This is a genomic window from Nocardia vaccinii NBRC 15922 (genome assembly GCF_001613305.1).
GTDB lineage: Bacteria > Actinomycetota > Actinomycetes > Mycobacteriales > Mycobacteriaceae > Nocardia > Nocardia vaccinii.
The window spans coordinates 114574-158046 of sequence record NZ_BDCC01000010.1 but is presented as its reverse complement, the minus strand read 5'-3'; the positions used below and the strand labels follow the sequence as shown (position 1 = coordinate 158046).

Genomic DNA, 43473 nt, shown 5'->3' with positions numbered 1-43473 from the left:
AAGACACGGAGCTGGAGACCCCTTGTGTGGGGTGGATGGTTCGGTGGCTCTCTGTGGATAGTTTCATAGTGTTACGGCGGCTATAGCGGTGGGGAAACGCCCGGTCCCATTCCGAACCCGGAAGCTAAGGCCACCTGCGCCGATGGTACTGCACTCGACAGGGTGTGGGAGAGTAGGACACCGCCGGAACAATTGTGTGGAAGGCCCCCAGCAACAGCTGGGGGCCTTTCCTATTTTCAGGGGAGGCCGGGCGGGATCACGCCCATTGGAATCGCCAGGCCGGGCGTTTGACGAGGCCGGCCGCATAGCTGTTCAGCGCGACTTCTTCTTGCCAGATACTCGGGCAGAATCCCGCGTGCTCCAGGGTGATTCGGCGGGCCTCGGTGATGGTCGACGGCGGTGCGGCCACAGACAGCTCCAGGGTGGTGCCGCCGAGCCGGACCACCCGGATGCCGAACCTGTCCTCCCAGGTGCGCAACACCGCGGAGATCTTCTCGACGTCCCAGGTGTAATCCATCGCGCCGGTCCAACCGATCAGCGCTGGGGTATCCGCGCTGCGGACGCTGGGAACCAGTGCGAGCCGGGCTGTATCGGCTCCCTCGGCGGCCAGGCGGGCCGCGGCGTATCCGGGATGTACGGCCAATCGGTGCGCTGGCGCGAATCCGGGCCATCCGTTGCCCGAGAAGTCGAAGTACTCGCGGATGAGCTGATCGCCCGGGACGCTTTCGATGACGTCGGCGGTCGGGGCGGTGCCCAGCAGGGCGATATCGATGGTTTCGTCGAGTAGCAGAGGATACAGACCGGTCTGGGGATGGTCGTCGAACATCGGCTCCCACCACCTCAGGATCGCGGGGCCGGCCTGCTCGGACACCCACATGACCGGTCGGCCGCGCCCGCCCTCGGCGGAGACGACGTGTCCGGGGGGAAAGCCCGCGGGCAAGGTATTGAACGAATTCTTGACACACATGACGGATGAACCCCCTGAAGTCCGTTGGCAAGTCGATCGGATCTGTCCGGTGAAGCTATGCCTGGGCACCGACACGCATCGATTTCGGAACGCATCTTCAAGGTGAGGGATATGTGCAGTTCAGATGGGGTGATTCCGGCATCGGCACGGACGCGACATGGGCGGCATCGGTACGTACCGATACCGCCCATGTCGCGTCGGATAACTACAACCAGGTGTCGAGAGTGGTTGTGGTGAGGAAGTGTTCGAGGTCGGCGCGCCAGGGGGCCGGAGTGGTCTTCTCCGGTTCGATGGCGGTGTACTGACCTCGGTAGAAAAGCAGCGGCCTGCCGGAGTCGGTGGACTCCGACAGGGCCTGTACTCGGCCGATCACGACGTAGTGATCGCCGCCGTCGAGCACGTTGTCCACTGTGCACTGGATCGTGGCCAACGCGCCGTCCAGGGCCGGAAGGTTCAGTTCCGTCGTGTGCCAGTCGATTCCGGCGAATTTATCTGGTTCGCGGGAGCCGAAGCGGGCGCAGACGGGCTGCTGTTCCTCGGCGAGCATGTTGACGCAGAAATTGCCGTTGCGCTCGATCGCCTTCCAGGAGCGGGACTCCTTGGTGGGGCAGAACAACACCAATGGCGGATCGAGCGACAACGCGGCGAAGGACTGGCACGCGAAGCCGATCGGCGCCGCGCGGTGGCTGCCTTCTTCGGGTCCGCCGGACGCACCGTTGCCCGTCGCTCGCACCGCATCCCCGAAGGTGGTGATCACGGTGATGCCGGTGCAGAACTGCCCCAGCACATTTCGGAACTGGCGCGGGTCGATGACGGGTTGCTCACTCGTGGTCATGCTTCGCGGCCCTCTACTTGAATCCCACCGAGAAGTCGTGCCCCCACAGGCTCACCGCGGTGGATTCCCGCGCGATCCAGGAGTGATCGTCGACTTCCAGTCCCTCGCAACCGTATTCGATGTCGAAACCGCCGGGAGTTTTCATGTAGAACGACAGCATCTTGTCGTTGATGTGCCGACCTAGCGTGGCGGACATCTTGACCTTCTTGCGCATCGCGCGATCCAGGCACAACCCGACGTCGTCGGAGTTCTCCACCTCGACCATGAGATGCACGATGCCGGTCGGATTCGGCAGCGGCAGGAAGGCCAGCGCGTGATGGCGCGGATTGCAGCCGTAGAACCGCAGCCAGGCCGGATCGCCGTCGGCGGGACGCCCGACCACCTGCGGGGGCAGCCGCATCGAATCGCGCAGCCGGAAGCCCAGCACATCCTGGTAGAAAGCCTGCGCCGCGGCATCATCGGTGCAGGTCAGCACGACGTGTCCGAGGCCCTGTTCGGCGGTGACGAATTTGTGCCCGTACGGGCTGACGAACCGGCGGGCCAGGTACTGCGCGCCGTAGAACGCCTCGAGCGTGTTGTCCGAGGGGTCCTGGAACCGGATCATGCCCTCGACGCGGCGGTCGGTGAGTTCTTCCTTGGTGGCCTCGGTGAACGCCACTCCCGCCTTGGACAACGTCTCCCGAAGACGTTGCAGCGCAGGGGCGTCGGTGACCTCCCAGCCGGAGACCTGCAGCCGGTCCTTCTCGCCGGGCACGATGACCAGCCGGGCGGGGAAGTCGTCCATGCGCAGATAGAGGGCGTCGGGATTCGGGCCCTCGCCCTCCATCATGCCGAGCACCTTGAGCCCGTACTCGCGCCAGGCCGCCATATCCGTGGCCTCGATGCGCATGTATCCGAGCGCGCGAATACTCATTATCACCTCTCCTGTGACATGCGGGACACCCGCGCCCGGTCGGCGCGATGACGGGCTTCGCCATGGGGTGTCATCGTGCCTCCTTCAGGCCGAGCAGGAAGTCGGTTGTCAGACGGTTGAATTCGTTGAACTTCTCCGCCTGAGCCCAGTGGCCGCAGCCACCGAACACATGAAGTTGTACCCGCGGAATGGACTTGACCGCCACCAGTGCGCCGTCGAGCGGGTTGACCCGGTCCTCGCGTCCCCAGATCAGCAGCACGGGCTGGCGCAGCTTGTAGGCGTCGCGCCAGAGCATGCCCTTCTCGTAATCGGCCGAGGCGAAGGATTTGCCCATCGCGCGCATGGCGTTCAGCGACTCCGGGGTACGGGCGAGTTCGAACCGTTCGTCGATCAGTTCCGGGGTGACCAGCTTCTGATCGAAAACCATGATCCGGATGAACTTCTCGATGTTCTCCCGAGTCGGTTCGCCGACGAAGGTGCTCAGCGCCTTGACGCCCTCGGTGGGGTCGGGCGCGAACAGGTTGGTGCTCACTCCGCCCGGCCCCATCAGCACGAGTTTGCCCGCGCGATCAGGATAGTCGAGTGCGAAACGCACCGCCGCGCCGCCGCCGAGCGAGTTGCCGAGAATGTGCACCCGGTCGGTGATTTCGAGGGTATCGAGCAGATCCTTCAGCGCCGAGGCGCTGTGCACGAAATACTGCGGATGCTCGGTCGGCTTGTCGGACAGGCCGAATCCGGGCTGATCCACGGCCAGCACGTGGAAATCCTGAGCCAGCACGGGAATGTTGCGCGCGAAATTGGCCCAGGACGACGCGCCCGGACCGCCGCCGTGAAGTAAAACGATCGTGGGGCGGTTTCCATTGGTCGCTTCGCTCCCGAAGCCCACGCCCGCCTCGTGATAATGCAGCTTCAGATCCGGCCGAACCTGGGCGTAGCGGGAGGTGGACTCGAAGGTGATCTCCGAAACCGTGGTCATCACACCATCCCGTCGGTGACCGGCATGCCGAACGCGTGCGTGCCGTACATCGTGTAGGCGCGTTCGGGATCGTTGGCCGCGTGCACCCGTCCGGCGTGTGCGTCCCGCCAGAACCGTTGCAGTGGAGTGCCGTTCGCGAGCGCGGTGGCACCGGAACTCTCGAACATCTTGTCGATCGAGGCGATCGCGCGGCCGGTGGCGCGGACCTGGTCGCGGCGGGCGGCCACCCGCAGGTCGAACGGGATCTCCTCGCCCGCGACCAGCAGCTTGTACTCGTCGGCGACGTTGCCCGAGAGCTGACGCCACGCGGCGTCGATATCGCTGGCGGCCTCGGCGATCCGGACCTTGGCGAACGGGTCGTCCTTGGCCTTCTCGCCGGCGTAGGCGGCGCGCAGGCGCTTGCCCTGGTGTTCGACGTGCGCCTCGAGCGCGCCGTAGGCCATGCCGACGATCGGCGTGGAGATGGTGGTGGGATGGATTGTGCCCCAAGGCATCTTGTAGACGGGGTCGGTGTTCTCCCGCAGGCCCGGCGCGGTCAGGTCGTTCATGCTCTTGTAGCTCAGGAAGCGGTGCCGCGGCACGAAGACGTTCTCCAGCACCAGGGTGTTGGAGCCGGTTCCCTTGAGGCCCACCACATTCCACACGTCATCGATGCGGTAGTCGGTGCGCGGCACCAGGAAGCTGCCGAAGTCGACCGGTTTGCCGTCCTTGATCACCGGGCCGCCGACGAAGGTCCAGCTGGCGTGGTCGCTGCCCGAGGACCACGCCCAGGAGCCGTTGACGATGTAGCCGTCGCCGCTCTCGGTGACCACGCCCGCGCCCATGGGGGCGTAGGAGGAGGAGATGCGCACCGACGTGTCCTCGCCCCAGACCTCTTCCTGGGTCTGCTGGCTGAACAGCGCCAGATGCCAGTTGTGCACGCCGATGATGCCCGAGACCCAGCCGGTGGAGCCGCAGGCGCTGGCGATCTTGCGCACGGTGTCGTAGAAGACGACCGGATCGCACGCGTACCCGCCCCACTGGCGCGGCTGTAGCAGCTTGAAGAAACCGGTTTCCTGTAGCGCCTTCATGGTCTCGTCGGGGATGCGGCGCAGATCCTCTGCCTCCTGCGCCTGTTCGCGCAGCTTCGGCAACAGCGCTTCGACCCGTTCGGTCACTTCTTGCGTCATCTCGGTGGCTGCTCCTGGCTCGATCGGTGCGGTGATCCTTCATCCCGGGGCTGATGTGTCCCCGGGACTGATGCTAACTCTGAGACTAGAACACGTTCTTGTTCATGTCGAGAACGGGTGTTCGCCGAGGGTGCCGGGTGGCCCGTGCCTGGTCGTCGCGGGAATAACTGGCGCACGGCCGGACAATTTTGTAACGTGTTCTAGTAATCGTAGAGGAGGGATCGCAATGGCAGGAACCCCATCGCGGTCGAGCGACGGGCCCGGAGGCGGCAGCCTGCGTAACCACGAAGGGCCCCGCTCGGCCGCAAGTCCAGCGCAGCGGGGCGGTAAGGTCCGCGAGATCGATGTCGGCACCGCGCCCACCCGGTTTGCGCGGGGATGGCATTGCCTCGGCTTGGCCGCACCGTTCCGGGACGGCAAGCCGCACGCCATCTCGGTGTTCGGCACCAAACTGGTGATCTTCGCCGACAGCAACGGCGAGCTGCAGGTGCTGGACGCGTACTGCCGGCACATGGGCGGAGACCTGAGCATGGGCGAGATCAAGGGCGATTCGGTCGCATGCCCGTTCCACGACTGGCGCTGGGGTGGCAACGGCCGCTGCACGGAAATTCCGTACGGCCGCCGGGTGCCTCCGTTGGCCCGGACTCGTTCCTGGACGACGCTCGAGCGCAACGGTCAGTTGTTCGTCTGGCACGACCACGAGGGCAACCCGCCGCCCGAAGATGTCACCATCCCGCACATCGAGGGTCCCTACACCGACGCCGACGGCAATCCGGCCGAGACCATCGACGACGGCTGGACCGAGTGGACCTGGCACTCGATGCTGATCGAGGGCGCCAACTGTCGCGAGATCATCGACAACGTGGTCGATATGGCGCACTTCTTCTACATCCACTTCGCATATCCGACGTTCTTCAAGAACGTCTTCGAAGGGCATGTGGCCTCGCAGTTCCTGGAGACCAAGTCGCGTCCGGACGTGGGTATGGGCTCGCAGTACGGTGATTCGCTGCTCAAGTCGGTGGCCGCGTACTACGGACCCTCCTACATGATCAATCCGCTGCACAACTTCTACGGCGGGTTCGAGGTCAAGAGCGTCCTGATCAACTGCCACTATCCGGTGTCGCAGGATTCGTTCGTGCTGCAGTACGGCATCACGGTGCAGAAGCCCAAGGGCCTGGACGAGGAGTCCTCCAAGAAGCTGGCCGAGAAGATGACCGAGGGCATCGGCGTCGGCTTCCTGCAGGATGTGGAGATCTGGAAGCACAAGTCCAAGATCGAGAATCCGCTGCTGTGCGAGGAGGACGGGCCGGTCTATCAGCTGCGCCGCTGGTACGACCAGTTCTACGTCGACGTCGCCGATGTCGATCCCAAGAGCACCCAGCGTTTCGAGTTCGAGGTCGACACGACCAAGGCGAACGAGGCGTGGGAGGCGGAGGTCGCCGAAAACCTGCGCCGCAAACGGGAATCCGATGAGGCGGCCGCCGCGGAGGCGGGAGTCTGATGACCACCTGGGCGAAAGCACCGGACTTCGCGGACCGTCCGGAGCGGCGGGCGCAGGTGCGCGCCCAGACGGTCGCGGACAAGCAGCGCTACCTCGAGGACGGGATGGTCCCGGTCGCCTGTCTGACGTGTGGGACGAAAGTCCTTGTGCGCAAGTCCAGTTCGCAACAGACCTCGGTGCAGTGGACGGTGAATCCGGCCGACCACTGCCCGGTGTTCCAGGAATTGGCCGGTGGGCCCGGGCGTCCCGAGGGGTGCCCGAACCTGCATCGCGCAATCGCGCACGCCGTGGACGAGGGAATCATCCCCGTCGGGGAGTAGCGGCAGAGCTGTTGTGCCGGAACGCACCCTGTCCGAATATTCGGACGGGGTGCGTCCTCTTATCCGCGGTGTGATGCTCGAGGGATACGGCTAGGTTCTGTCTCGAAGTGAGCCATGGGGCGGGCGGACCTGACCGATGCGCAAGGGGCGAGGCTGGAAACGCTCGCAGCCTGTGGGCACGGGTTTCACAATTCCATGCCGAGCTGTCGATCTGGTGGGGTGTCGTTCGTCGGAACTATGGATCCGGTCGAACAACGCGGCTGGACCCCCAAGCACCCGAGGAGACCGACCGATGAGCGCACCGACGCCGCCCAAGCCTGCGGCCCGATTCCTGGTCATGTACGAAACCCCCTCCGACATCGAGGCCTTCGAACACCACTACTGGGATGTACATATCCCGCTCGCCAACAAGCTGCCGGGCCTGCGTCGCTACACCGTCAGCCGCGACGCGATGCCCGTAGTCGGCGAGCCGTACTACATCGTGGGAATGCTGGATTGGGATGACATGGCCACCCTCGTCGCGGCGTTCGAGTCAGAGCTCGGGCGGCAGTGCGCCGCCGATGTGCGGGAACACCTCAGCCGCTATGCGACTATCCGCAGCATGGTCCTCCAGCTCGACGAGGCATAGCCACGAGGCACTTCGAGACAGAACCTAGCCCCAGCTTCCCGGACCCGGGCACCCCGGTGGCTTGGTGAAGTCGCACGGGGTGAAGAACATCAGGAGGTCCTGGGACCCCGTGGGCAGCAACGACGCCGACCCCGTCGAGGGCAGGTTGGAGACCGTTCGTCCGGACTGCGTGTCGACTGGCGTCGCGGGCTGCACCGGGATCGTCGCGAAGGCCGGGCTTGTGCCCAGTGCCAGCACGGCCGCGCCCGCGATCGCGGCGCCGAGTGCGAAACGTTTCATGGACACTGTGATTCTCCTATCGATCCATGGGATATGAGAACCGTAGGGCGGGGAACGCGTCCTGGAACGACCCGATTTGCGGTGCCCCGGGAATGCGGGTGTCCGCGTTCGTCGTTCAGTCGAGGCGGAAGTCGGCGAAGTCGAATCCGGGGGCGACGATGCAGCTGACCAGTGCATACTCGTCGGTGGCGGGCCTTGCGGACTGGCTGACGCCGCCGGGGACGACGGCCTGGAGCAGTTGTCCGCCTTCGACATCCGGCCCCAGGGTGATCTCGTCGCCGCCGATGTTCAGCAGCAGCGGGCCGCCGCGCTGCCACAGCCAGATCTCGTCCGAGCGGACCGTATGCGGGGCGGAGTGTTCGTGCGGTAGCAGCAGGAAGTGGATCGCGGTCGCGGCCGAGCGTGGCCCTTCGTATTCGTCGGGGGTGAATTCCACTGGGCTGCGGTAGGTTTCGCGGAACCAGCCGCCCTCGGGGTGGGGCTGCAGGTCGAGGGCGCGGGCGAGTTCGGGGCGGTCGGTCACGGTGCGTGCCTCCTGGGCTGGCGGATGCGGTCCATCGAGACGATCGTGCTGGGTGGTGGGCACGAATGCGAATCGGCCGCGGTGGGTCAGCCGATCTCGCGTGGCCGGCTGTAGGCCAGGGCGACGTGGGTGAACAGGTCGATGCGCTGGGCATGGGCGGTTTTGCTGTCCGGTTCCAGCAGGCATTGGATCCCGGTGCCGTCGTGGACGGCGACCAGGGCGCGGCCCAGGGCCCGCGGATCGGTCACCGTACGGCCGGCGCGGTCGAGCAGAGCTTCCCATACCGGCAGCAGCGCGGCGACGATCGCCTCCTCGCGCGCGGCCATCACGCGCCGCAGCGCGGGATTGCGCAGCGTATGCGCGGTGAATTCATAGGTGATGCGAAACCATTTGTCGTCCAGCGGAATCGCATGCAGGACCCGTTCGACTCCGGCGTGCAGGTCGTCCACTTCCGCGACCTCGTCGAGGACCGCGGACAATTCGCGCAGCATATTCGCCGACCGCTGCTCCCACATCGCCAGGAACAACTCCTCGAGCGAGGTGAAATTCGAGTAGAACGCCCCGCGGGTATATCCGGCCCGCTCGCAGATCTGCTCGACGGTGCAGCGGCCGAAACCCTCCTGCGCGAATGCCTCGAAGGCGGCATCCAGCAGTCGCTGCCGAGTTTCGGCCCGCCGTTTGGTCACCCGGGGCGCGCGCGGTGTCGACGCGCCGGTCTCGTCGGCCTGCACGGACATCGCCACCTCCCGCTCCAATGGATACACGACCGTATCAAACTCCGGATTCGTGCTGGTAGCTCGGCGGGAGCCGGGTAGTTTCGGCCGCCGTGCGTCCGATTCACGGATTAGTGTGTCTGGTATGAGCTGGCGGCGGCGTGGCGGCTCGGTCGGGGTACTGACCGGCGCGGGAATTTCGACCGATTCCGGAATTCCGGATTTTCGCGGACCGCGTGGGGTGTGGACCGAGGATCCGATCGCGGAATTGCTCTCCACCTACGACAACTACCTGGCCGATCCCGAACTGCGCGAACGTGCCTGGATCGCGCGGCGGGACAATCCGGCCTGGCAGGCGCGGCCCAATCCGGCGCATCGCGCGCTGGTCCGCCTGGCGCAGGCGCGCACGGTCGGCATCATCACCCAGAACATCGATCGACTGCATCAACGCGCCGGATCGCCACCGGAATCGGTGGTGGAAATCCACGGCAACATGTTCGAGGTGGAATGCACCGTCTGCGATTTCCGCACGACGATGTCCGCCACCCTTGAACGGGTGGCCGCCGGTGAGCCGGATCCGCCGTGCCCCGAATGCGGCGGCATCCTCAAGGCCGCGGTCATCATGTTCGGCCAGCAATTGAATCTGCGCAGTATGCTCACCGCCCAGCTGGTCGCCGAAACCTCGGAAATCTTTCTGGCCGTGGGTACTTCGCTCCAGGTCGAGCCCGCCGCCTCGCTCTGCGCCATCGCCGTGGAACACGGCGCGGCCCTGATCATCGTCAACGCCGAGCCCACCCCGTACGACCTCATGGCCACCGAGGTCATTCACGAACCCATCGGCACCGCCCTGCCGCACCTGGTCGCCGACCTGCTCACCCGCCCCGAGTCGTAGGCGAGCAGGTCGGCTTCGATGGCGCCGAGCTCCCGCATGGTCGCCACGGTGCCCGCGGCCTTCTCGCCGAAGGTGAAGTTGTCCCCGACCACGACCCCACACATGCAGCTTCTCCACCAGCAGATCGTGCACGTAGTGCGCCGGGGTGAGCTCGATGAACTCGTCGTGGGTCGTAGCCGACTGCGCGCGCTCACCGGTGGTGGCCCATGGTGCCGTGGTCGCGACGATCTGTTCGGCCGATGGGCCGCTGTGTCAGCGTGCGGGGCCGGTTTCAGGCGAAGGGCGGGTCGGGGCGGGGTCGGCGGGTCGGCCGGTGACGAGGAAGTCGCGGGCCGCGGTGAGGATCTGCTCGGACAGGTCGTCGCCCGCGGCGGCTCGGGCGAGCATCACCGCGCCCGCCATGACGGCGATTTCGATCAGGACATCCCGATTGTCTTCGGATGCAGTCGGATTCATGCGACCGAGGCCGTCGATCATCTGCCGCAGGCCCTCGAGATATGCCGCGCGTAGGGGGCTGCCGACGTCGGTGCGGGCCACGTCGCCGGCCAGGGCGGCGATGGCGCAGCCCTGTGCGGGGGTGTCGCGATGAGTGGGAGACAGATAGCGCTCGAGGAAGGCGCGGCGTGCGGCGTATTCGTCGGGACCGGCTTCGAGCAGATCCGTTCGTTCGCGTTCCTTCTCCGCGCAGGCGGCCGAACACGCTTGCGCCACAAGGTCTTCCTTGGATCGGAAGTGCCGGTAGAAACCGCCGTGGGTGAGTCCCGCCGCGGCCATCACCTCCGGCACCGTCACGCCGTCGATCCCGTCGCGGCGCACCAGTGCCGAGGCCGCGTCCAGGACCTCGCGGCGGTGTGTCTCGGCCTGCGCTCGCGATGATCGCGGCATGGCGTCCCCTTTCCGTGGTCTGTGTATCGCCTCACCAGTCTTGCGCATCAGAATAGATGATGGCAATAATCTAAATCATAGTGGGTGCGGTCTCATCGCACCCGAACCACACCGGAAGGACACCTCATGACCAGGATCGAAGGGGCTACTGTGCTGGTGACCGGCGGTCAGCGCGGCTTGGGCCGCGCATTCGCCGAGGAACTGCTACACCGTGCCGCGCGGAAGGTCTATGTCACGGCGCGTCATCCGGTCGAGGCCGCGGATCCCCGCATCGTGCCGCTCGCGCTCGAGGTCACCGATCAGGATTCCGTCGCGGCTGTGGCAGCGCGGGCGAGCGAGGTGAACATCGTGATCAACAACGCCGGGGTCGTGCGCCCGTCCCCATTGCTCACCGCCGAGATCGCTGATGTCGCAGCGACTTTCGATACCAACGTCTTCGGGCCGCTGCGGATCGCGCAGGCGTTCGCGCCGATCCTGGCGGCCAATGGTGGCGGCGCGCTGGTGGACATCCACTCGGTGCTGTCCTGGGGGTCCGGCGCGGCGGCCTACGGCGCGTCCAAGGCGGCGTTCTGGTCGCTGACCAATTCGCTGCGTACCGAACTGGCCGCGCAGCACACCCAGGTGGTCGGTGTGCATCTGGGATTCGCCGATACGGACATGGTCAAGACGATGCGGGGCGAGAAGCTCAGTCCTCGGCACGTTGCCCAGGCCGTTGCGGACGGCCTGGAGAGGGGTGAGGACGAGGTGCCGGTCGACGACCTGAGCAGGCGCGTCAAGGCCGCGCTCTCCGGTCCCGTGGAAAACCTCGCACTGCCGATCGGTGGCTGAATGCCGCCGGACCCTTCCGACCGTAAGGATTCGAACCATGCCGCTGTGGCACATCCACCATCCCGTCGGCGTCTACTCCGAGCAGGACAAGCGCGATTTCGCCGCCGATATCACCAGGTATTACACCGACGTCGGTCTGCCCGCGTTCTACGTGGTCGTCCAATTCCACGAACTGGCGGAGTCCGACTTCTTCGTCGGCGGCGTTCCGTCGTCGGACACCGTGCGTATCGTCGTTGCGCATCTGGCTCGGCATATCGATGATCCGCAGCGGCGAAAGCGAATGACCGAGGGCGTCAATGCGATCACTCTCCCGTACACCCGAGAACGTGGGCTGCACTGGGAATTTCATATCGAGGAGAGTTCGCGCGATCTGTGGATGATCGAGGGTCTGTGGCCGCCCGCGGCGGGCAGCGATAACGAAAAGGCATGGGCGGCGGCGAATTCACCGATACCGGAAGCCTGATCCACGACCCGGAACGGTCGGCGGCATCCAGCGCGATGCCGCCGCCGCGTCGTGCGTTTCGGTTTCACTCGGACGGCCCGCTCGGCCGTCGTGCCCGGTAGCTGGAGGCCCGGGTTCGTTCAGGCGAAGGGCGACTTCGGGCGGGGTTGGAGTTCACCGTCGAGGTAGATGTCGACTTTCTCGTTGTAGAAGCAGGCCAGGCCGGTTATTTTCTGGCTTTCCGGCAGCGGGGTTCGGTAGATCCAGACCAGGTCTTTGTGCTCGGTACCGTCGATTTCGAGATCGAAATAACCGGCGGTGCCCTTGTAAGGGCAATGGGTCTGCGTGTCCGAGGGGGTGAGCAGGTCCTGGCGGGTGTCGGTGAGGGGCAGGTAGTAGCGCGGCGGGAGGCCGGTCTCGAACAGGATGTGCGGACAGTGCGAATCGGCCACGGTGACCCCGTCCACGACGACCCGCACGTGCCGGGAACTGCTCAGGATGTCCACGCGGGTGTAGGGGTTGCGCGGGTGGAAATAGACCGGTTCGTCCTCCTCGAACCATTCGTCCATCGCATTCCACTCGAGGCGGACCAGATCCCGCAGTTCCGGGATCGGAGAATCCGGATAGCGTAGTGCCGCAGCGGATTTGACGATGCCGTCGACGACGGCATCGTGCACCTGCCCCTCGCCGCGGCTGGGGGAGTGCCGAGTTCGGCCGGTTGCCTTCAACTCGGCGCGCACATCGCTGAGCGGCACGTAGTAGGCGGGGTAGTACGGACTCTCCCAGACCAGGGTGGGATGAATGGTGTCGGCGATGAGCCGGCCGGCGGCGTAGGCGCGCACACGCTTGTGTCCGGGCTCGATCCTGACCCGGCCCCGATTCGTCTCGCTCATACCCGCCCAAGGTACGCCCGCGAGGTGACGTTCTCCGGGGTCTCGGCGGCGGTTCGGCGGCCGGCTCGCGCGGAAACGAGAACGGCCGCCGCGGCATCTCGAGTGGAGATGCCGCGACGGCCGCGCCGCGAGCTACCGGATCAGTTACCGGTGATCAGGCGGAAGAAGGTGGCGTTGATCTGGGCGTTGTTCGGGCTGCCGATCGCGCCGCCGATGGCCGCGCCGAGCGCGCAACCGGGCAGGACGAAGAACCAGAAGCCCAGCAGGCAGCCGATGATCGCGCCGACCGCGCCGCCGTGCTGCACGCCCCAGACCCACTGGTTGATGAGCTGGTTGCCGGTGTCGGTGAAGCCGATCTGCTTCAGGGTCATCGAGCGGCCGTTGTTGCTGATGGTGGCCGCGACCGGAACGGCCTTGCCCTTCAGGGTCATCGGGATGGACTCGGTGGTCTTACCCGCGGCATCGGTGATGTCGATCGTGTGGGTGGTCGCGTTGTTGACGAAACGGCCCGTGGGGAGCGTCGCGGTGATGGTGTGCGCCGAGGTGTCGTTCGTGGCGGAGACCAGCTGGGTCTCGACGTTCTGCGGCTGCTTGACCGGGGCTGCGCCCGAGGTGCTGGAACCGATGATCACCGCGCCCGCGGTGAGGACGGCGAGGGCCACGCTGCGGCCGAGGGTCTGGATCGAAACTGACACGAGGATTCCTTCATCAGCGCAATAGTGTCGGGTCATGGCGAAAGAGAGCGTCGAAAAAACAACGCCCCGTTCGACATTGCGCTCACACTATGTGGAAATCGGCCGCATGTAAATTGGTGATCACACGATGTCCGAATCAGGGACCGGGCAATCGACGTTCCCTTCCGGCAGTTGTCGCAAATGTGCCATGAATTCGCTGTGGGCCGCTCCGGCTCGGAGCGGCCCACGGATTCGCACCTCACGAATAAACCGCGATCAATCCTCCCCGGCGCTGATCGCCTGCGCTTCCTCGACGCTGTGCGGCTCGGGATCGTGATCGTCCACGTGGGCCAGGTGCGAACGTCCGGCCAATAGAACGATCACACCGACCGCGGTGCATGCCGCGCCGACCCAGAACGGCAGGGCCATATGTTCCTCGCCGAGCTTGCCGGCCAGGTAGGGCGCCGCGGCGCCGCCGACGAACCGGACGAAGCTGTACGCGGCCGAGGCGGTCGAACGCTCCACCGGCGCCGAGATCATCACGGCCTCGGTGATGAGGGTGTTGTTCACGCCCAGGAACAGTCCGGCCAGGACGGTGCCGACGATCAGCACGACCCTCTGGTCGGCGAAGATCGCCATCACCGCGAGATCCGCGGCGAACGAGGTCAGCGCCAGCGCGATCATCGGCACGGTGCCGAACCGGCGTTGCAGTTTCGGCGCGAGGAATACCGAGGCCAGCGCGAGCATCAGACCCCAGCCGAAGAAGATGAACCCGATCGAGTAGGTGCCCATGTTCAGCGGGAACGGGGTGTAGGCGAGCAGGGTGAAGAAGCCGTAGTTGTACAGCAGCGCGGTGATGCTCACCAGCAGCAGGCCGCGGTGCCGTAATGCCTTGAAGGGCGCGGTGATCGAGGTGTGCCGTGCCGGTTTCGTTGCCTGTGGGAGCAGGGCGACGATGGCGATGAAGGCCACGGCCATCAGCACCGAGACGCCGAAGAACGGTGCGCGCCAGCTGATCCCGCCGAGTACGCCGCCCACCAGCGGCCCGGCCGCGATGCCGATGCCCAGGGCGGCCTCGTAGAGGATGATCGCGCGGGCGACCCCGCCGGTCGCCGCGCCCACGATGGTGGCCAGTGCGGTCGCGATGAACAGCGCGTTGCCCAGGCCCCAGCCGGCGCGGAAGCCCACGATCTGCCCGACGGTGCTGGAACTACCGGCCAGCGCGGCGAATACGACGATGATCGCCAGGCCCGCCAGCAGGGTCTTCTTCGCGCCGAAGCGACTGGACACCATGCCCGTGATCAGCATGGCCACGCCGGTCACCAGCATGTAGCTGGTGAACAGCAACGTCACCTGCGAGGTGGATGCGTGCAGCTGTTCGCCGATCGGTTTCAAGATCGGATCGACCAGGCCGATGCCCATGAAGGCGATGACCGAGGCGAACGCGACGGCCCAGACGGATTTGGGCTGTTTCGCCCGGGTGGGGTGGGTGGTGTCCGGTGCGGCGGCGGTGTCGGCGCGCGGAGACACAGTGCTGCTCATCAGAGACGCTCCTGGGTGATCTGCTTGTTACGCGGCCGATTTCAGGGCCTCGAGCAGCTCGTCGAGCTCGCCGCGCAGGTGGGCGAGCCGGGCCGCGTCGAAGCCGGGCAATCGTGCCGTGAGGGCGGTGCCGATCGCGCGGCGGGACACGGCCAATCGGTCGCGTCCCGCCGGCGTCAGCGCGACGACCACTGCTCTGGAGTCGCCGGGATCTGCTGTGCGGCTGACCAATCCGGCTTTCGCCATCCTGCCGATCAGCGCCGTTGCCGTCGGCTGTGAACAGCCGTCGATCCGGGCGAACTCGCTGACCCGCAGGGCGCCCCGCTCGTCCAGGACCGAGAGCGCACGCAGCATCGCGTGCGGTAGATCGTCCTTGCGGAGCGCGCGGGCCAGCCGGGTCAGCTGCGCCACGGCGACCACGATGTCGACCGTGTGCTCCTCCCGGCGGGCGGGGGATTCGGATTCGACTGCCTGGTTCAACTGCACAGTACTAAATTACATAGGCTAACTATCTATGTACATAGGTTGGCTATGCAAAATGCTGTGAGTTCACCCACTGGCGCGGTGTCGCTCCCCCTCCTGGGCTGCATATACCCTGCTCGGTGCTCGGTGCTCGGTGCTCGGTGCTCGGTGCTCGGTGCTCGGTGCTCGGTGCTCGGTGCTCGGTGCTCGGTGCTCGGTGCTCGGTGCTCGGTGCTCGGTGCTCGGTGCTCGGTGCTCGGTGCTCGGTGCTCGGGCGGGCAACCCGACGGTTCGGGATTTCAAGGCTCGAGGCCCGCGGTTCGGGCCTCCGGGATATGGGGATCGGGTGGACGCGGGCGCGGGGGCGGCGACCGTTCGGCGAGGGCGCGATCGGCACCTCGTGTGCGGCAGCCGGCGAAGGCTGGTCGTGGTGTCCAGTGGGCGATACACCCGGGCTCAGGTCCGGGTTGATTGTCCGCACGTCGGTGCGGCGCCTCCCCGGTCCGGCTGGTTCACCCAGGTGAGACCCGTGTTTCACCCGCTCGCCGTCCTGCGTGACGCCTGGCGTCGCGATCGGTGGGGTGAGTGTGCCGCACAGCTCGATCGGCGCACCTTGTTTGAACGCGGGATGCTCGGGAATTGCGAATTCATTGCAACCAACAACGTTGGGATACACCATGATTGCACTCGTCGGATTGATCGTATTGATTGCTGCCGTGGTCGCCGGAGTCGCGGCAGTGACCGGAAACATCGGCCAAAGTCATCTTCTGACAACAGATTTCAACATCTTCAACCAGCACTACACCGGCTCGGCCGGCGAGGTGTTCGCCGCGGGCATCGTCGTCGGCGCGGTCGCCGCGATCGGTGTGGCGCTGCTGCTGGTGGGGACCCTGACCACGACCCGCCGCCACTGGGCGACCCGCCGCGAGCTGCGCCGGTCGCGGCGTGAGATCGATGCCACGCGACGGGATCTCGACGGCGCCACACCCGGAAAGACCCGCGCCGTGACGACGCGCGGGGCCCAGCCGCAAGCCTGATGCGCAGGAGCCGGGGTCCGTGGTGAAGAGCGGCCCCGCAGCCTCATCCTGCCGCTGATGCGGACGGCAGCTTCTCTCGAACGAACGAGGGGTGGACCCGCGGGTCCACCCCTCGTCTCGGGTCCGGACTAGACCGGGCGGGCCAGGGGACGCGCGGGATGACCGAACAATTGGGCGTCACCGTGGGCGCGCTTGAAATACAGGTGCGCCTCGTGCTCCCAGGTGATGGCTATGCCGCCGTGCATCTGCACGGTCTCGCCGACGATCGCGGAGAAGGCGTGCGAGCAGTGGATGCGGGCGGCCGCGATGTCCAGCGGATCGGCGGCGCCCTCGGCGAGATCCGCGATGACGGCGTAGGCGACCGACCGGGCCGATTCCACCAGCACGTACATATCGGCCATACGGTGCTTGAGAGCCTGGAAACTGCCGATCGGGCGGCCGAACTGCACCCGGGACTTGCTGTATTCGACCGTCATCTGCAAGCAGGCATCGGCAGCGCCGACCTGTTCGGCCGCGATTGCGGCCCAGGCGATTTCGCGCAAGCGAGTGATCGCAGCCGCATCGCCGCCCAGAGCGTGCGCGGGTGCGGCGGTGAAGGTGATCTCGGTCAGGCGGCGGGTCGGGTCCATCACCGGTGCGGCGGTGCGGGTGAGTTCGGTTGCGGCGGCGTCGATTTCGTACAGGCCGTCGGAGGTGACCACGATCAGGGTGTCGGCGGTCTCGCCGTCGAGTACGTAATGTGCTGTGCCGGTGAGCTTTCCGTCTTCGACGCGAACTCCAGGCTCATCCCAGCCCGCCGCGCTCGCCCAGCAGACCCCGAGTGTGCGGGCGCCCTCGGCGACGTCGGGCAACAGCCGCTCGCACGCCTCGGTATCGCCCGCGAGCAACAGCGCCTGCACGCCCAGCACCGCGGAGCCGAGCATCGGCGGCGTGTGCAGAGTGCGGCCGAGTTCCTCGACCACCGTGAGCGCCTCGACCAAGCCGGCCCCGATCCCGCCGTACTCCTCCGGAACGGCCAGCGCGGCCACCCCGACCTGCTCACACAGCAGCGCCCACAGCGCCGGGTCGTAACCGGCCTCACTGTCGATCGCCCGGCGCAGCACAGCGCGATCACCGTGCTTGGTCAGCACCGCGCGCACGGTGCTCACCAGTTCCTGCAGTTCGGCCGTGCTGCTCACGGTGTTCCTCCTGTGTTCTCGGCGGGGGAGACGCTCATGCGGCATCCGGATCGCGCAGGGCGGCGGCCACTCGCGAACGATGGAAATCGACTGTGCCCCAAGCAGATTGCAACGCGGTAACCTTGGCGAGCCATAGCGACAGGTCGAATTCGGCGGTATAGCCGATCGCGCCGTGGACCTGCAGGGCGATGCGCGCGGTGCGGTAGGCGGCGTCGGCGCAGGCGATCTTGGCCGCCGAGATGTCGCGGGAGTTGGGTTCGAGGGCGGCGCGATACAGCAGCGGCTGGGCCATTTCGAGGCCGATCAGGGCATTGGCTAGGTGGTGTTTGATCGCCTGGTATTGGCCGATCGGCTTGCCGAACTGATGCCGCTGCTTGACGTACGCGACGCTGGTATCCAGCAGTGCCCGGCCCGCGCCGAGCAGCACCGCGGCGGTCGCCAGGACACCGGCGTCGAATGCCGTCGCGGCCGCCGCGCGCACCGAATCACCTTCGGCGAGAAGCTCGTCGGGAGAGACGGAGAACAACCGGCGGGCCCGGTCGACGGACCGGATGCTCGCCGTGCGTCGCGCGGTGTACAGCCGGTCGCCGTCGACGAGCAGGATCACCTCGGCGGCATCGGCATCCACCGCGGGCTGATCGGGGGACAGCGCGAGGGTGCCCAGGGAGCTTCCCTCGGCGAACGCGCCGAGCCAGCGTCCGGCCGGCACGCTGTCCGGAAGCGCTTGCAGCAGTGCGGGTATCGCGGCAGCGGTCTCCACCAGCGGGCCGGGCACGGCGGCGCGGCCGAATTCGGTGAAGGCGACCACGGAGTCGATCGTCTCCGCGCCCATACCGTCGTACGCCTCGTCGATCGCCAGGCCGAGGGCGCCCGCGCCGGCGAGCTGGCGGATCAGTCCGCGCCCGCCGTGCTGGTCGCCGCCGCCCCAGGCGCGGATGATGCCGGGCGTTCCGGCCGCATCGCTCATCTTGCGCAGACTGTCGGCGAAGTCGCGCTGTTCGGGAGAAAGTGCAAATCTCATCGATCGGTCCAATCGGGGTCGGGCGAGTTCAGCGGGGCAGGCCGAGCAGGCGTTCGGCGATGATGTTGCGCTGAATCTCGTTGGTGCCCGCGTAGATCGGGCCCGCGAGGGAGAACAGGTAACCATCGGTCCAGGCGCTCTCCTGTTCGGCGGCGGGGCCGAGCAGTTCCAGGGCCGTCTCGTGCATGGCGATGTCCAGGTCGGACCAGAACACCTTGTTGACCGAGGATTCCGCGCCGAGCTTGCCGCCCTCGGACAGCCGGGTGACGGTCGCGAAGGTGTTGAGCCGATACGCCTCGGCCCCGATCCAGGCGTCCACCACGCGATTTCGCGACGCGGTGTCGCTCGCGTCGGTATTCGAACGCCACAGTTCGATGAGCCGTTCGGCAGTAGCGCTGAACCGGCCCGGACTGCGCAGCGACAGTCCGCGCTCATTGCTGGAGGTCGCCATCGCGACGCGCCAGCCGTCGTTCGGCTCACCGATGACGTCGCGGTCGGGCACGAAGACGTTGTCCAGGAAGATCTCCGCGAAGCCGGGTTCGCCGTCGAGCTGCGGGATCGGCCGCACGGTGACCCCGTCCGCGGACAGCGGGAACATCACGTAGGTCAGCCCGCGATGACGTCCCCGGGGGGTGCGGTCAGGCCCGGAGGCGGCAGCTTGCGTAACCACGGAGGGACCCGCACCCCCCGAATCGGACCCCGCCTCGGGATCGCTGCGGAACAGCCCGAATCCCCAGTCCGCGAAGGAGGCTCGTGAACTCCAGGTCTTCTGCCCGTTGAGCACCCAGCCGCCCTCGGCGCGTCTGGCGCTGGACCGGATACCGGCCAGATCGCTGCCCGCCTCGGGCTCGGACCATGCCTGCGCCCAGATATCTTCTCCCCGAGCCATTCTCGGCAGGATCCGGGCGAGCTGCTCGGGCGTGCCGTGTTCGAACAACGTCGGTGCGAGCAGGAAGATCCCATTCTGGCTGACGCGTCCGGGCGCACCGGCCGCGTAGTACTCCTGCTCGAACAGAACCCATTCCAGCAGGGAGACATCGCGTCCGCCGTATTCGCGCGGCCAGGCGACCACCGAGAGCCGGGCCTGGGCCAGGGTGGCCTCCCAGCGCCGGTGCGCCTCGAAGCCCTCCTCGGTGTCCATCGACGGCAGTGGCGTCGCCGGGACGTTGGCGCGCAGGAATTCACGCACCTCCAGCTGGAATTGCTCTGCGGCGGAATCGAGTTCGAGATCCATCTAATTCGCCCTGTTCTCTGCGGTGCTCGCGTCAGGTCCGGCGGCGGCTCGGGTAACCACGAAGGGCTCGCGAGCGCCGCGATCGGACTCGGTGGGTACGGTGGCGGTGGTCTTCATCGACCGGTCACGATTTCTCTTCGCGTAGTTGCCGTTTGAGCACTTTCCCGGCCGCGCTGTAGGGCAGTTCGTCGCGGAACTCCACATAGCGCGGGACCTTGAAATTGGCGAGCGTCTGCTTCGCGTGCGCGATCACGTCCTCGGCGGTGAGCGTCGAGCCCGGACGCCGCACGATGAACGCCTTGCCGACTTCACCCATGCGCTCGTCCGGCGCGCCGATCACCGCGGAGTCCGCGACGCCGTCCAAGCGGGCCAGGACCTGTTCGACCTCGGCGGGATAGACATTGAATCCGCCGCTGATGTAGAGGTCCTTGAGCCGGTCGGTGATCTTCAGATAGCCGCGCTCGTCGAGGACGCCGACATCGCCGGTGTGCAGCCAGCCCCCGGAATCGATGGTCTTGGCGGTGTTCTCGGGATCGTCCAGGTAGCCCAGCATGACGTTGGGCCCGCGCAGCAGAACTTCGCCCTGGTCGCCTATGCGCACCTCGAAGTCCGCGATCGGGCCGCCGGAGGTGTTGGCGACCGTCTCCGCGTCGTCGTCGGGCCGGCACATGGTGCCGAATCCGGCGGATTCGGACAGCCCGTAAGCGGTGACCACGACGTCGAATTCCAGTTCGCCGCGCATTCTTTCGATCAGCACCACCGGAACGGTCGCCGCGCCGGTGACCGCGACCCGCAGGCTGCTCAGGTCGAAATCCGCGCGGGCGGGGTGGTCCAGGATGGTCTGGTAGATCGTCGGGGGACCGGTCAGCACGGTGATCCGCAACTCGTGCACCATCCGCATCGCCTGCGGCACATCGAAACTCGCCTGCGGCACGATGGTCGCGCCGGTCACCAGACAGGCGAGCATCGCGGCCTTGTAACCGAAGTTGTGGAAGAACGGCGGAATGACCAGGTATCGGTCCTCGCTGTGCAACGTCGAGCACGCCACCCACGCGCGGACCACGCTCAGCGCCTGCCGGTGCGCGACGAGGGTGCCCTTGCTGCGACCGGTGGTGCCCGAGGTGAACAGGATGTCCGAAATATCCTCGGGATCAACCGATTCCCCGCGCGCGAGGACGTCCTCGCGGGAGACTCCCGCCGATACCGCGGCCAGTTCGGACCAGGGCAGCACCGCCGTATCCGAGCCCGTGCCTTCCGAACTCCACTCGGCGGGTTCCACCGGCATAACGATGATCGTCTCGATATCCAGATCCGGTGCCGCAGTTCGCAATTCGGCCAGCCGATCGCGCCCGAGGAATGGGCCCGAGATGAACAGCGCCTTGGCGTGCACCCGCTCGAGCACATCGATGGCCTCATCGGCGACGTACCGGGTGTTCAGCGGGACCAGCGCCGCGCCGGTGTAATGCGAGGCGAGCGCGGCGACGACCCAGTGATACGTGTTCGGGGCCCAGATCGAGATGCGGTCGCCGCGCCGCACGCCGCGGGCGATCAGCGCGCCCGCGACCTCTTGGACCTGGTCGAGCAGCTGGATCCAGCTCAGCTGCACCTCGCCGTCGTGGACGGCCGGTGCGTCGCCGTAGGCGCGCGCCGCATCGTGCAGGGCCCGGGGGGTGGTCTGCGAAAGGGTGGTCACGGGCGTCCTCCCGCGGCGAGCCGCGTTTCGAAACTGTCGGTCTACAAAGCAAGTGCTTGGTAGGTTACTCTACCGGAGTGAGTGTGATCCAGACCCCCGATGCCGCGGCCGGTAGCGATACCTCCGCGGATCTGAAGTTCCGCGCCGACGTGCGCGAATGGCTGGTCGAGAACCTCGAGGGCGAGTTCCGCGAGCTGCGCGGACTGGGTGGGCCCGGTCGCGAGCACGAGGCGTTCGACGAGCGGCTCGAATGGGACCGCCACCTGGCCGCGGCCGGTTGGACCTGCCTGGGCTGGCCAGAACAGTACGGCGGCCGCGACGCGACCCTGCGCCAGCAGGTGATCTTCCACGAGGAATACGCCAAGGCCGATGCGCCCAGCCGCGTGTCGCATCTGGGTGAGGAGCTGCTCGGGCCGACGCTGCTGGCGTTCGGCACCGAGGAGCAGAAGCAGCGCTTCCTGCCCGGCATCCGCTCGGTCACCGAACTATGGTGTCAGGGTTATTCCGAGCCGGGGGCCGGTTCCGACCTGGCCGCGGTGACCACCTCGGCGCGGCTCGAGGGTGACGAGTGGCGGATCAACGGTCAGAAGATCTGGACCTCGCTGGCGCATCTGGCGGACTGGTGTTTCGTCATCGCGCGCACCGAACCGGGATCGAGCCGGCATCACGGCCTGTCGTATCTGCTGGTGCCGATGAAGCAGGACGGCGTCGAGGTGCGCCCGATCATCCAGCTCACCGGCACGGCCGAATTCAACGAGGTGTTCTTCGACGACGCCCGCACCGAGGCGAGTCTCGTGGTCGGCGAGCCGGGTAAGGGCTGGGGCGTGGCCATGGGCACCCTGACCTTCGAGCGCGGCATTTCCACTGTCGGACAACAGATCCGGTTCGCCCGGGAGCTGGCCGATCTGGAGGCGATCGCTCGCGACAACGGCGCGTTGCAGAATCCGGTGATCGCCGAACGCATCGATCAGGCGTGGGTGGGTCTGCGCGTGCTGCGGGCACATGCGTTGCGCACCTTGGCATCCGCGCACGAGAACGTCGACGCCCGCGCAGTGTCGAACGGCGGCACTCGGGGGCCTTCCGTGGTTACGCAAGCTGCCGCCTCCAGGCCTGACCCGAGTGCGGCGGCAGCCGGACAGGCGTCGGTCTCGAAGTTGTTGTGGGCCAACTGGCATCGCGACCTCGGCGAACTCGCCATGGACGTACTCGGCGCCCCGGGCCTGATCGCGCAGAGTCCGATGGGCGGCCTCCCGGGGCCTTCCGTGGTTACGCAAGCTGCCGCCTCCGGGCCCGCCGGTCGGCCGCCGGCGGACGACCTGAACGAATGGCAGCGACTGTTCCTGTTCAGCCGCGCGGACACCATCTACGGCGGTTCGAACGAGGTGCAGCGCAACATCATCTCCGAACGCGTGCTCGGCCTCCCGCGTGAGGCCCGCTGACCCTTGACCGGACCGGCCGCACCCGGCCGGATCGACCGATCGGATGTGAAGATCCGATCAGACCTGGAGGAATCACAGTGACGGATCTTTCTGTTGCGCCGCAGCCGGTTTCGGGACACGGGCTGCTGGCCGGGAGGATTGCGGTGATCACCGCCGCGGCGGGGACCGGGATCGGATCGGCCACCGCGCGCCGCATGCTCGACGAAGGCGCCGACGTCGTCGTATCCGACTGGCACGAGCGGCGTTTGAAGCAGACCGAGGAGGAGTTGGCCGCGGCCTATCCGCAGCGCCGGGTGGCTTCGGCGGTCTGCGACGTCACCAGTTCCGAGCAGGTGGACGAGCTGATCGCCGCGGCCGCGAAAGCGTTGGGGCGCATCGACATTCTGGTCAACAACGCCGGATTGGGCGGTGAGACGCCGGTCGTCGACATGACCGACGAGCAGTGGGACCGCGTCCTGGACATCACCCTCAACGGCACGTTCCGTTGCACTCGCGCGGCCCTGAAGTACTTCCGCGAGGCCGGGCACGGCGGCGTCATCGTCAACAACGCCAGCGTTCTGGGCTGGCGCGCCCAGCACGGTCAGGCCCACTACGCCGCCGCCAAGGCCGGTGTCATGGCCCTGACCCGCTGCAGTGCGGTGGAAGCCGCGGACCTGGGCGTTCGCATCAACGCCGTGGCTCCGAGCATTGCCCGACACCCGTTCCTGGACAAGGTTTCCTCCACCGAACTCCTGGATCGCCTGGCCGCCGGAGAAGCTTTCGGTCGCGCCGCCGAACCCTGGGAAGTGGCCGCCACCATCGCCATGCTCGCCAGTGACTACACCTCGTACATGACCGGCGAGGTGGTCTCGGTCAGTAGCCAGCGGGCGTAGCCCGGCACGACCTTCCGGGGAATGCGCGAATCAGCTCTCGGAGGGTGTTTCGTCCTGGATCTGTGCCGGGCGGTTGGCGTTGATCTCGTCGCGGTGGGCCATGGCCCACTCGGCGAGGGAGACCAGCAGCGGTAGCAGCGTGCGCCCGAGCGCGGTCAGTTCGTATTCGACCCGGGGTGGCACCTCGGCGTAAGCAGTGCGGCTGACCAGGCCGTCCTCGACCAGGTGGGCGAGTGTCAGGGTGAGCATTCGCTGGGAGATGCCCGCTACGGCCCGACGTAGGTCGCCGAATCGCATCGGCCCCTCGCGCAGCGTGCCGATCACCAGCAGGCTCCACTTGTCGCCGATCCGATCCAGCACTTCCCGGACCGCGCCGCCTTCGGGTATCCGCACCGTCTTTCGTGTGACTTGCGTCATACCGAGGCTTCCTTCCTGGACACATACACGCATGTGCCTTTTGTCGCCGCATCGACGTTCACCCACGATATGACCACGTACTGACGGTGAGGATCGGGGAATACGGTGAACATCACGCTGTGGACAGCGCAGGGCCTGCTCGCGATCGCCTATCTGGTCGCCGGTGGGCTGAAGGTGGTGCGGTCGCGCGAGCAACTCGTGGCGACGGGGCGGCTGGATTGGATGAAGGACAACTCCGATGTAGCGGTGAAGGCGGTCGGCGCGGTCGAGATCCTCGGCGCACTCGGCGTTGTCCTGCCCGAGCTGACCGGAATCGCTCCCATCCTGACGCCGGTCGCCGCGGTCGGCCTGGTGCTGGTGCAGATCCTCGCGATGCGCGTGCACCTGACTCGCAACGAGCGACAACCCTTGCCCGCCAACGTGTTTCTGCTGTTGCTCGCGGCCTTCGTCGCGATCGGGCGGTTCCTCGGCTGAGCCTGTCGGCGATCCGTGCCGAACAGCGCGAACCCCGCTGGTCGCGTGCCCGGGTATCGAAGACCGTGCGGTCTCGTGTTGGCTATGATCGATTCTGCTCTTCGAGGTATCGCAGACAAGTTCGCAACCACAGAACGGAGAGATCTATGCCTGTGCGCGACACGTCTTGGCCGGCGGGGACCCCGTGTTGGGTCGACTGCCAAGTTGATGACCCGATCAAGGCGAGCGAGTTCTACTCCACCCTGTTCGGCTGGGAAGTCCAGGACAGCGGGCCGGATTCCGGCGGATACATCATGGCATCGATGAACGGCGCCGACGTTGCCGGAATCGGCCCCAAGCCGCAGCCCGGCATGCCCTCGGTATGGACCACCTATTTCGCCACCGAGGACAGTGAGGCTGTGACCAGGCGGGCTGTCGCCGCGGGCGGCCAGGTGCTGATGCCGCCGTTCGACGTACTCGACGGGGGCCGAATGGCGGTCCTGGCGGATCCCGGCGGCGCTGTGTTCGGTCTCTGGCAGGCTCGCGCACACAACGGCTCCGCCGCCTACAACCAGCACGGCGCGTACTGCTGGAACGAATTGCACACCCGCCAGTTCGACGTGGCGAAACAGTTCTACGCCGACGTTTTCGGCTACACCTATGCCGATGTCAGCGACGACGCGAATATGCGATACGCGATGTTCATCCCGCCCGGCGGTACCGAGGGGGTGGGTGGCATGAACGACGACACCCGCATGCCCGGCGAGCCGATGCCCGCCCACTGGCTGACCTGGTTCCAGTTCGACGGGGTCGACGACGCGGTGCAGCGCGTGGCGGAACTGGGCGGGACCGTGCTGATGCCTCCGACCGATTCACCGGCCGGAAGGATGGCGACGGTCGTGGCGCCGCAGGGTGAGATGTTCGGTCTCATCGACACGTCGGTTCGCGGCGGGTAACGCCGGGTCGCATTGGTTGCCGGTGAGGGCCGGTTCACTGTATTCGGCTGGCCCTCAACCGTTTTCCGCCACGCTGCCCAGCGCCCAGCCGATCGGAACAAGGCCGCGGCGGGTATCAACTCCACCCGCTCGATATCGGTGTTCGACGCTTTCATCGCCATATGGCGACGCCGGTCCACGGCCGCGGCTCTCACCACGTGTCGGGTTCGTCTTCACGGAGACGCTGGAGGGCTCGTTCGATCCAGGTTTCCAAAGTCGTGGTGAGGTCCTGCGGGCTGGCGGGGCGCACGGTGAGATGCTCCCGGGTGCGTTGTTGCAGGTAGCGGCCGTCTCGGGCGATATCGACCCAATGGACGGCGTACCACGGATCGAGGGTGTGGAAGATCGATCCGGTGAACAGCTCCGCGCTGCCACCGCCGTCGACGGGACGCCGGGATATGCGGTCGTAGCGGTCGCGGGGGGTATTGCGGCTGAAACCCTGGGCGGGCCGGCGGATGTCCTCCAGGTGGAAGGTCTCCGGCTTTTCCCGGCCCGGTGGAAAGGACGGCACGATGGTCGCCAAGCGGGAGGCCAGCTGTTCGGTCCGGAACAGGCGGCAGCGCACAGTGCCGTCGATGCTGTCCCGGGGCCCGGGATCGGCCGTCTGGGTGAGCATCATCGCGTTGAATCTCGTTCGCGCGCCGATGATTCGGTAATCCTTCGGCTTGCCGCGGCCGAGCGTCGTGGACTGCCCGAGAATCTGGATGCGCAGATCGGCCTCGGTCAGGGTCTGGAAGGCGAGTTCGATGAGGTTGCGTTCGTCCGCGTCGTACCGGCCGTGCACCTGCCGACGGTGCGAACGGACCTCGTCCTGGGTCGGGAAGCGGCTGGTGTAGCTCAGCGGGCTCGGCAGCCGATCGCGCGCCTCGCCGAGCCACAGGGCAGCGAAATCATCGGGCTCCCAACTCCATTCGGCCATGCAACATCCTTCGATCACGAATTCCGGTTACCTGAATACCGGAACGACAGTGGAACATGCGCCGGAGCGGCCCCGGCATCAGCGAGGCGTCCGGAAGGCAAGGGGCGCAACGGATCCGGCGCTCAGCCGCGGGTATCGGGATCTCGGTCGAAATCCCCGCCGATGACGCCGCCCGGAATGCTCTTGGGCGTCGGACCGAGCAGTTCCTCGGCGTTCTCCATATTGCGCAGCCAGTCCGGGAGCGAGTGCTCTTTGTCGTCCTCGCCCTTACCTTTACCGGCCGCGCCGCCGATTCCGCCCATACCGGCCATATTGCTGGTCGTGCCAGCGGCTTTCGCAGCTTTCGCGGCCGCCGTGGCGGCGTTGGATCCGGTCCCCGACACACTCTTGCCCAGCCCGCCGCCGGTCGCCGAGCCCAACCCGTTCAACGCGCTGTCCCCACCCGACCCGCTGCCGACCCCGCTGTAATTGCTCGGCGTGGTGGAGATCGGCGAGGTCCCGCTGTAATAGCCGGCGGGCGTGGTCGCCATAGAACTCGAGTACCCGGACATCGACGGCATGGACGAGGAGCTGTAACCCGCCGTCGACATGGAATCCGACTGGCTCGACGAGGTACCCGACTGATTTCCGCTGTCACCGCTCGTACCGCTCTGACTCGGGCCGGGCTGGCTGGGGCCGGTGCCGGAGTTCGGTGTGTACGCGCTGGAACTGGTCGGGGTGTAGCTGTAGAGCGGGTTGCTGATCTCGTTCGGCTTGGGAATGACCGGAATCTTCTTGTCCGCGTCGACGAAGTTCTTGACGTAGTTGTTCTTCATCGCCTCGCGGGCGTCGTCGCGCGCCTGGTCGATCTTCTGCTTCGACCGGGAGCCGTGGTGCCAGAGGAAATCGCCGTCTTTGACGTTCCAGATGCTCACATGCTGTATCGGTACTGCGACACCGTTTTTGGTGTTGTTGACCCCGTCGACCGCGGCAGTCACCTGAGCGGACATGGCCTTCAACGCCTCGGTCAGATCCTCGGCGCGCTGGGCATAGTTGGAGATCGCAGTCCTGGAAGCTTCGGCGGCATTGCCCTGCCAGGCGGCCGAACTCGACTGGCGGATACGGGAGGCGAAGAAGTCCGCTGCGGCGGACCACTTGCTCGCTATATCGTTGTAGTGCTGAGCGGCAGTGTGTCCGTTGGAGGTGTTGAGCGGATTGAATTTATTGTAGATTTCCCAGTGAGAAAAGCTATCGGGGTTTTCACCTCCCCCGGGAATCTGTGCAGGTTCGTTGGTGACGGCCATCAGCTGGACTTCCCTACCGCACTGACCGTCACACGAGGCTGTACGCCGCTCTTGATGGGACTGGGCTCCAAATTTGCATTCAATCTCTTGTATTCGGCGGCGAACTTCTCGTCCTGTTGACAATACTGCTGAGCGATAGTGTGGTGGAGTGTCTGCAGGTCATCGATGATCTTGTAGTGCTGATCGAGTATATCGTACAGATTATCATTCGAATCGGTTGAAAGACCGACGCTCTTTGCTTTACTGCGAAATCTTGATACGAGAGTGTTTGCAGAAGTTAGTCCATCAGTGGACTCGCCGAGACCCCAGTGCGGCAATCTGGCGATTGCTTCTGCGAGACCTTGTAGTACAACTATTTCGTCTTTGAATGCTTTGCAGTCTCGCTCGATGTACACGAACTCGTCAGCATTGACCATCACATCCGGACTGAATTTTACGCTCAGGCTGCCGTTTTGGGCTTCGGTTATCAGACTGGCCAACGGCCCTGTTGGCTTACTATCATCTGCCATGGTGTGCTGGCCTCCCCTGGTGAATCGATTAAAGCTGGTGAATAGTGTACTCTAATTCTAGGCCGAGGCTGGCAACGTGGGTACCAGTTCTCCTGCAATTCTCTTGGCTATCTCGCAGGAGTCCTGAGTTCCGGTCGCCTTACGTGAGGCGGGGTTGTCGATCAGTATGTCGAGTCCGCCGCCCTTGACTGCAACGTTGATGTTGCAGTCGGCGCGTAAATCTGTCTGGTCGCTGGTGTAGTACGTCACTGCTTGACGGCCATCGATGGTCAGATGCTCGCCGACCTTATAGTCGCTGATTTTCTCGACCATTTGGACGGTCATGTTGGTGCTGCGGACATTTACACTGAACCCGTCGCTGTCGTGGGTTGTCCAAATGCAGCCCTTGAACTTGATCCCACCGTTTGCGTCCATGTCGGAGTTGGTGGGGCCTGGCTCGATCTGCTCGGCATTCATAACCGACTGTGGTAGCTGGCAACCATTCACCGACGTCGGCGCGGCCGGTGCGACGGTCGATGTCGCAGCAGCCGGCGATGAGTCGGCACTCGATGTTCCCCCACCGTCGTTGCACCCCGCCAGCAGCGCCGCCGCACCGACTCCCACTGCCGCACAACGGATTACGCGTCCCCAGTCGGTCATGTCGTCCTCTCGGCCCGGTACCACGATGAAGAAGGGCCGGATCGACTCCCACCCCCTCAACGGCTCGCATCGAACTTACCCGGTCACCGTGACCGCTTCAATACACTTGCGCTTCGCCACTCCCGAGCGATGATCGGAGGTCTGTGGATGTCCGGAAGGGAGTACTTTCCCGGATGATCTGAAAGTCAACAGGTTTCGATCGTATCGGGGCGGCCGCCAGGCGAGAAGGTTTGTCCCATGGTCGCGGTAATCGACGGTGGCGCGGTGTCCGATCAGGACGGTGTTGCGGTCGGGGTGTCGGGTTCACCGGTCGGCGCCCCCGAACTCGTCGCTCTCGTCCGCGTCGGCGCGCTCTTCCGCAGGGGCACTTTGCTCGAACGGCCCCGTGACATCACCCTGGCTGGCCCGGCCGACACCGGAACGGAGGTCGCCTGACTGTCCTGCCTCACTGGGGTGAGGCAGGGTCGGTTCGCTGATCTACGGTGTCTCGGAATCGCGTGACGGATAACCGGTCGAGTGTGTCTCATTGAATCGCCAGGTAGATCATGTAATTGCTGTGGCGCGACGTTTCTGGGACGAGCTGGGTGAATCAAGTCTGGCCCGGTCATTCCGGTAGCAGGCTGTCGACCAAGGCGCGGGCGAACTCGTCGGCGGGCTGGTCGGCGAGATGCTCGCCCTCGAACTCGATCAGGAAGGCGCGCTGGAAGCAGGCGCCGAGCAGGGCCGCGGCGAGCATGTCGGGTCGGTTTGTTCCGATAAGCCTGCCCAGTCGCTGCTCGGCGTGCAGGTAGTCGGCGAGCGCCGACAGCGCCAGGTGCGGGCCCAATCCGGCGGCGCGCAGCATCTGCTGGTGCCGGGCCAGCAGGTCCGGTTGGGCGAAGACCGCGCCCAGCATCGGCGCGAGATCCCGGTAGAACGCCACAGCGTGGGCGGCGACCTCCTGCAGTCGGACGCGGACAGTGCCGGTGCCCACCTGGTCGGCCAATCCAGCGAGGTAGCCGACGAACTCGGCGGGCAGCCGTTCGCGCATGACGGTGAGGAACAGCTCCTCCTTGTCCTGGAAGTGCTTGTACAGCGTGGCCTCGGAAAAGCCGGCAGCACGGGCGATCTCCTTGGTGGTGGCGTTGGCCAGACCGCGCTCGGTCATCACCGTGGAGGCGGCATCCAGGATCCGGGCCCGGGTCGACTGCGCCCGCGGCGAGGCTGCCTCTGTCTCACTCATCCGTGCTCTTCTCCTCACGCCGTCGGTGTGTTACGTCATGCCTTGACACGATAGCAAGTACTCACTCACCATTGGTGAGTAAATACTTACTACCCAAGTGAGGTGGTGGCTCATGCTGAGCCAGCAGCGAAAGCGACGCCTGGTCAATGCCGTGAACTTTGTGATCATCGGGCTGCAGCGAGTCGATATAGCGTTCGGGCCCATACAGGTACTGACCGTCGCCGGACGGCACACCGGCCGCTTGCGCACATTCGTGATCGCGGTCGTGCCCGTGGCGGGTCAGCGCTACATCGTGCAGGCCTTCCCGAAGGCGGCCTGGGTCGCCAATGCCCGAGCGGCCGACCTGGTTACGCTGACCCGCGGCCGGCGATCAACCCAGGTACGGCTGGTCGAGCTACCGGTCGAAGCGCGCCGCCCGGTGCTGCGCCAACTGGTGACGGAAAGCCCGGCCGGTATCGGCAAGAGCTATGTCGACAACGGGCTGTCCCCGAGCCCATCGCCCGACGACGTCGCTGCGAGCGCCGAGCGCATCGCGGTGTTCCGGGTCGAGGCGGTGTGAGGCCATGACCCGAGAATCCGATGCGGCCCAGACCATTTCGGCAGACGGTGCACCCCGTATGCCCATCCGCGTCGCGTGCGCCGGTGACAGTCTCACGAAAGCCGACGTCAGCGCGGACTATCTGGCAATCCTGCGGCAGCGGTTCGCCGGGGAGGGCTATGTCTTCACCAATCATGGCGTCAATGCCGACCATGCCTACAACCTGCGGATGCGGTTGGCGCCGATCATCGCGGAGCAGCCGGACTTCGTGACCGTGCTCATCGGCACCAACGATGCGCGGGTGACCCTCAGTGACAAGGATCTTCGCGCCGCGATCAAGGCGAAGCAACTCCCGCGGAAGCCGACGCCGCAGTGGTATCGGGAGAGTCTCACCGCTGTCGTCGATATCCTCCAGCAGCAGACGGACGCCGACATCGCGGTGCTCTCGCTACCCACCATGGGAGAAGAGTTGGGCTCGGCGCCGGTGGCGCGAGCCGGCGAGTACAGTGCCATCGCCTGCGACGTCGCCGCAGCCGCCGGTGTGGCCTACCTGCCGCTGTACGAGCATCAACTGGAATACCTTCGAGCACAACGACGCACGCCGGGCATGCGGTTCCAAACCGGCCGGCGGCCGTCCGCGACTGCGGCGATTCAGCATTTCGTGCTCCGGCGAAGCTTCGACGCCATCTCCGCCCGCCGCGGCCTGCAATTGACCACCGACGGCATCCACCAGAACACCCGCGGCGCCACCATGATCGCCGACCTCATCACCGAACACCTCAGGCCTGCCGATGACGATGGATGCGATGCTGGGCTCGTCACCGATATCTCCAGCCCCGCCCTTCATCCGACGTTCCGGGTGCAGTCCGCCCGCAGGTCCGTCGTTCATGGCAGGTAATCATTTGCCGTCCAAGCACTCTCGGATACTCGGCATTGTCGAACTCGCCATCGGTCTCGATGAGAGGAGCGTCAGGTTCGTCGTGTGGATGGTCGTTCCGCTGCGGTTTCCGTCGCACGTGGAGTAGACGCATCCCTTCCGGGCAGCGCACACGTGAATTCCGGTGATTCGGCCGGGGAGAAGACCCGACTGGTACAGGTCCTGCCACAGGCGCTGGCGCTGTGGTGTGAACGGGTTGCGACACATGACCCGGGCGAGACGGTGCGGGATTTCGCGATCACCATCGTCCGGTCCGGCCATCGAGGTTTCCCGCCCGTCAAGCCATTACGGCGCCGGGCTTCTGCGCGGGCGGATGGATGACGCCGTCGACGTAGCTGCTGCCCGGCGGGTACTCGTGCCGGCGCACCGCATCACCCGAGTTGCCCTCGATGGTGTAGATGTTGCCGTGCGAGTCGACCTTTTCCACCACGCCGATGTGACCGACGTCGTTCAGGACGATGAGATCGCCGACCCGGGCGCCGGACGCTCGGTCGGCAAGCCCGTGGCGCTTGGCATCGGCCCAGATCGTGGGCACGTAGGTGGTGCTGGTGGTCCAGTTCAACGGTAGGTGCGCCTGCCTCCAGGCCCAGGTGGCGAAGGACGCGCACCACGGCCCGCCGATGTCGTACGCCTTGTGGCCCGGCAGGTGGTTGCTGCTGCCCAATTCGTGAACGCCGAGCTGGGACATCGCGGCTTGTACCGCACCGGAAGCGCCGGGAGCCAACGGAATCGGGATGATGCTGCCGGTCCTGGGCGCGAACGGGTATGGCCCATCCCCACCTACGCCGCCGGACGGATACGTCAAGCCGGGGTGGTAGGTCGGAGCCGAATTCTCGATGACCTGCTTCTGGTGATGGATCTGCTTCCTGGCGGAGCTGACCTTGCCGTGCACGTAGTCGACGGCGTCGAGGGCGGCGGTGATCACGGTCCGTTGCTGACTCGGCGTAAGCGGTGCGCCGCTCTTGTTCCTCTTCGACATTTCCGCGAGCGCGCCCTGGAGTTGGCGCACCTTGCTCATGCAGGCGGTGAAGGTCCCGTTCGATATGTCGAAGGTCGAGTAGGAGGCCTTGCGGACGTCCTCGTTGTGGCTGCTGATCGCCAGCTTGGCGGCGCGTATCTGCTGTAGCGACGAGGCGTAGCTGTCGACCATGACGGCATGATCGTGTTTGTCGTCCAGCCCGTCCTGGAGCAGTCCGCGACTACCCAGTTCGTGCAGCAGGTCCGGCTGTTCCGACGGCTTCCCCGACGCAAGCAACCCGATCGATTGACGCAGCGCCGTCTGCACCATGTCGAGAACGGCGATGAGGCCCGTCCGCGCCCCGTTCGGCGGCGTCAGCGTTATTTCGTTGATGTCGAATGTGTTCGGGCTCATCGTGATCCCACGGGCCGGCCGATCCGGTATCGATGGCCGGTGCTCGCGACGCAACGGGCCTGTGGCCCGCGCCGATTCGACGGCTCGGTGTCAGCGGGCGGTACCTCTGCCGCCTCGGGAGAAGTCATCGCGGTCCCCTCATGAGCAAGCGACCGGTCGGCGATGCGGCGGTCAGTGTGATGCAAAGAAACTTGCATTTCCCTCATCATAAGCAAATTCTATTGCAGATACTCTCCGTATGTGAGGGAGTCGAACCACCTTCGTCCAGATCGGGCTCATTCGCGCCCACCGAAACGGCGGTCCCCCAGGGAGATTCGTCGTCGGTGGTGTTCGTCGGGTCATATCCAGCGGGTCAGTTCCGGACGGGCGAGTTCGCACCAGAGGACCGTGCGGCCGTGGTGTTCGTGACGACCGCAGTGGTGGGCTATGTGCTCCACCTGGGCGGAGATGAGGTTGTCGGCTGCGGAGATGAGGTGGGCGTTCTCGGGGGAGTCGTGCACTTCGATGACGAGGCGGCCCGCGGAGAGGGCTCGCAGGCGCAGGGTGAGGCGGGTTATCCGGCTCGAGTCGTCGTCGGCTACGGCGGCCACGAAGGCTTTGACCAGTTCGTAGGTGACCAGGACGCTGTCGAAGAGGACGTCGTGCCACCACCAGGCGGTCAGTTTCCTGCGGACGAACCATCCGGCGACGGTCACCGCATTCCATTGGGCCGCAAGGTCTATGCGCTCGCTGCCCGCGCCCGGGAACGTGCCCGGCGGCGGCATGCCCTGACCGGCACCGGCGCGGGATGCCATGTGGGCGGCGACCATTCCCAATTTTCCTGCGAGGATGTTGATTTCGCGGTTGTCCAGGAGTTCGGCCACGGCGTCCAGGGTGGCGTGGTCGCACCAGGCGACTCGCCGAATCTCATCTCGAACGAGGTGAATCCTGTTGTCTCCGTTCATATATCCGCCTGCCGGACGGATGGGGTGAATGGGTGCAGTTGAGGACCGGTGAGGTCGGGCACCCTCCGACGACCGGCGTGGATCTCCGACACCAGATCCTCATAGGCGACGGCGAGTTCGGACATGCGCCGCCAGAGGTAATGCCGATGCAGTTCCAGAATCCCTCGCTCCGAACCGGCTTGTGCCGCGATCGAATATTCCGCGATTCGGTCTATCACCATACCGACGGTCTCGGTATGCAGGAACGGTGCATTCGGTGTCTGCATGCCGCTTGCCGACAGCCAGCGATCGACTTCCCGCACTGCATTCCGGCGAGCTTTATCAATTGCTGGAATATCCGGATTGGAATGGTCCAAACGATCCTGATGCAGACGCGCCAATTCTCGACATGCGAGTAGTACCGGATGACTCGGTATCGCGGTGCCGGTGCACGCCTGGACAAGCAGAACTTTCGAGGGGAGTGCGATCATGCCGTCCCCTCCAACGGCACGATCCGCGCGGCAGGCACATGCTGTGGCCGGCGACATAACGCCAGGTAAGGCATCATCGCAGGAAAATCGATGTTCGCACACCGCCCAGCCGTCGAATGTCCAACAAGGACAGCATCTTTCGCTCGAACTGATGATCGATTCACTCTTGTCGAGACCTCTGATCGCGTGGTAATCATGGAGTTCCCCGGAATTGAGTCGGAAATTGTTGGTCGAACGCCCGGAAACCTGGCCGGTGGGCGGAGCGTTCGAGACCACCCATCGGGTGCGCGATCCATGTCACACCTGATTCTCTGAACGCACAAGCATTTTCGGAAAATTTGGCGACTTCGTAAAAACGAAGTCTGAGCCCAATGGCGGACATGTCCGCCGGTCATGATTGGAGACAGTCGATGCCAGCGCAACCGAATACAGTGTCAGTTCCACGCCGACAGGTCGCGCAGATCCTGACTAGACTCCACCGGGAGTCGGGACTCTACATCAAGGATGTGGCTGAGCAGATCAACCTCCACCACACGACGGTGTCGAAGATGCTCAAGGGGGAGCCGTGCAAGCTCAAGCCGATTTACATCGACAAGATGTGCGACGTCTACCGGGCGTCGGCGCAGACCCGCGCAGACCTCAAAAGCCTTGCGATCGAGGCTGAGACAGCCAGGGACTGGTGGTACAGCTTCAATGATGTTGTCTCACCCGACAAGCTGGACGTCTACATCAACCTCGAAAGTGCGGCAACGACTCTCACGATGTATCAGAGTGCTCGGATACCAGGACTACTGCAGACCGAGGAGTACGCACGGGCCTTGTTGCGAACCAGTCCGGACCTGACCCCAGAGGAGATCGAGCGGCATGTCCAGGTTCGTATGCGTAGGCAAGCCATCCTGGCTGAGTCCAACACAACGCTCAACACGATTCTGGACGAGAGCGTGGTCCGCCGCCCGCTCGGAGACCCAAGCCTCACTCAGCGCCATGTGCGTCGTATTGTCGAATTGTCGGTGCTGCCCAACATCACCATTCGGCTCGTGCCGTTCGACGCTGGGATCTACCGAGGGACGGAGGTCGGCCCCTTCGTCATCCTCGAATTCGAGGATCCCGTGAAGCAAATCCCGGAGGCTCCCGTGGTCTACGTTGAGACTGGAGCCGGGAGCGGAAATCTGTTTCTCCAGAAGCGGGACCAAGTAGAGCGGTATCGTCGATCTTGGGCTGAGATAGACCGGGTCGCACTGAGCGCCAACAAGACCCGCGACCAGCTTGCCGAGATCGCAAAGGGGTTTCCGCGATGAACAAGTCGCCAGTCGAGTGGTTCAAGAGCCACTACAGCCAGCAAGGCGGTGAGTGTGTGGAAGTCGCATTCCTGTCTCTGGACACCGTCTCTGTCCGTGACTCGAAGAATCCCAACGGCCCTGCTCTGTCCTTCACATCGTCCGAGTGGGATGCCTTCACTGCCACACTTCGGTCAGGCTCGCTCGCCGATCCCGCCTGAGCTCATTCGCGCGAATCCTGCTGTGTAAGTGAGAGGTTCGTACCGCAACCAATTTCTGTAGTGCGGTGTTCAGGTCGGTGACTTCCCGGGCGATGGTGTCTACGGCCCGGGCCGCCAGTTGTGGGCCGATCCGGCCGAGGGGATCGGCGGTCGAGGCCGGTCGGCGACACTAGGCCGCCTCCTGAACGAGGTCGCTGCTCTCGAGCCTTCGTCGCGTCGCGGTTCATCGCGGTCGAAAGTGGTGGGGCTTCCGTTGATGCCGAGGCGATGTGGTGAGTGTCGGGTCCGCACGGGCTTTTCGCATCATCGAGAGCGACCGAACGGTCAGCACAACCGGCGCTACTCGAGTGTGCGCCGGCAGCTGTTCGCGATCGCGGCAATCGGTCTGTCGTGCCCGCGAGGAGGTCCTCGTTCTGTCAGTGATGTGTCACCAGGTCGCGGTGCGCCTTCGGCGTCGGGCGGGATGGCGACGGTCACTGCCGATCCTTCCGGGGCTTGCGGGGATGGAGGGATTCGCCGCGAGCGAGCATGTCGACGTACTCTGCCAGCTTGCGAGCCCGGGTCGCCGGGCGCTTGACGGTGTTGAGCCGGTAGGCGATGGCGTAGCGATTGGCTGCGTCCAACTGGTCGAACGTCGCGGCCGCGGCGGAATTGGCTGCCAGCGCCCGCGCTAGATCGGGCGGGGTCTGCATGTCGGCCTGCCCGCGGTAGGCCGCCTGCCACCGTCCTCGAGCCTTGGCCGCGTCGACGGCCGCGATTCCGGCCGACTGCATCCGGCCGGCTTCGGTAAGGCGGGCGACGTGCTCGACGTTCCTGGCGGACCAGGGGCTGCCTGGTCGGCGCGGTGTGAAGCGCTGGCGATAGCTGTCGTCGTCACGTCGTGCGATCTGCCCATCGATCCAGCCGAAGCAGAGCGCCTCGTCGAGGGCTTGCGCGTAGGTCAGGGCCGTCGTCCGACCGCCCTTCTTGTGCAGCACCAGCCAGACCCCGGGGTGGTCGGCATGGTGGCTGTCGAGCCAGGCGTGCCATGCCTCGGCGTCCTGGACGAGCAGCTCCGCGAGCTCCGTCACGACGGGCGCTACGGTGCGGCCGCGGGACGGGGACTCAGGCAGAACGGTTGGCCGTCGGGATCGAGCAGCACCCGCCAGCGCCCGGCTCCGGGTTGGAAGTCGGGTTGGCTGGCTCCGATCGCGCACAGGCTCTCGGTCGCCTCGTCGAGGTCCTCCACCTGCAGGTCGAGGTGGAAGCGTTTGGCGCAAGCCTCATCGGGCCACTGCGCGGGCCGGAACCCCTCGACCTTGCCGAAGCCGATCTTGATGCCGTTGCCCTCGACCATCCCGTAGTTGTCGTCGCTGTAGGTGACCTCCCAGTCGAGCGCGGCCGCGTAGAACCGCGCCAGCCTCGCTGGGTCCGCGCTGTCGATGTTCAGCATCGACAGCGCCGCCGTCGACTCACCATGCTCGGCCGTAGAATATGTGTGACTCATACATATAAGCTAGAACGGTGACGCGAAAACAGTCAAGCCGCCAGCACGCAGCCAACGCCCTGGGCGCGTTGAGCCTCGTAGTCGCCGACCGGATGAATGCAGCGGTCGAAGCGATCGCGGCGCTCGGCCCGTCGGCTCCCGCCGCACTGGCCGCCTTGCACGAGTTCCTCGACGGCGGATCGGTCACCCAGTTGAGTTCCGTTCTGGGCCTGACTCATTCGGGCACCGTCCGCCTCGTCGATCGCCTCGGGGCCGAGGGACTCGTCGAGCGGGTCGGAGCGCAGGACGGACGGGCCGTATCCGTCGTCTTGACCCCAACCGGCCGTCGCATGGCGGTGCGGATACTTCGAGCGCGCGAGACGTCACTGACGAGTGCGTTATCGGCGTTGTCCGCGGACCAGGTCGACAACCTCGCGGCAACGCTGGACGCGATGCTGACCACGGTCACCCTCGCCAGAACCGAGGAACGCGCGGTCGGCACTCGCGACCGTCCACACCCTTGGCTGTGTCGCCTCTGCGACTTCGCGGCGTGCGGCCGGAGCGAAGGCAACTGCCCGGTCAACAACGCGGTGACGACCGGCAACCAGAGCTAGGCGACGAGGCGACTCGGCCCGGAGCCGGCATAGGACCGGCTCGTCGACACCGAGCGAGCTGCCCTGCAATTCACCGAGTTTCCGCCCAGCCGGCTCCGCAGAGCCGGACTCGTCGACTCCGAACGCATCGGGATGGGCGTCGTTCATCGCGCGGGCGCGCCGCGCTGTCCGTACTGTGCGTCGTGCTCGACCCGAATTGTTGTCGCTGATCAGGAGAACGAGGATGGCCACCATCGCCGAGACCGCGATCATCGCCGCCACACCGGAGCAGGTGTGGGATGCCCTGCGGGATGTGGGCAATGTGCACGGTCGGCTGTTGCCCGGATACGTCATCGATACTCGTGTCGAGGGTGACATGCGGTATCTGACCATGCCGACCGGTGCCGTGATTCGGGAGTATCTGGTGACCATCGACGACGAGGCTCGTCGTCTGGCGTATTCGGCCGTCGAAGGATTTCGGTTGCCGATCGAGCATCATCACGCGTCGTTCCAGGTCTTCCCGGATGGTGACCGGGCGCGGCTGGTGTGGATCACCGATGTGTTGCCGCATGCGGCGGCAGGGGAAGTGCGGTTGCGAGTAACGCGTGGGTTGCAGGTTATCCGGGAGACCATCGAGCGCAATGGCGGGACCGGGACGTAGCGTCGCGGTCGAGGTTCGGTAATCCCTTGTGCTGCAACGAGTTCTGAATAGATATATCGATGTGCTGATCGGTCGCGACGCGCTTCGCCCGGTCGCGACGCGGAGTCGGGCGAGTGACCGTCCAACTACGCGGATCGGAGGTTGCGCCGTGGGGTTGGTGTGGGATCATGAATTGGCGGCGGCCATCGGTCCGATGAACCGGCTGTCGCGGTCCACAGTTTCATGAACACCCGAGTGCAGTTCGTCTTTGCATGCTCAATGTCTGCAATTCACGACCACAACTTCGGGAGGCTTGTCATGAACGATGCGATCGACCAGTTCGCTGACCTGTCCGAGGTCAGGATGTGCTACCGCGACGAAGGTGATCCGGCCGGGCCGCCGATGCTGATGATCATGGGGCTCAACTCGCAGCTGATCCACTGGCCGCAGCCGATGATCGACGACCTCGTCGCGCGCGGCTACCGGGTGATCCGTCCCGATAACCGCGACAGCGGCCTGACCTCGTGGAACACCGCCCCTCGGCAGTACTACCTGCGAGCGATCGCGCGGGACTGTGTCGAGTTGCTCGATCACCTCGGCATCGACCAGGCGCATATCGTCGGTGCATCGATGGGCGGGATGGTCGCTCAACTGGTCGCGATCGAGTACGAGCCGCGAGTGTTGTCGCTGTGCTCGATCATGAGCACCCCGCATGCCAGTATCGGCATGGCCCACAGCGACGTGCTCCAGGAGTTGCTGAAACCGCTCCCGGCGGATCATGACGCCGCTATCGAGCAAATCGCCGCGCTGTACGCGCTCATCGGCTCGAAGACCTACGCCGAGACCGAGCGTGCACGCCGGTACGACATGGCGACTCGCGCCTACGAGCGCGCGCGCCACCCCGAGGGCGCGGCCCGTCAGGTGACCGCGGCCGTCATCGCCCCCGACCGCACGAACGGACTCCGACAACTGGAGGTGCCCGCGCTGGTCATCCACGGTGCGGAGGATTCGCTGATCAGGATCGCCGGCGGCGAGGCGACGCATGCGGCGATCCCCGGATCGGGCTATATGCCGCTCGATGCGATGGGGCATGACCTGCCCGCGCCGCTGCTCGGCGTGGTCGTCGAGGCGATCGCCGAAAACGCCGCTCGGCGGCCCGCGGTCGTATAAAGCCCGCATTCGCTGTCGTCGCCGGGTGGCCGCAGCCAGCGGTCATCCGGCGACACGGTCCGCCATTGTTCCGGTTTCGCAGCGAAATACCCTTATAGAACATGGATTTCAGCGACGCCGGCAATCACCGTGGTGTCGCGCCAGTTGGCGAATTCTCGAGATCGTCTGTCGCGGTGGCGGTTCGGTGCCTGTTCGATGGGGCGGAATCCTTCGTCGTCCGGGAATGGCAGCCGTAAGCCTGGTGACGGTGGGTCCCGTCGTGATACCGTCCGCGCATGAGCGGAGATGGGGGAGATCCGGGATTATCGATCGTCCCGGAGGACGTCACGGCGCTCGGCAAATACGCCTACGACCTGGCCGAGACATTGCGTTCGGCGCTGACCGATGCGGGGCACGAGGTCGATGCGCTGACCGGGAAGAACTGGTCCGGGGCGGCGGCGACCAGCTTCGCCGAGGGGTGGGCCGAGACATCGGACGGCGGAAGCAAGATCATCGAGGCGTTGACGACGATGGCGTCCGCGCTCGGGATAACCGCGAAAACTTATGTCGCGCAGGATAATCAGTTCGCCGGTGAAGTCTCCAGCCTGGATCTGCCGTGAACGGGGAATACAGCGTCGATCTGAACCGACTCGACGATATCGTCATTCGGCTGTCGAGGTCTGGCCCAGTTCCTCGAGGAGCATCTCGACACCCTGGATCAGAAGTCGGCGGCAGTGCACGCCGGGTCCTGGTCCGGCGCCGCCGCTTCGGCGCACGAGACCGCGCATCGTGAATGGGCCGCCGCGGCAAAGGAATTCGTCGCGGGCATCACCGAGATGAGTACCGCCGCCCGGTACGCGCACACCCGGTACACCGCCGCCAAGACGGCGAACACTCGCATGTTCGGCCGCCGGTAGATGGTCAGCGTCAACCCGCAGATCTACTACGACGCAGCCAAGAAACTGACCGATATCGGCACCGAAATCGACGCCGCGACCAGCACATTGGTCAAGTCGCTGTGGGAAACCGGATCGATGTCCGGAAGTAGTGCCGCCGCACGGAGTTGGGCCGAGAGTTACGACGCTCGCGCCTCGTCGGCCATCGGCAATGCCCGCCGTCTCGCGCAGAGCTTGCCGTTCTTCGCGAGTCTGGTCGCGCTGGCTGGTTACAACCATGCGATCGCCGACTACAACGCCGATATCAATCCCCATAAGGGCGCTGCGCCAACCAAACCCGTCGCCGTCGCCGCGCCTTTGCCGCTGTCCTGGGCAAGCGCGCCGTCGGCCGGTGGACCCGGCAACGGTCTGGTGTCGCTGGCAGCGTTGACAGAACGAATCCACGTTCACATTCCCGACGGTGATACCGATAAACTCGGCACCGCGGCCAAGGCGTGGAACGCGTTCATCACCAACCCCGCGATCGATAACGCGGGCAGCAAGGTGAGCGACGTCGCCAATGCGTTGCGCCAGAACCAGGCCCACGAAACAGCCGATCTGGACGACCTGGTCATGCTGCTGTCCGGCTCGGCGAACAAGGTCTACGCAGGCGCGAAAAACCTTGCCACCGACTGCGATAAGCACAAACAAGCCCTCGACCAACTCCGTAAGAACATCAAACAGGCCATCGAGGACCTGGAAGCCGCGACCGCCCTGACCCTGATCGCCACCATCTTCGCCGATGTCATCACGGCGGGCGTAGGCGTCATCGTCGACGCCGCCACCCTGGCCGCCTACGGCGTCTACTTCGACGAAGCCGCCACCGCCATCACCGGCTTCGTAGAAGCCGTCGACCTCGACCGACTTCTCACCGTCTTCTCCAAAGAAGAAGACGCCGCCGCGAGCATCGGCCGCGACCTGGACGAAATCGACAGCCTCACCCCGCAGGACATCGAAGAAGGCCTCACAAACTCCAAGCCCGCGCCCGATTCTGCGGCATCAGGGGGAACCAAGCCGACAGCTCAACAGGCGCAGCAGGCCATTCAACAGGCTGATCGAACCGGGTCGGGTATGAAGATCGACGCGTGGCATCGCTCCGCATCGTTTCCAGTCGACGAAATCGGCGCCAATGGTTCCGTCTTCGAGATCACCGGCGGCGACGGAGTCACACGTACACTCGTACAGATGCCCGGTGAGGTCAATGGGGTGCCTGGCAGATTCGAATGGATAATCGACGGAAATAATGTCACTCACCAGATGTTCGTCCGCAACGGAACTATCAATGGAGTACCGATCAAGCCATGACCGACAAGTTGTTGCAGTTCACGATGCCGGCTTCGTTCATCGAGCAGAATGCGCGGTTGACGCCGCGTGAGCTGCATCGTGGGTACGCGGATGGCTGGATAGATGCGGCAGCGGTCGTCGAGCTCTGCCTCCGAAATATTGTTCCGGACAGCGACCCCGCAGATGTGGTCGAGTCCCTATCACTCCTGCTCTCGGATGAGCTGGACAAAGTTCCCGAGTTGATCGATCGGCTCCTTACGGATGATCGGGGAGTGTGGGTCTTCCTGGCGCTTGCGTATGTGCGTGCATATCCATTCGAATTCGACAGCATTCTTCGGGCGGTCGAGATCCTGTATGCAGACTTCGGTTACCCATCAGAAATGGAACCGTTCGTGCCATTCATGCCGCCGCCCGCAGGAGCGGTTCCGGGTGTTGCGGGTATCGAACAGCGGTGGGATGAATACTTGCAGCACGGGCGGGACCGGTACCTGGTTCAACGTAGTCGACTCTGATTCGAGCCGAGGCGCGATTGGCAATATCTTGGATATTGACAAAACCATTACTTTCCGGAGGTCGCCCCTCCACCTGGGGAATATGTAGCCGAAGATGGTGTCCGACCTCGACGGTGATGGATTGCAGCGCTTTTTCGACGAATGGCGGCAAGCGATCGTCCATGAGCGTCCTGGCATCGTGGACGGTCGGTTGCGAGGAACCGCTGGGGCTGGGGGTGCGGTTGCGTGGCAGAGGTGCAGCCCGTGTCGGACATGCCCGCACGGTTCATGATCAACTGCCGAGCGAATTCCGGGCGTCCGGAAAATCGGTGGCGCTGACCACCCTCGATTGTGCGATCCTGAGGTAGGCCGGTTCGGCGGAAATTTTCGAAGGGACCACGGCCCATGGGTCTGGACCACCGTGACAACGAAGAGCTGGAACTCGAGCTGGTGCGTGAAGTGGTACTGGCCCGCCGACGGCTGGACGGCAAGGTGATGGCCGCGTTGGCGCTCGGCGCGGAACTTCTCGATCACGAATCGGATGATGTCGCCGCGGCGCGGGCTGCGCAGATTCTCGAGGAGTATGCGGTGGATGAGGACGAAGTCGCACGCGATCCGCGGTGCGCGCTGCGGGCCGATATGGCCCGGGACCGGGCGCGGGCGGGGCGGATCGGGCTGTTGGCCATGCCCGGGGGTGAGGAATCCGAGGAGGATCGGCGGCGGCGTCAGCGCACACTGCTGCTGTGCGAGGTGCGGTCGGATCTGCTCGCGGTGGTGCGGCGGTGTCGCAGATTCAGCTACGAC

General features: G+C 65.4%; 52 protein-coding genes and 1 rRNA gene (1 of these 53 only partly in view). 25 read left to right on the top strand and 28 right to left on the bottom strand.

The window, feature by feature from the left end; genetic code table 11:
* The first annotated feature begins 72 nt into the window (after positions 1-72).
* A 5S ribosomal RNA gene (rrf, locus tag NV1_RS07975) occupies positions 73-189 on the top strand.
* A 67-nt stretch (positions 190-256) separates the two neighbouring features.
* Here rrf and NV1_RS07970 read toward each other — a convergent pair.
* The 5 genes from NV1_RS07970 to hsaA all read right to left on the bottom strand — a co-directional run bounded on the left by NV1_RS07970 (position 257) and on the right by hsaA (position 4860).
* Complete coding sequence (locus tag NV1_RS07970; protein ID WP_067887200.1) at positions 257-967, bottom strand: DUF4253 domain-containing protein; 711 nt, start codon at positions 965-967, stop codon at positions 257-259.
* 205 nt (positions 968-1172) lie between these two features.
* A complete protein-coding gene (gene hsaB, locus NV1_RS07965; protein ID WP_067887198.1) occupies positions 1173-1802 on the bottom strand; it encodes a 3-hydroxy-9,10-secoandrosta-1,3,5(10)-triene-9,17-dione monooxygenase reductase subunit in 630 nt (209 codons plus the stop codon).
* 13 nt (positions 1803-1815) lie between these two features.
* Positions 1816-2718, bottom strand: coding sequence for an iron-dependent extradiol dioxygenase HsaC (hsaC, locus tag NV1_RS07960; protein WP_157116690.1), 903 nt, complete (start codon positions 2716-2718; stop codon positions 1816-1818).
* Positions 2719-2785: 67 nt separating this feature from the next.
* Entirely contained in the window at positions 2786-3691 is a 906-nt protein-coding gene (gene hsaD / locus NV1_RS07955; protein WP_067887192.1) for a 4,5:9,10-diseco-3-hydroxy-5,9,17-trioxoandrosta-1(10),2-diene-4-oate hydrolase, read from the bottom strand.
* A complete protein-coding gene (gene hsaA / locus NV1_RS07950; protein WP_067887189.1) occupies positions 3691-4860 on the bottom strand; it encodes a 3-hydroxy-9,10-secoandrosta-1,3,5(10)-triene-9,17-dione monooxygenase oxygenase subunit in 1170 nt (389 codons plus the stop codon). Before hsaA ends, hsaD begins: the two co-directional genes overlap by 1 nt.
* A gap of 226 nt (positions 4861-5086) precedes the next feature.
* On the opposite strand from hsaA, the gene NV1_RS07945 reads away from it, so the two are divergent.
* The 3 genes from NV1_RS07945 to NV1_RS07935 all read left to right on the top strand — a co-directional run bounded on the left by NV1_RS07945 (position 5087) and on the right by NV1_RS07935 (position 7309).
* A complete protein-coding gene (locus NV1_RS07945; protein WP_084525184.1) occupies positions 5087-6361 on the top strand; it encodes a 3-ketosteroid-9-alpha-monooxygenase, oxygenase component in 1275 nt (424 codons plus the stop codon).
* On the top strand, positions 6361-6681 hold the full coding sequence (locus NV1_RS07940; protein ID WP_067887185.1) for a hypothetical protein: 321 nt from the start codon (positions 6361-6363) through the stop codon (positions 6679-6681). The genes NV1_RS07945 and NV1_RS07940 overlap by 1 nt, the downstream gene beginning before the upstream one ends.
* A 292-nt stretch (positions 6682-6973) precedes the next feature.
* Positions 6974-7309 carry an EthD family reductase gene (locus NV1_RS07935; RefSeq protein ID WP_067886493.1) on the top strand — a complete coding sequence of 112 codons (336 nt, stop codon included), beginning with the start codon at positions 6974-6976 and terminating at the stop codon, positions 7307-7309.
* 24 nt (positions 7310-7333) lie between these two features.
* Here the strand turns inward: NV1_RS07935 and NV1_RS07930 are convergent, their stop codons facing one another.
* The 3 genes from NV1_RS07930 to NV1_RS07920 form a co-directional block, all read right to left on the bottom strand.
* Positions 7334-7594: a hypothetical protein gene (locus NV1_RS07930; RefSeq protein WP_157116684.1), complete on the bottom strand. Its 261-nt coding sequence runs from the start codon at positions 7592-7594 to the stop codon at positions 7334-7336.
* Positions 7595-7703: 109 nt separating this feature from the next.
* Entirely contained in the window at positions 7704-8111 is a 408-nt protein-coding gene (locus tag NV1_RS07925; protein ID WP_067887285.1) for a cupin domain-containing protein, read from the bottom strand.
* 86 nt (positions 8112-8197) lie between these two features.
* On the bottom strand, positions 8198-8848 hold the full coding sequence (locus NV1_RS07920; RefSeq protein ID WP_067887283.1) for a TetR/AcrR family transcriptional regulator: 651 nt from the start codon (positions 8846-8848) through the stop codon (positions 8198-8200).
* A gap of 121 nt (positions 8849-8969) precedes the next feature.
* Between NV1_RS07920 and NV1_RS07915 the strand changes: the two genes are divergently transcribed.
* Positions 8970-9716 carry an SIR2 family NAD-dependent protein deacylase gene (locus tag NV1_RS07915; RefSeq protein WP_067887180.1) on the top strand — a complete coding sequence of 249 codons (747 nt, stop codon included), beginning with the start codon at positions 8970-8972 and terminating at the stop codon, positions 9714-9716.
* 252 nt (positions 9717-9968) lie between these two features.
* On the opposite strand, the gene NV1_RS07910 is transcribed toward NV1_RS07915, so the two are convergent.
* Complete coding sequence (locus tag NV1_RS07910; protein WP_067887176.1) at positions 9969-10601, bottom strand: TetR/AcrR family transcriptional regulator; 633 nt, start codon at positions 10599-10601, stop codon at positions 9969-9971.
* A gap of 126 nt (positions 10602-10727) precedes the next feature.
* Between NV1_RS07910 and NV1_RS07905 the strand changes: the two genes are divergently transcribed.
* Both NV1_RS07905 and NV1_RS07900 read left to right on the top strand, forming a co-directional pair.
* On the top strand, positions 10728-11429 hold the full coding sequence (locus NV1_RS07905) for an SDR family oxidoreductase (RefSeq protein ID WP_067887173.1): 702 nt from the start codon (positions 10728-10730) through the stop codon (positions 11427-11429).
* Between the two features lie 37 nt (positions 11430-11466).
* Entirely contained in the window at positions 11467-11892 is a 426-nt protein-coding gene (locus NV1_RS07900; protein ID WP_067887170.1) for a tautomerase family protein, read from the top strand.
* 119 nt (positions 11893-12011) lie between these two features.
* Here the strand turns inward: NV1_RS07900 and NV1_RS07895 are convergent, their stop codons facing one another.
* The 4 genes from NV1_RS07895 to NV1_RS07880 all read right to left on the bottom strand — a co-directional run bounded on the left by NV1_RS07895 (position 12012) and on the right by NV1_RS07880 (position 15466).
* On the bottom strand, positions 12012-12764 hold the full coding sequence (locus tag NV1_RS07895; RefSeq protein ID WP_067887167.1) for a DUF427 domain-containing protein: 753 nt from the start codon (positions 12762-12764) through the stop codon (positions 12012-12014).
* A 140-nt stretch (positions 12765-12904) separates the two neighbouring features.
* Positions 12905-13459, bottom strand: a complete 555-nt coding sequence (locus NV1_RS07890; RefSeq protein ID WP_157116682.1) for a DUF8020 domain-containing protein — start codon at positions 13457-13459, stop codon at positions 12905-12907.
* A 255-nt stretch (positions 13460-13714) separates the two neighbouring features.
* Positions 13715-14980, bottom strand: coding sequence for an MFS transporter (locus tag NV1_RS07885; protein ID WP_084525182.1), 1266 nt, complete (start codon positions 14978-14980; stop codon positions 13715-13717).
* Between the two features lie 27 nt (positions 14981-15007).
* Positions 15008-15466 carry a MarR family winged helix-turn-helix transcriptional regulator gene (locus NV1_RS07880; RefSeq protein ID WP_067887161.1) on the bottom strand — a complete coding sequence of 153 codons (459 nt, stop codon included), beginning with the start codon at positions 15464-15466 and terminating at the stop codon, positions 15008-15010.
* A 653-nt stretch (positions 15467-16119) separates the two neighbouring features.
* Here NV1_RS07880 and NV1_RS07875 point away from each other — a divergent pair.
* Positions 16120-16479 (top strand): hypothetical protein, encoded by a 360-nt coding sequence (locus NV1_RS07875; protein WP_067887158.1) that lies wholly within the window; start codon positions 16120-16122, stop codon positions 16477-16479.
* Positions 16480-16607: 128 nt separating this feature from the next.
* Here the strand turns inward: NV1_RS07875 and NV1_RS07870 are convergent, their stop codons facing one another.
* The 4 genes from NV1_RS07870 to NV1_RS07855 form a co-directional block, all read right to left on the bottom strand.
* Positions 16608-17657, bottom strand: coding sequence for an acyl-CoA dehydrogenase family protein (locus tag NV1_RS07870; protein WP_067887156.1), 1050 nt, complete (start codon positions 17655-17657; stop codon positions 16608-16610).
* Positions 17658-17691: 34 nt separating this feature from the next.
* Positions 17692-18678: an acyl-CoA dehydrogenase family protein gene (locus NV1_RS07865; RefSeq protein ID WP_067887152.1), complete on the bottom strand. Its 987-nt coding sequence runs from the start codon at positions 18676-18678 to the stop codon at positions 17692-17694.
* Positions 18679-18706: 28 nt separating this feature from the next.
* Entirely contained in the window at positions 18707-19912 is a 1206-nt protein-coding gene (locus NV1_RS07860) for an acyl-CoA dehydrogenase family protein (protein WP_067887149.1), read from the bottom strand.
* A 124-nt stretch (positions 19913-20036) separates the two neighbouring features.
* Entirely contained in the window at positions 20037-21605 is a 1569-nt protein-coding gene (locus NV1_RS07855; RefSeq protein WP_067887146.1) for a FadD3 family acyl-CoA ligase, read from the bottom strand.
* A 77-nt stretch (positions 21606-21682) separates the two neighbouring features.
* Between NV1_RS07855 and NV1_RS07850 the strand changes: the two genes are divergently transcribed.
* Positions 21683-23044 carry an acyl-CoA dehydrogenase family protein gene (locus NV1_RS07850; protein ID WP_084525180.1) on the top strand — a complete coding sequence of 454 codons (1362 nt, stop codon included), beginning with the start codon at positions 21683-21685 and terminating at the stop codon, positions 23042-23044.
* Positions 23045-23115: 71 nt separating this feature from the next.
* Positions 23116-23916, top strand: a complete 801-nt coding sequence (locus NV1_RS07845) for an SDR family oxidoreductase (RefSeq protein ID WP_174557415.1) — start codon at positions 23116-23118, stop codon at positions 23914-23916.
* A 30-nt stretch (positions 23917-23946) separates the two neighbouring features.
* Here NV1_RS07845 and NV1_RS07840 read toward each other — a convergent pair whose 3' ends face one another.
* The gene (locus tag NV1_RS07840; RefSeq protein ID WP_067887140.1) at positions 23947-24333 is read right to left on the bottom strand and encodes a winged helix-turn-helix transcriptional regulator; all 387 of its coding nucleotides are present in this window, start codon (positions 24331-24333) and stop codon (positions 23947-23949) included.
* Between the two features lie 105 nt (positions 24334-24438).
* On the opposite strand from NV1_RS07840, the gene NV1_RS07835 reads away from it, so the two are divergent.
* The gene (locus tag NV1_RS07835) at positions 24439-24807 is read left to right on the top strand and encodes a DoxX family protein (RefSeq protein ID WP_067887137.1); all 369 of its coding nucleotides are present in this window, start codon (positions 24439-24441) and stop codon (positions 24805-24807) included.
* A 146-nt stretch (positions 24808-24953) separates the two neighbouring features.
* The gene (locus NV1_RS07830; RefSeq protein ID WP_067887134.1) at positions 24954-25742 is read left to right on the top strand and encodes a VOC family protein; all 789 of its coding nucleotides are present in this window, start codon (positions 24954-24956) and stop codon (positions 25740-25742) included.
* A 190-nt stretch (positions 25743-25932) separates the two neighbouring features.
* Here NV1_RS07830 and NV1_RS07825 read toward each other — a convergent pair whose 3' ends face one another.
* The 4 genes from NV1_RS07825 to NV1_RS41965 form a co-directional block, all read right to left on the bottom strand.
* Positions 25933-26700 carry an ESX secretion-associated protein EspG gene (locus NV1_RS07825; RefSeq protein ID WP_067887131.1) on the bottom strand — a complete coding sequence of 256 codons (768 nt, stop codon included), beginning with the start codon at positions 26698-26700 and terminating at the stop codon, positions 25933-25935.
* A 122-nt stretch (positions 26701-26822) separates the two neighbouring features.
* On the bottom strand, positions 26823-27983 hold the full coding sequence (locus tag NV1_RS07820) for a WXG100 family type VII secretion target (protein ID WP_067887128.1): 1161 nt from the start codon (positions 27981-27983) through the stop codon (positions 26823-26825).
* The gene (locus NV1_RS41970) at positions 27983-28492 is read right to left on the bottom strand and encodes a hypothetical protein (RefSeq protein ID WP_084525179.1); all 510 of its coding nucleotides are present in this window, start codon (positions 28490-28492) and stop codon (positions 27983-27985) included. Before NV1_RS41970 ends, NV1_RS07820 begins: the two co-directional genes overlap by 1 nt.
* 57 nt (positions 28493-28549) lie before the next feature.
* The gene (locus tag NV1_RS41965; protein WP_157116678.1) at positions 28550-29131 is read right to left on the bottom strand and encodes a DUF3558 domain-containing protein; all 582 of its coding nucleotides are present in this window, start codon (positions 29129-29131) and stop codon (positions 28550-28552) included.
* A gap of 237 nt (positions 29132-29368) precedes the next feature.
* On the opposite strand from NV1_RS41965, the gene NV1_RS46725 reads away from it, so the two are divergent.
* Positions 29369-29566 carry a hypothetical protein gene (locus NV1_RS46725; protein ID WP_067887123.1) on the top strand — a complete coding sequence of 66 codons (198 nt, stop codon included), beginning with the start codon at positions 29369-29371 and terminating at the stop codon, positions 29564-29566.
* A gap of 169 nt (positions 29567-29735) precedes the next feature.
* Here the strand turns inward: NV1_RS46725 and NV1_RS07805 are convergent, their stop codons facing one another.
* The gene (locus tag NV1_RS07805) at positions 29736-30353 is read right to left on the bottom strand and encodes a TetR/AcrR family transcriptional regulator (RefSeq protein ID WP_067887120.1); all 618 of its coding nucleotides are present in this window, start codon (positions 30351-30353) and stop codon (positions 29736-29738) included.
* Between the two features lie 112 nt (positions 30354-30465).
* On the opposite strand from NV1_RS07805, the gene NV1_RS07800 reads away from it, so the two are divergent.
* Positions 30466-30912, top strand: a complete 447-nt coding sequence (locus tag NV1_RS07800; RefSeq protein WP_218026937.1) for a nitroreductase/quinone reductase family protein — start codon at positions 30466-30468, stop codon at positions 30910-30912.
* Positions 30913-30970: 58 nt separating this feature from the next.
* Entirely contained in the window at positions 30971-31789 is an 819-nt protein-coding gene (locus tag NV1_RS07795) for an SGNH/GDSL hydrolase family protein (protein ID WP_084525189.1), read from the top strand.
* A gap of 316 nt (positions 31790-32105) precedes the next feature.
* On the opposite strand, the gene NV1_RS07790 is transcribed toward NV1_RS07795, so the two are convergent.
* The 3 genes from NV1_RS07790 to NV1_RS44490 all read right to left on the bottom strand — a co-directional run bounded on the left by NV1_RS07790 (position 32106) and on the right by NV1_RS44490 (position 34614).
* Positions 32106-33200, bottom strand: coding sequence for a CHAP domain-containing protein (locus NV1_RS07790; protein ID WP_067887114.1), 1095 nt, complete (start codon positions 33198-33200; stop codon positions 32106-32108).
* 338 nt (positions 33201-33538) lie between these two features.
* Positions 33539-34144, bottom strand: coding sequence for a hypothetical protein (locus NV1_RS07785; protein WP_067887111.1), 606 nt, complete (start codon positions 34142-34144; stop codon positions 33539-33541).
* A complete protein-coding gene (locus NV1_RS44490; RefSeq protein ID WP_169813301.1) occupies positions 34141-34614 on the bottom strand; it encodes a DUF4254 domain-containing protein in 474 nt (157 codons plus the stop codon). Before NV1_RS44490 ends, NV1_RS07785 begins: the two co-directional genes overlap by 4 nt.
* A 506-nt stretch (positions 34615-35120) precedes the next feature.
* On the opposite strand from NV1_RS44490, the gene NV1_RS07775 reads away from it, so the two are divergent.
* Positions 35121-35912 carry a DUF5753 domain-containing protein gene (locus NV1_RS07775; protein WP_157116674.1) on the top strand — a complete coding sequence of 264 codons (792 nt, stop codon included), beginning with the start codon at positions 35121-35123 and terminating at the stop codon, positions 35910-35912.
* Entirely contained in the window at positions 35909-36112 is a 204-nt protein-coding gene (locus tag NV1_RS07770; protein ID WP_067887105.1) for a DUF397 domain-containing protein, read from the top strand. Before NV1_RS07775 ends, NV1_RS07770 begins: the two co-directional genes overlap by 4 nt.
* Positions 36113-36585: 473 nt before the next feature.
* Here the strand turns inward: NV1_RS07770 and NV1_RS07765 are convergent, their stop codons facing one another.
* Positions 36586-37182 (bottom strand): YdeI/OmpD-associated family protein, encoded by a 597-nt coding sequence (locus NV1_RS07765; protein WP_067887102.1) that lies wholly within the window; start codon positions 37180-37182, stop codon positions 36586-36588.
* Between the two features lie 8 nt (positions 37183-37190).
* Positions 37191-37598 (bottom strand): VOC family protein, encoded by a 408-nt coding sequence (locus tag NV1_RS07760; protein WP_067887100.1) that lies wholly within the window; start codon positions 37596-37598, stop codon positions 37191-37193.
* Positions 37599-37615: 17 nt separating this feature from the next.
* Between NV1_RS07760 and NV1_RS07755 the strand changes: the two genes are divergently transcribed.
* The 8 genes from NV1_RS07755 to NV1_RS07715 form a co-directional block, all read left to right on the top strand.
* Positions 37616-38191 (top strand): MarR family winged helix-turn-helix transcriptional regulator, encoded by a 576-nt coding sequence (locus NV1_RS07755; protein ID WP_157116672.1) that lies wholly within the window; start codon positions 37616-37618, stop codon positions 38189-38191.
* Between the two features lie 223 nt (positions 38192-38414).
* Positions 38415-38831, top strand: a complete 417-nt coding sequence (locus NV1_RS07750; protein WP_067887096.1) for an SRPBCC family protein — start codon at positions 38415-38417, stop codon at positions 38829-38831.
* A 297-nt stretch (positions 38832-39128) separates the two neighbouring features.
* Entirely contained in the window at positions 39129-39980 is an 852-nt protein-coding gene (locus NV1_RS07745; RefSeq protein ID WP_067887093.1) for an alpha/beta fold hydrolase, read from the top strand.
* A 275-nt stretch (positions 39981-40255) separates the two neighbouring features.
* Positions 40256-40579: a WXG100 family type VII secretion target gene (locus NV1_RS07740; RefSeq protein ID WP_067887090.1), complete on the top strand. Its 324-nt coding sequence runs from the start codon at positions 40256-40258 to the stop codon at positions 40577-40579.
* Between the two features lie 114 nt (positions 40580-40693).
* Positions 40694-40876, top strand: a complete 183-nt coding sequence (locus NV1_RS45550; RefSeq protein ID WP_245713606.1) for a WXG100 family type VII secretion target — start codon at positions 40694-40696, stop codon at positions 40874-40876.
* Entirely contained in the window at positions 40877-42199 is a 1323-nt protein-coding gene (locus NV1_RS07730) for a hypothetical protein (protein WP_067887087.1), read from the top strand.
* A complete protein-coding gene (locus tag NV1_RS07725) occupies positions 42196-42690 on the top strand; it encodes a DUF2247 family protein (RefSeq protein ID WP_067887084.1) in 495 nt (164 codons plus the stop codon). The genes NV1_RS07730 and NV1_RS07725 overlap by 4 nt, the downstream gene beginning before the upstream one ends.
* 384 nt (positions 42691-43074) lie before the next feature.
* On the top strand, positions 43075-43473 hold the 5' portion of the coding sequence (locus NV1_RS07715) for a hypothetical protein (protein WP_067887078.1). It continues 333 nt past the right edge of the window; only the first 399 of its 732 coding nucleotides appear in the window; its start codon is at positions 43075-43077; its stop codon lies off the right edge, out of view.

Coding starts and splice junctions, on each gene's coding strand:
- NV1_RS07745 (WP_067887093.1), top strand. CDS start 39,129: ATGAACGATGCGATCGACCAGTTCGCTGACCTGTCCGAGGTCAGGATG.
- NV1_RS07725 (WP_067887084.1), top strand. CDS start 42,196: ATGACCGACAAGTTGTTGCAGTTCACGATGCCGGCTTCGTTCATCGAG.
- hsaA (WP_067887189.1), bottom strand. CDS start 4,860: ATGACGCAAGAAGTGACCGAACGGGTCGAAGCGCTGTTGCCGAAGCTG.
- NV1_RS07785 (WP_067887111.1), bottom strand. CDS start 34,144: ATGAACGGAGACAACAGGATTCACCTCGTTCGAGATGAGATTCGGCGA.
- NV1_RS07915 (WP_067887180.1), top strand. CDS start 8,970: ATGAGCTGGCGGCGGCGTGGCGGCTCGGTCGGGGTACTGACCGGCGCG.
- NV1_RS07945 (WP_084525184.1), top strand. CDS start 5,087: ATGGCAGGAACCCCATCGCGGTCGAGCGACGGGCCCGGAGGCGGCAGC.
- NV1_RS07760 (WP_067887100.1), bottom strand. CDS start 37,598: ATGAGTCACACATATTCTACGGCCGAGCATGGTGAGTCGACGGCGGCG.
- NV1_RS07895 (WP_067887167.1), bottom strand. CDS start 12,764: ATGAGCGAGACGAATCGGGGCCGGGTCAGGATCGAGCCCGGACACAAG.
- NV1_RS07750 (WP_067887096.1), top strand. CDS start 38,415: ATGGCCACCATCGCCGAGACCGCGATCATCGCCGCCACACCGGAGCAG.
- NV1_RS07770 (WP_067887105.1), top strand. CDS start 35,909: ATGAACAAGTCGCCAGTCGAGTGGTTCAAGAGCCACTACAGCCAGCAA.
- NV1_RS07920 (WP_067887283.1), bottom strand. CDS start 8,848: ATGTCCGTGCAGGCCGACGAGACCGGCGCGTCGACACCGCGCGCGCCC.
- NV1_RS07940 (WP_067887185.1), top strand. CDS start 6,361: ATGACCACCTGGGCGAAAGCACCGGACTTCGCGGACCGTCCGGAGCGG.
- NV1_RS07805 (WP_067887120.1), bottom strand. CDS start 30,353: ATGAGTGAGACAGAGGCAGCCTCGCCGCGGGCGCAGTCGACCCGGGCC.
- hsaD (WP_067887192.1), bottom strand. CDS start 3,691: ATGACCACGGTTTCGGAGATCACCTTCGAGTCCACCTCCCGCTACGCC.
- NV1_RS07820 (WP_067887128.1), bottom strand. CDS start 27,983: ATGGCCGTCACCAACGAACCTGCACAGATTCCCGGGGGAGGTGAAAAC.
- NV1_RS07860 (WP_067887149.1), bottom strand. CDS start 19,912: ATGGATCTCGAACTCGATTCCGCCGCAGAGCAATTCCAGCTGGAGGTG.
- NV1_RS07905 (WP_067887173.1), top strand. CDS start 10,728: ATGACCAGGATCGAAGGGGCTACTGTGCTGGTGACCGGCGGTCAGCGC.
- NV1_RS07830 (WP_067887134.1), top strand. CDS start 24,954: ATGCCTGTGCGCGACACGTCTTGGCCGGCGGGGACCCCGTGTTGGGTC.
- NV1_RS07840 (WP_067887140.1), bottom strand. CDS start 24,333: ATGACGCAAGTCACACGAAAGACGGTGCGGATACCCGAAGGCGGCGCG.
- NV1_RS46725 (WP_067887123.1), top strand. CDS start 29,369: ATGGTCGCGGTAATCGACGGTGGCGCGGTGTCCGATCAGGACGGTGTT.
- NV1_RS07885 (WP_084525182.1), bottom strand. CDS start 14,980: ATGAGCAGCACTGTGTCTCCGCGCGCCGACACCGCCGCCGCACCGGAC.
- NV1_RS41970 (WP_084525179.1), bottom strand. CDS start 28,492: ATGGCAGATGATAGTAAGCCAACAGGGCCGTTGGCCAGTCTGATAACC.
- NV1_RS07800 (WP_218026937.1), top strand. CDS start 30,466: ATGCTGAGCCAGCAGCGAAAGCGACGCCTGGTCAATGCCGTGAACTTT.
- NV1_RS07875 (WP_067887158.1), top strand. CDS start 16,120: ATGATTGCACTCGTCGGATTGATCGTATTGATTGCTGCCGTGGTCGCC.
- NV1_RS07730 (WP_067887087.1), top strand. CDS start 40,877: ATGGTCAGCGTCAACCCGCAGATCTACTACGACGCAGCCAAGAAACTG.
- NV1_RS07795 (WP_084525189.1), top strand. CDS start 30,971: ATGCCCATCCGCGTCGCGTGCGCCGGTGACAGTCTCACGAAAGCCGAC.
- hsaB (WP_067887198.1), bottom strand. CDS start 1,802: ATGACCACGAGTGAGCAACCCGTCATCGACCCGCGCCAGTTCCGAAAT.
- NV1_RS07910 (WP_067887176.1), bottom strand. CDS start 10,601: ATGCCGCGATCATCGCGAGCGCAGGCCGAGACACACCGCCGCGAGGTC.
- NV1_RS07740 (WP_067887090.1), top strand. CDS start 40,256: ATGAGCGGAGATGGGGGAGATCCGGGATTATCGATCGTCCCGGAGGAC.
- NV1_RS41965 (WP_157116678.1), bottom strand. CDS start 29,131: ATGACCGACTGGGGACGCGTAATCCGTTGTGCGGCAGTGGGAGTCGGT.
- NV1_RS07970 (WP_067887200.1), bottom strand. CDS start 967: ATGTGTGTCAAGAATTCGTTCAATACCTTGCCCGCGGGCTTTCCCCCC.
- NV1_RS07825 (WP_067887131.1), bottom strand. CDS start 26,700: ATGGCCGAATGGAGTTGGGAGCCCGATGATTTCGCTGCCCTGTGGCTC.
- NV1_RS07935 (WP_067886493.1), top strand. CDS start 6,974: ATGAGCGCACCGACGCCGCCCAAGCCTGCGGCCCGATTCCTGGTCATG.
- NV1_RS07900 (WP_067887170.1), top strand. CDS start 11,467: ATGCCGCTGTGGCACATCCACCATCCCGTCGGCGTCTACTCCGAGCAG.
- NV1_RS07865 (WP_067887152.1), bottom strand. CDS start 18,678: ATGAGATTTGCACTTTCTCCCGAACAGCGCGACTTCGCCGACAGTCTG.
- NV1_RS07790 (WP_067887114.1), bottom strand. CDS start 33,200: ATGAGCCCGAACACATTCGACATCAACGAAATAACGCTGACGCCGCCG.
- NV1_RS44490 (WP_169813301.1), bottom strand. CDS start 34,614: ATGATCGCACTCCCCTCGAAAGTTCTGCTTGTCCAGGCGTGCACCGGC.